Annotated in this window: 50 protein-coding genes and 1 pseudogene (1 of these 51 running past the window's edge); 24 read left to right on the forward strand and 27 right to left on the reverse strand. The window is 68.7% G+C overall.

Going from position 1 to position 57,671, the window contains the following annotated elements; genetic code table 11:
• The 3 genes and pseudogenes from ACGFIV_RS21960 to ACGFIV_RS21970 all read right to left on the reverse strand — a co-directional run.
• Positions 1-333 (reverse strand): annotated as a pseudogene (locus ACGFIV_RS21960) (hypothetical protein); the annotation flags it as partial.
• Positions 334-853: 520 nt separating this feature from the next.
• Positions 854-1,999: a trypsin-like serine peptidase gene (locus tag ACGFIV_RS21965; protein ID WP_392837308.1), complete on the reverse strand. Its 1,146-nt coding sequence runs from the start codon at positions 1,997-1,999 to the stop codon at positions 854-856.
• Between the two features lie 240 nt (positions 2,000-2,239).
• Positions 2,240-3,745 carry a hypothetical protein gene (locus ACGFIV_RS21970; protein WP_358549980.1) on the reverse strand — a complete coding sequence of 502 codons (1,506 nt, stop codon included), beginning with the start codon at positions 3,743-3,745 and terminating at the stop codon, positions 2,240-2,242.
• Positions 3,746-4,016: 271 nt separating this feature from the next.
• Here ACGFIV_RS21970 and ACGFIV_RS21975 point away from each other — a divergent pair, with 271 nt between their 5' ends.
• From ACGFIV_RS21975 to ACGFIV_RS21990, 4 genes are all read left to right on the forward strand, one after another.
• Positions 4,017-4,547 carry an SSI family serine proteinase inhibitor gene (locus ACGFIV_RS21975; protein ID WP_392837312.1) on the forward strand — a complete coding sequence of 177 codons (531 nt, stop codon included), beginning with the start codon at positions 4,017-4,019 and terminating at the stop codon, positions 4,545-4,547.
• 440 nt (positions 4,548-4,987) lie between these two features.
• On the forward strand, positions 4,988-6,724 hold the full coding sequence (locus tag ACGFIV_RS21980) for a DNRLRE domain-containing protein (RefSeq protein ID WP_392837315.1): 1,737 nt from the start codon (positions 4,988-4,990) through the stop codon (positions 6,722-6,724).
• Between the two features lie 119 nt (positions 6,725-6,843).
• Entirely contained in the window at positions 6,844-7,548 is a 705-nt protein-coding gene (locus ACGFIV_RS21985) for a hypothetical protein (protein WP_392837318.1), read from the forward strand.
• A gap of 15 nt (positions 7,549-7,563) precedes the next feature.
• On the forward strand, positions 7,564-7,833 hold the full coding sequence (locus ACGFIV_RS21990) for a hypothetical protein (protein ID WP_392837321.1): 270 nt from the start codon (positions 7,564-7,566) through the stop codon (positions 7,831-7,833).
• Positions 7,834-7,929: 96 nt separating this feature from the next.
• Here the strand turns inward: ACGFIV_RS21990 and ACGFIV_RS21995 are convergent, their stop codons facing one another.
• The 3 genes from ACGFIV_RS21995 to ACGFIV_RS22005 form a co-directional block, all read right to left on the reverse strand.
• Positions 7,930-8,289, reverse strand: a complete 360-nt coding sequence (locus ACGFIV_RS21995; RefSeq protein ID WP_358549970.1) for a DUF1622 domain-containing protein — start codon at positions 8,287-8,289, stop codon at positions 7,930-7,932.
• A gap of 118 nt (positions 8,290-8,407) precedes the next feature.
• On the reverse strand, positions 8,408-8,806 hold the full coding sequence (locus ACGFIV_RS22000; RefSeq protein WP_358549968.1) for a type II toxin-antitoxin system PemK/MazF family toxin: 399 nt from the start codon (positions 8,804-8,806) through the stop codon (positions 8,408-8,410).
• Positions 8,807-9,470: 664 nt separating this feature from the next.
• Positions 9,471-9,881, reverse strand: coding sequence for a DUF2000 family protein (locus ACGFIV_RS22005; protein ID WP_392837326.1), 411 nt, complete (start codon positions 9,879-9,881; stop codon positions 9,471-9,473).
• Positions 9,882-10,340: 459 nt separating this feature from the next.
• On the opposite strand from ACGFIV_RS22005, the gene ACGFIV_RS22010 reads away from it, so the two are divergent.
• Entirely contained in the window at positions 10,341-10,733 is a 393-nt protein-coding gene (locus tag ACGFIV_RS22010; RefSeq protein WP_392837329.1) for a hypothetical protein, read from the forward strand.
• 300 nt (positions 10,734-11,033) lie between these two features.
• Positions 11,034-12,092: an AraC family transcriptional regulator gene (locus ACGFIV_RS22015; RefSeq protein WP_392837332.1), complete on the forward strand. Its 1,059-nt coding sequence runs from the start codon at positions 11,034-11,036 to the stop codon at positions 12,090-12,092.
• A gap of 18 nt (positions 12,093-12,110) precedes the next feature.
• On the opposite strand, the gene ACGFIV_RS22020 is transcribed toward ACGFIV_RS22015, so the two are convergent.
• Positions 12,111-12,953: a L,D-transpeptidase gene (locus ACGFIV_RS22020; protein ID WP_392837335.1), complete on the reverse strand. Its 843-nt coding sequence runs from the start codon at positions 12,951-12,953 to the stop codon at positions 12,111-12,113.
• A gap of 384 nt (positions 12,954-13,337) precedes the next feature.
• Positions 13,338-14,168, reverse strand: coding sequence for an Ig-like domain-containing protein (locus ACGFIV_RS22025; RefSeq protein WP_392837338.1), 831 nt, complete (start codon positions 14,166-14,168; stop codon positions 13,338-13,340).
• Positions 14,169-14,786: 618 nt separating this feature from the next.
• Here ACGFIV_RS22025 and ACGFIV_RS22030 point away from each other — a divergent pair.
• Positions 14,787-15,758 (forward strand): zinc-binding dehydrogenase, encoded by a 972-nt coding sequence (locus tag ACGFIV_RS22030; RefSeq protein ID WP_392837341.1) that lies wholly within the window; start codon positions 14,787-14,789, stop codon positions 15,756-15,758.
• 162 nt (positions 15,759-15,920) lie between these two features.
• On the opposite strand, the gene ACGFIV_RS22035 is transcribed toward ACGFIV_RS22030, so the two are convergent.
• From ACGFIV_RS22035 to ACGFIV_RS22065, 7 genes are all read right to left on the reverse strand, one after another.
• A complete protein-coding gene (locus ACGFIV_RS22035; protein ID WP_392837344.1) occupies positions 15,921-16,076 on the reverse strand; it encodes a hypothetical protein in 156 nt (51 codons plus the stop codon).
• Positions 16,076-16,831, reverse strand: coding sequence for a helix-turn-helix transcriptional regulator (locus ACGFIV_RS22040; protein WP_392837347.1), 756 nt, complete (start codon positions 16,829-16,831; stop codon positions 16,076-16,078). The genes ACGFIV_RS22035 and ACGFIV_RS22040 overlap by 1 nt, the downstream gene beginning before the upstream one ends.
• Positions 16,828-17,622 (reverse strand): DUF4097 domain-containing protein, encoded by a 795-nt coding sequence (locus tag ACGFIV_RS22045; RefSeq protein ID WP_392837349.1) that lies wholly within the window; start codon positions 17,620-17,622, stop codon positions 16,828-16,830. The genes ACGFIV_RS22040 and ACGFIV_RS22045 overlap by 4 nt, the downstream gene beginning before the upstream one ends.
• Positions 17,623-17,729: 107 nt before the next feature.
• Positions 17,730-17,909 carry a DUF6104 family protein gene (locus tag ACGFIV_RS22050; RefSeq protein ID WP_358549949.1) on the reverse strand — a complete coding sequence of 60 codons (180 nt, stop codon included), beginning with the start codon at positions 17,907-17,909 and terminating at the stop codon, positions 17,730-17,732.
• A gap of 87 nt (positions 17,910-17,996) precedes the next feature.
• Positions 17,997-21,695: a multifunctional oxoglutarate decarboxylase/oxoglutarate dehydrogenase thiamine pyrophosphate-binding subunit/dihydrolipoyllysine-residue succinyltransferase subunit gene (locus ACGFIV_RS22055; protein ID WP_358549947.1), complete on the reverse strand. Its 3,699-nt coding sequence runs from the start codon at positions 21,693-21,695 to the stop codon at positions 17,997-17,999.
• Positions 21,696-21,912: 217 nt separating this feature from the next.
• Entirely contained in the window at positions 21,913-22,581 is a 669-nt protein-coding gene (locus ACGFIV_RS22060) for a phenylalanine--tRNA ligase beta subunit-related protein (protein WP_358549945.1), read from the reverse strand.
• Between the two features lie 88 nt (positions 22,582-22,669).
• Positions 22,670-25,297, reverse strand: coding sequence for a glycoside hydrolase family 9 protein (locus ACGFIV_RS22065; RefSeq protein ID WP_392837352.1), 2,628 nt, complete (start codon positions 25,295-25,297; stop codon positions 22,670-22,672).
• A gap of 259 nt (positions 25,298-25,556) precedes the next feature.
• Between ACGFIV_RS22065 and ACGFIV_RS22070 the strand changes: the two genes are divergently transcribed.
• From ACGFIV_RS22070 to ACGFIV_RS22095, 6 genes are all read left to right on the forward strand, one after another.
• Positions 25,557-26,135: an ArsR/SmtB family transcription factor gene (locus ACGFIV_RS22070; RefSeq protein ID WP_392837354.1), complete on the forward strand. Its 579-nt coding sequence runs from the start codon at positions 25,557-25,559 to the stop codon at positions 26,133-26,135.
• Positions 26,132-27,457: an MFS transporter gene (locus ACGFIV_RS22075; RefSeq protein WP_358549939.1), complete on the forward strand. Its 1,326-nt coding sequence runs from the start codon at positions 26,132-26,134 to the stop codon at positions 27,455-27,457. The genes ACGFIV_RS22070 and ACGFIV_RS22075 overlap by 4 nt, the downstream gene beginning before the upstream one ends.
• A 58-nt stretch (positions 27,458-27,515) precedes the next feature.
• Positions 27,516-28,628 (forward strand): MBL fold metallo-hydrolase, encoded by a 1,113-nt coding sequence (locus ACGFIV_RS22080; RefSeq protein WP_392837356.1) that lies wholly within the window; start codon positions 27,516-27,518, stop codon positions 28,626-28,628.
• A 228-nt stretch (positions 28,629-28,856) separates the two neighbouring features.
• A complete protein-coding gene (locus tag ACGFIV_RS22085; protein ID WP_358549935.1) occupies positions 28,857-29,372 on the forward strand; it encodes an NAD(P)H-dependent oxidoreductase in 516 nt (171 codons plus the stop codon).
• Positions 29,369-29,875 (forward strand): flavin reductase family protein, encoded by a 507-nt coding sequence (locus tag ACGFIV_RS22090; RefSeq protein WP_358549933.1) that lies wholly within the window; start codon positions 29,369-29,371, stop codon positions 29,873-29,875. Before ACGFIV_RS22085 ends, ACGFIV_RS22090 begins: the two co-directional genes overlap by 4 nt.
• A 126-nt stretch (positions 29,876-30,001) precedes the next feature.
• Positions 30,002-30,580 (forward strand): DUF305 domain-containing protein, encoded by a 579-nt coding sequence (locus ACGFIV_RS22095; protein ID WP_358549931.1) that lies wholly within the window; start codon positions 30,002-30,004, stop codon positions 30,578-30,580.
• Positions 30,581-30,714: 134 nt separating this feature from the next.
• Here ACGFIV_RS22095 and ACGFIV_RS22100 read toward each other — a convergent pair whose 3' ends face one another.
• Complete coding sequence (locus ACGFIV_RS22100; protein WP_392837359.1) at positions 30,715-31,773, reverse strand: dihydrodipicolinate reductase; 1,059 nt, start codon at positions 31,771-31,773, stop codon at positions 30,715-30,717.
• Between the two features lie 214 nt (positions 31,774-31,987).
• On the opposite strand from ACGFIV_RS22100, the gene ACGFIV_RS22105 reads away from it, so the two are divergent.
• The 7 genes from ACGFIV_RS22105 to ACGFIV_RS22135 all read left to right on the forward strand — a co-directional run bounded on the left by ACGFIV_RS22105 (position 31,988) and on the right by ACGFIV_RS22135 (position 40,576).
• Positions 31,988-32,884 (forward strand): SDR family NAD(P)-dependent oxidoreductase, encoded by an 897-nt coding sequence (locus tag ACGFIV_RS22105; protein WP_358549927.1) that lies wholly within the window; start codon positions 31,988-31,990, stop codon positions 32,882-32,884.
• 257 nt (positions 32,885-33,141) lie between these two features.
• Positions 33,142-34,314 carry an ROK family transcriptional regulator gene (locus ACGFIV_RS22110; RefSeq protein ID WP_358549982.1) on the forward strand — a complete coding sequence of 391 codons (1,173 nt, stop codon included), beginning with the start codon at positions 33,142-33,144 and terminating at the stop codon, positions 34,312-34,314.
• 147 nt (positions 34,315-34,461) lie between these two features.
• Positions 34,462-35,970, forward strand: coding sequence for a sugar ABC transporter ATP-binding protein (locus ACGFIV_RS22115; protein WP_358549925.1), 1,509 nt, complete (start codon positions 34,462-34,464; stop codon positions 35,968-35,970).
• Positions 35,967-37,028 carry an ABC transporter permease gene (locus ACGFIV_RS22120; RefSeq protein ID WP_358549923.1) on the forward strand — a complete coding sequence of 354 codons (1,062 nt, stop codon included), beginning with the start codon at positions 35,967-35,969 and terminating at the stop codon, positions 37,026-37,028. Before ACGFIV_RS22115 ends, ACGFIV_RS22120 begins: the two co-directional genes overlap by 4 nt.
• A 170-nt stretch (positions 37,029-37,198) precedes the next feature.
• Complete coding sequence (locus tag ACGFIV_RS22125; RefSeq protein ID WP_358549921.1) at positions 37,199-38,257, forward strand: ABC transporter substrate-binding protein; 1,059 nt, start codon at positions 37,199-37,201, stop codon at positions 38,255-38,257.
• A 14-nt stretch (positions 38,258-38,271) separates the two neighbouring features.
• On the forward strand, positions 38,272-39,456 hold the full coding sequence (locus ACGFIV_RS22130; protein WP_392837362.1) for a Gfo/Idh/MocA family protein: 1,185 nt from the start codon (positions 38,272-38,274) through the stop codon (positions 39,454-39,456).
• 112 nt (positions 39,457-39,568) lie between these two features.
• Positions 39,569-40,576 (forward strand): sugar phosphate isomerase/epimerase family protein, encoded by a 1,008-nt coding sequence (locus tag ACGFIV_RS22135; protein ID WP_358549917.1) that lies wholly within the window; start codon positions 39,569-39,571, stop codon positions 40,574-40,576.
• A gap of 162 nt (positions 40,577-40,738) precedes the next feature.
• Here the strand turns inward: ACGFIV_RS22135 and ACGFIV_RS22140 are convergent, their stop codons facing one another.
• From ACGFIV_RS22140 to ACGFIV_RS22150, 3 genes are read right to left on the reverse strand one after another with little or no spacing between them, the layout of a single operon-like run.
• Positions 40,739-41,824 carry a Zn-dependent alcohol dehydrogenase gene (locus tag ACGFIV_RS22140; RefSeq protein WP_358549915.1) on the reverse strand — a complete coding sequence of 362 codons (1,086 nt, stop codon included), beginning with the start codon at positions 41,822-41,824 and terminating at the stop codon, positions 40,739-40,741.
• A gap of 24 nt (positions 41,825-41,848) precedes the next feature.
• Positions 41,849-42,043, reverse strand: coding sequence for a ferredoxin (locus tag ACGFIV_RS22145; RefSeq protein WP_358549913.1), 195 nt, complete (start codon positions 42,041-42,043; stop codon positions 41,849-41,851).
• Positions 42,044-42,083: 40 nt separating this feature from the next.
• Positions 42,084-42,554, reverse strand: coding sequence for a pyridoxamine 5'-phosphate oxidase family protein (locus ACGFIV_RS22150; RefSeq protein WP_392837365.1), 471 nt, complete (start codon positions 42,552-42,554; stop codon positions 42,084-42,086).
• 151 nt (positions 42,555-42,705) lie between these two features.
• Here ACGFIV_RS22150 and ACGFIV_RS22155 point away from each other — a divergent pair, with 151 nt between their 5' ends.
• Positions 42,706-43,350, forward strand: coding sequence for a class I SAM-dependent methyltransferase (locus ACGFIV_RS22155; RefSeq protein ID WP_392837367.1), 645 nt, complete (start codon positions 42,706-42,708; stop codon positions 43,348-43,350).
• Between the two features lie 90 nt (positions 43,351-43,440).
• Here the strand turns inward: ACGFIV_RS22155 and ACGFIV_RS22160 are convergent, their stop codons facing one another.
• Genes ACGFIV_RS22160 through ACGFIV_RS22170 form a run of 3 tightly spaced genes read right to left on the reverse strand, consistent with a single transcriptional unit; the run spans position 43,441 to position 46,532 of the window.
• Positions 43,441-44,532, reverse strand: coding sequence for a prenyltransferase (locus ACGFIV_RS22160; protein WP_392837369.1), 1,092 nt, complete (start codon positions 44,530-44,532; stop codon positions 43,441-43,443).
• Complete coding sequence (locus tag ACGFIV_RS22165) at positions 44,529-45,242, reverse strand: class I SAM-dependent methyltransferase (RefSeq protein ID WP_392837371.1); 714 nt, start codon at positions 45,240-45,242, stop codon at positions 44,529-44,531. Before ACGFIV_RS22165 ends, ACGFIV_RS22160 begins: the two co-directional genes overlap by 4 nt.
• Complete coding sequence (locus ACGFIV_RS22170; RefSeq protein WP_358549903.1) at positions 45,243-46,532, reverse strand: glycosyltransferase family 4 protein; 1,290 nt, start codon at positions 46,530-46,532, stop codon at positions 45,243-45,245.
• Between the two features lie 325 nt (positions 46,533-46,857).
• On the opposite strand from ACGFIV_RS22170, the gene ACGFIV_RS22175 reads away from it, so the two are divergent.
• Positions 46,858-47,883: a GDP-mannose 4,6-dehydratase gene (locus ACGFIV_RS22175; RefSeq protein ID WP_358549901.1), complete on the forward strand. Its 1,026-nt coding sequence runs from the start codon at positions 46,858-46,860 to the stop codon at positions 47,881-47,883.
• 18 nt (positions 47,884-47,901) lie between these two features.
• On the opposite strand, the gene ACGFIV_RS22180 is transcribed toward ACGFIV_RS22175, so the two are convergent.
• From ACGFIV_RS22180 to ACGFIV_RS22200, 5 genes are all read right to left on the reverse strand, one after another.
• On the reverse strand, positions 47,902-49,245 hold the full coding sequence (locus ACGFIV_RS22180; RefSeq protein WP_358549899.1) for a mannosyltransferase family protein: 1,344 nt from the start codon (positions 49,243-49,245) through the stop codon (positions 47,902-47,904).
• A gap of 124 nt (positions 49,246-49,369) precedes the next feature.
• Positions 49,370-51,283: a hypothetical protein gene (locus ACGFIV_RS22185; protein ID WP_392837375.1), complete on the reverse strand. Its 1,914-nt coding sequence runs from the start codon at positions 51,281-51,283 to the stop codon at positions 49,370-49,372.
• Positions 51,284-51,417: 134 nt separating this feature from the next.
• Positions 51,418-53,421: a multicopper oxidase family protein gene (locus ACGFIV_RS22190; RefSeq protein WP_392837377.1), complete on the reverse strand. Its 2,004-nt coding sequence runs from the start codon at positions 53,419-53,421 to the stop codon at positions 51,418-51,420.
• Positions 53,418-53,855 carry a DUF6220 domain-containing protein gene (locus ACGFIV_RS22195; protein ID WP_392837379.1) on the reverse strand — a complete coding sequence of 146 codons (438 nt, stop codon included), beginning with the start codon at positions 53,853-53,855 and terminating at the stop codon, positions 53,418-53,420. The genes ACGFIV_RS22190 and ACGFIV_RS22195 overlap by 4 nt, the downstream gene beginning before the upstream one ends.
• A gap of 171 nt (positions 53,856-54,026) precedes the next feature.
• On the reverse strand, positions 54,027-55,229 hold the full coding sequence (locus ACGFIV_RS22200; RefSeq protein ID WP_358547945.1) for a cytochrome P450: 1,203 nt from the start codon (positions 55,227-55,229) through the stop codon (positions 54,027-54,029).
• 284 nt (positions 55,230-55,513) lie between these two features.
• On the opposite strand from ACGFIV_RS22200, the gene ACGFIV_RS22205 reads away from it, so the two are divergent.
• Together ACGFIV_RS22205 and ACGFIV_RS22210 are read left to right on the forward strand one after the other, a co-directional pair.
• Complete coding sequence (locus ACGFIV_RS22205) at positions 55,514-56,392, forward strand: fumarylacetoacetate hydrolase family protein (protein WP_358547948.1); 879 nt, start codon at positions 55,514-55,516, stop codon at positions 56,390-56,392.
• Positions 56,389-57,671, forward strand: partial view of an L-fuconate dehydratase gene (locus ACGFIV_RS22210; protein WP_358547951.1) — the 5' portion only. The gene runs 31 nt beyond the window's last position; 1,283 of the gene's 1,314 nt are visible here — the first part of the coding sequence; the start codon lies at positions 56,389-56,391; its stop codon lies beyond the right edge, outside the window. The genes ACGFIV_RS22205 and ACGFIV_RS22210 overlap by 4 nt, the downstream gene beginning before the upstream one ends.

A 57,671-nucleotide genomic window follows, 5' to 3' on the forward strand; every position in this document is an offset into this window, starting at 1 on the left:
GTTCTTCACCTTGGTGGGGGTGACCTTCTCCTGGCCGATCGGCGGGACAACGCCGGCCTTGCCGTCAGGAGCAGCGTCGCCGCCACCGAGCTTGACCTTGCCCGAGACCTGAGCGTCGCCGGTGAACTGCGCGGCGGCCTTCAGGTTGGCACCGCCGTTGGCGGTCCAGAAGCTCGTGACCTTCTTCGCGCTGCTGGCGGAGGCGAGGGAGACGACCTTCTTGGTGGGGGCGGTCGTCGCGCTGGCCGAGGTGACCAGGGTGGCGCCGATCATGCTGGTGGCGGCGATGGCGCCACCGATCGGGAGGGCGAGACGCTTAACTCGGGTGTTCAAGGAAACTCCTGGGCCTGTCGTGGAACGCATCTTGCGCCCCATGCGTCAGTAAAGGGATAACCAGAAGATACAGAGAAGATCTTGTTTGCGGTAACCGGATCCGTGGCGATTTTTGCGCGTTCGTCCTTGCGTGATCGTTCCGTGATCGCCGGATCGGTGGATTTCAGCAGTCAAGTCACGCCAAGTCCGTAGCATTCGCGCAGATCAGGGTACGGGTGTGACAAACGGTCCAGAAGTGGTGTGAGTGAACCGCTGCGGACAGTGCTGGTTTTTATGTGATGCAGATCACACCCCTTGAGGGGAGCCAAATCGGCGAGTGGCTACGTCTAACGCCTCCGCAGGCACCCCGAATCGGACATATCAACCAGGCGGGTAGTCCATCTGGCATGGAAGCGGCCAGTGACCCGGAAGTGTTCTCTGCGGGAACGGGTCAAAGCGGGAAGGTTGCCGCCTCTTCCGCCGTACACCGAGAAGGGCCCGGCATCAGCCGGGCCCTTCCCGATGTGACAGATCTCGAAGCTCAGTCGGTCTTCTGGCGGGTCGCGTAGGAGTACACGAGATAGGTCGCCGTGTTGAAGTACGGAGAGGACACGCCCTCGTTGCGGCCGTCGCCGTCCAGGTCATACGTGAGGCTGTTCACGCCGTTCAGGTAGCCGATGCGCCGCGAAGGGCTGTACTTGATCAGCCACGGGCCGCCGCTGGCTCCGGCCGTGAAGCCGCAACCGCTGAACAGGACGCCGTTGTCCAGCTCCCACTTCGGCGTGGAGATCTTCTTGGTGGCCCGGGTGAGGCACGACACCATCGTGAGGCCGGTGTAGGGCCGGCTGAGGTCGGGGTTGGGGCCGGCTGGGTACCCGAACGCGTAGGCCGCGACGACGTACCCCCTGTTCCAGGCGAAGCCCTGGCCGCCGACCTGGTTCTCCAGTCGCCCGGTGTCGACGGACCTGTACATCTGCTGGCCCTTGGCGTCCTTCTTGGGGACGCCGTTCACGTCCTTGTCGGGGTCCCAGCGGTAGCCGTGATGGACGGTCACGAAGGCGTAGTCGAAGTCGTAGTCGCCGGTCGCCGCGTAGGTGTCGTTGATGTGCAGCGTGTGCCCGACATAGATGCCGTACGGCGTCGCCCCGTTGCCGGTGTAGGAGGGGATGAACACCCAGGACTCGACCGGCTTGCCCGACTTGACGTCGTAGGCGCAGTGACCCGCCGTGGCGACGACGTTCCCGTACTTGGAGTGCACGGACGAGGCCGAGCACCAGTACTCGGTGGTGCCGATGCGGAAGAACACCTTTCCCACCGTCGGAGGCAGGTTGACGTTCTTGGTCCTGACGGTCTTGACCGTCTTCGGTGGAGCCACTCCCAAGAGGGCGGTCGTCTTGCTGTTGGGGGCCTTGGTCGTGTTGTCGGCCGCGGCCGCGGCCGGGGTGAGCGTGGTGGGGGTGCCGCTCGGGCTCGCAGAGGCGGTTCCGGTGACGCTGGACGCGGCCGTCTTGGGCGCGTAGCCACTGGCGTTCTTCAACCGGTCGGGCGTCCACCAGTCGACGACCTTCTGCAGGTCCGCGTCGCTCTGCGCCATTGGAAGGGTCGTGATGCCCGCAGGGGCCGGCGCGCTGTCGGCCAGCGCCCCCACGAGCCCCGGGCCTGCGGACAGGAACACACTGGCGGTCACCAGGGCACCGCAGAATGTGAGCGCGATCCGCTTCGCTCGGGGTGGCATTTCGTACCTTCCAGTGATCAGAAGAGTGCAGACAACAGTGAAGGGCGATTTTTCCAGATCAACTAATAATCGGCACCGTCTTGGCCCGACCTGGATTCACTTCGTTATCGGATGGGTGATCGGGTCGTGGGACGAGTACGCCGGTAGGGGGCCGGTCATGCGGCCGGGCCCCCTACCCTGCCGCGGCATTCGTCAGCTGGTCGTAAGCTTCCCGGTCCACAGGTTGGCGGCGTACTTGTAGATGCCGTAGGTGTCGCTGTTGAAGTACGGCGTGGTGATGTGGTCGTAGCGGCCGTTGCCGTCGGTGTCCAGGGTCAGGCTGACGACACCGTTGAGGTAACCGGTACGCGTGCTGCTCTTGTACACGATCAGGAACGGGCCGCCGGTGGCGCCCGGGGTGAAGGCGCACTTGATGGCGAGCTGCTCCTCGGCCTTGTACTTGGCGACGGCGGGAGCGGCGGCTGTCTGGCCGTAGCACCACTTCATCGTCTCGCCGGTGTAGGCCTTGTTGCCGTCGAGGTGCGCGGCGGTCGGGTAGCCGAAGCTGAACTGCTTCGCCTTCGTGCTCCGGTTCCAGGTGAAGCCCTGGCCACCGACGTTGTCGCCGAGACGGCCGGCGTCCACGAACGTCTTGATGTGGAAGACCGTCTTGTAGTACTTGACCGTGGTGGTCTTCTTCACCCAGTACTTCACGTAGTAGTGGGTGATGGTGTAGGCCGAGTCGACGATCTTCTTGTAGCCGGGGCCGGTGTACTTGTTGTACGTGACCTCGTCCACGATCTCCGTGGCGGTCTTGCCCGGCGCCTTGGCGTAGTTCACCTTGGCGTCGGCCGCGGGAGCCTTGTCGTACTCGTCCTTGGTGACCTCCTTGACGACGCGCTGGCCGCCGGCGGTGCCCCACGGGAGGACGGTCTCAGAACCAGTGGACTTCGACCAGGCGTCGGCGGTCTCGCCGCCCTTCTCGTCGACCTTCTTCTGGTACTCGTCCTTGGTGATCTCTTCGTCCTTGGCCCACTTGGGACCCTTGTACGCGTCGTACTCGTTCTTGGCGACGATCTTCTCGCCGGTCTGCTTGACGCCGTTGTACACGTTGACGAAGGCATAGTCGTAGTCGTAGTCCTCGTAGACCGTGAAGTCGTCGTGGAGGTTGACCTTCGCGCCGACGTAGATGCCCCACGGCGCCTTGCCCTGGTAGTAACCGGGGATGAAGACGAAGTTGTCGACGTAGGTGTTCTTGTCGGTGTCGTACACGCAGTGGCCCGCCGTGGCGACGAGGTTGCGGTACTTCGACTGCACCGAGGTGCCGGAGCACCAGTACGGCTTGCCGTCGACCTGGAAGAACACCTTGCCCACATTCGTGGGGAGGTTGACGTTCTTCGACATGCCGGCGGTCTTGCCTCCGGCGCCGGTCGGCGCGATCGAGCCGGCCTTGCCGTCGGCGGAGGCCTTGCTCGTGCTCTTCTTCAACTTGCCGGAGAGCGAGGAGTCCTCGAGGTAGCTCTTCGCCGCCTTGAGCTTGGTGGGCGTCCAGGACCCCGCGATGGCCTTCGCGTCGGTCCCGTTGGCCAGCGAGCCCGACTTGAGGGGAGTCGGTTTGGCCTGCGCGCTGGCGGCGGTGGTGAGGGTCGCGCCGATCATGCTGGTGGCGACGATCGCACCACCGACAGGGAGGATGAGGCGCTTTGCTCGGGTGTTCATTGAGCTCCTTCTTTGTCATGGGATGCCCGGGAAGGTCCCACGCGTACGTAAAGAGACAGCACAGACCGTACTCCGGCGATCTTGGTCACTAGGTCCCAAAGCGGACAAAAATGGAGGTCCGTTACCGGCTTGTTATGAAACCGGTGGAACCGGAGAGATACCTGGTACGTCCAACTCCGCTCTTCGATCAAGGGTGGGTGCTTGATCGGTGACTGCGTCGTACGCGGAAGGTGGGTTACCGCTCCACGCCATGCGAAATCGGGGGATTCACATGCGACGTCTCTTCACTGGCCTGATCTGCGCGGCCCTGCCTCCGGGAGTGGCCCTGCCCCTGCGGGCGGTTCTGTCCTTCGGGGTGGTCGTGTCGCTGGGGGTGGCCCTGTCCGTGGGAGTGACGGCCCCGCCGGCGGGGGCGGGCGCCGTTTCGATCCCGAGGCCGTTCCCCGGCGGGCCCGCCGCCCACTCGGCGGCCTGGCACCCGGTGAGAGGGATAAGCCGGGCGCTGCTGCTCACGATCGCCAAAGGCGAGACGGCGACTCCGTCCGACCGCGTCGTGCTCCTGCAGTGCGCTTCGCCCGGCGGCACGCATCCCCGCGCGACCGAGGCCTGCCGGCTGCTTGAACCGGTCAAGGGCGACCTCGGCGACCTGAAGATCTCGTCGGACACCGCCTGCGCGAAGCGCTACGAGCCGATGACGGTCTCCGCCTCCGGCATGTGGGACGGCCACCACCTCTACTTCGAACGCACCTTTGGCAACCCCTGCGAACTCCGCGCCTACACCGGGGCCGTCTTCAACTTCTGAGACCGGGGCGGTGCCGAAACCGTCCCCCCTCCCCCCCCGGAGAACCGGGACGATCGTCGGCCGGAAGCCGTCACTCTGCCCGAGGCAGGAGACGGTCGGTGGTATCGCCTCTTCCATCGCCATGTGCGGGTCTATGTCATGTACTTGGCTAGGGGGTATTCGATTTGGATGTCGGCGAGTTCGCCAAGCTTGGCGGATATTTTTCCAGCCTCGGTGAAAATTTTTCGACGAGAGAATCGCCAGCGCCTTTCTCCAACGGCTTTCGGCCCCAGGCAGATCCCCGGTAAAGTAATGCACGTCACCGAGACCTCTATGCGCGGAGCCTTCTAGATAAGAGCCCTTAAGGCCGAAGGAAAGATCTAGGGCCTCTCCATAGGATGTCAAAGCAGCCAGATGGCTCATGGGCCTGGATAGACACCACCCTTGTGGAGCATGACGGTGTGCTCAGACCGAAGGTCGCCAAGGGCGGAGTGGAATTCTCGGCTGGTGGCCAGGACCGCCCGTTCGCGTCCATGGAACGCGAGAAGGGACAGAGCTTCTCGCTGGACTGGCCAGAGTCGCTGCCCAAACCGGTAGTCACCGGAGATGTGGCGACGTACGGTGACGCGGCAGGACCCGGCGCGGATCTCGTGGTCAGAGCCCTGCCCACCGGGTTCCGGCACGACGTGGTGTTGCGCTCAAAGCCGAGCGGCCCGACGGAGTTCCGCCTCCCGGTGCAGACCGACGGACTGAAGTTCAGCGCGAGTACCAACGGCCGCCTGCGCTTGTCAGACAGTTCAGGCAAGACCATTGCCCAGGCACCCGCGCCGCTCATGTTGGACAGCAGCCCCCAAACTGCCAGCAAGGATGGCAAGACCCCCACGCAACACCGGCTGGGGAAGATCAGTACGCGGGTGATCACCGAAGCCGGCAAGCAGATACTGGTCCTCGAGCCGGATGCCAAGTTCCTCGCAGACCCGGCGACCAAGTATCCGGTCACGGTCGACCCGACCACCACACTCACCCTGCTGAGCGACACCTACGTGCACTCCAAGCCGACCTATTCGTGGGGAGGCTACGACGAACCCAACGCGACCCTCCTGAAAGTCGGTGGGGAGTCCACCGTACGGACAAGTGGCGACAAAGCCATCGAGTACTACAGAGCTCTGCTCAAGTTCGACACCGCCCCGATCGCCGGGCGAGCCATCGGAGACGCGCGGCTGGACCTCTGGGCGACAGAGACGCTCGGATGCAACTTCTGGCTGAACGGCCTGAAAGTGTCTCGACTCACCTCAGCCTGGCAGCCGGGAGCAGTCGACTGGACTCACATGCCAGGGGTGGACGAAACCGGATCGCAGCTCCAGCTTTGCCCCTCCAACTGGAGCGACCCGAAGCCCTTCACCTGGTCGGTCACCACCATCGCCTCGTCGTGGGCGGGAGGGGCACCGAACCACGGGCTGCAGATCCGAGGCGTCAACGAGTCGATGACGTGGGGCCAAAACGGCACCGCGCTCTTCCACTCCGCCGAAACCACCGGCACAGGTGCGAAGCCGCCCAAACTCACCGTCACCTACATGTTGCCGCCCGAGATCCCCACAGTCACCGCCGAGTCGATCGACTCCATGGACGGCAATGACGCGGTCGCCCGCAGCACGAACGTCAAGGTCGGCTTCAAGTCCAGCGTGGCCGAAGGGACGAAGCTTGACTACACGGTTTCGGTCAACGACTCCACCATGGCAGCCCCGCCGGCGGTGCCGACCGGCGAGGCGGCGTACTGGAAGCTCGATGAGGCGACCGGAACAATCGCGGCCGACTCCTCTGGACATAATCTGCCCGCCACCATCTACGGTCCCGCGACCCACCAAGTCGGGCAACTCGGTAACGGCCTGACCTTAGTGAACGACGCGTACGAAAACGCGAATGACGCTTACGCTGCGACAGCGAAACCCGTGCTCAACACCAACGCCAGCTTCTGGCCTGGGCATTTCACTGCCCAGGTCACCACTGCTCATTGGCAACGGAGAAGACAATGCCCCAAATCGTGCGTGTCGTTGCACTTATCGCGATGTTCGGTACGTTTCTTGCGGGTTGCAGCGAAACTACAGCAGCGCCGCGGCAGGCGAACCAATCGCACCGCAACTATCATTATGCTGATATTGAGCGGTACGGATATGTGGCAGCAAATGCGTTCAGGGTGACTAATCCCGATTACTCCGTATCCCTTGGGGATTACCCGGCCGTACGCTCTGCAGATGAGATGGCGGTCCAGGTAGACCTCGAACCAATTTGGCGATTACACTCTGGGGAGGATCAGCGGGTGAAATTAGCGATCCGGCAGGACGGCAAGTCTGGGCGGATTTACTTCTCAAGCCCTAGCGACCGGAAGTCAATTGACATGTCTAGAGCCCTCTATGGCTCCGAGTCCAAGCCGCAAGGTGCCGCAGTCTTGACTCAAGCTCTCTCCCGCATCGGTATGCCAGGGAACGATGCCCCGTCAAAGAAGAATGTAGAAGACGTGCTGAAGAGTGCTGGGCGAACCAGATCGGTGACTGCGGTCGTGGAATTGAAGAGACCAATGAAAGCCGATGAGATCCGACGGGGAGGTTACCTGCATTTTGCCAACGCGCTTTTCTCTCCTGCTAAGGGAAAGGTGCCCATATATTGGGACTCCAAAAGCCCCATGTTCTGTCATAATTGCGATAGCGACAGTTTCTCCATCACCAGAACATTCCGTTCCTGGGTCGCCTCGCTTCGCCCCGAGGACGACTTCCTGTTGCAGCAGTTCGGGCTAAGCCTGGACAGGGTCTCAAAGGTGGCAAGAGCAGGGAATATCTACGGGTACGTCGAAGTGGATGCAAATCCAATTCTGCTGGGTCGGCTTCTGAGTAAGAGCCATGTCAAAACCATGTACATAGTGAACATCAAAGAGAACTGCGAAGACTACGGCATAGGTCCATGTGAACCGTCCCTGTGGCCACGGAGCACTCAACTCAATGGGATTCCTTACGCAAAGCTGGACTAGCTGGATGGCGGTCCGGTGTATCTCGTGGGGCACCTCGCCGAAGTCCGATGGTTCATTCGCAAGCTTCTGGGTGAGCGTTACGGGCATGCGACTCGAGCCCAGCTGCTGTTCAGCGAACTCGTCGGCAACAGCATCCGCCACACCTCCAGTGGGAAGGACGGCTCGGTCGGTGTCGTCGTACTGGACGTCGGCGGAACCCTGCGGGTCGAGTTGATCGACGGCGGTGGTAGCGCGACGCCGTGCATCTCTTCCAAAGACGAGTTCGGCGAATCACCTTGCCGGTGACCGTGAAGGTCGTCTTGACCTCGATCGCCACGACTCGGAAGCCGGAGAAGACGAGGTAGCTCGCCGATAGCGGCATGATGACTGGAGATGTGAGGGTCATGATCGGGGCAACTCACGCCTAAGGCGCCAGGGCCAGTGGCCTTCCAGTTCTACCTCTAGGGAGAAGCTGAGGAAGGTTCGCACCAGGACGATGGCGGCGAGGACGCCGACGCTCTGGAAGGTGGGGGAGATGGCCACTGTGCGGATGATGTCTCCGGCGACGAGGAATTCCAGGCCCAGCAGGATCGCCCGGCCGAGGGTCTGGCGGTAGCGCCGGTAGGCGTCGTGAGGCGGTCGGCGGTGTAGTAGTTCGTGGCCGAAGACACCGCTCGCCAGCAGTGCCCCGACGACGATGATCCCCACGCCGACGAGGTCGACGGCCTTCCCCGCCGCTTCGACGACAGACACGAACTCCACGAACGTCTCCCCGCATCCGGCCGTCTGATGGCGAGGAGGGGACGCGTCGCAGCGCGGTCTCCTGCTCTCAGTCTGGAGAAGAGACCTTCCAGGGCGAGCGCCTGCGAAACTTCTCGGCTTACAAAGGACAGCGGATTTGCGCGCGGTGATCGACGTCAGAGGGCGAATGGGTGCGAAGGGCGCTGTCCAGTTTGTCCAGGGTCGTGGGGTGGAGAGCCCCGATCCGGGTGCCGAGCCGGTCGACGGCGGCTGCTCGGAGCTGTTCGGCCTGCGCCTTCGAGTCGACGCCGAGCCCGCATTCGCCGGCAGGTAGCAGAACCTGGAAGGAAAATACGCGATCGACATTAGAGGTGATGGGGACGACCGTCACCACGCCCCGGCCGCTGCGTGTTACGGCACGGTTGGCCGCGTCATTGCTCACGGTGACGCCCAGGCGGGTCTTGTTGGCTTCTGAGCCTTTCACCATGACCAAGTTGACCCAGTAGACGTCACCGCGTCGCATCGGGAATGCCGTCACCGGCTATGGAGTCCCATAGCTCGGCATCCTCGCCCGCGTCCCGTCTCTGCCCAACTGTTTGAACGTCCCCCGGGTCCCCAGCAACTCCTTGGCCAAGGTCGTCTCGCCAACCTGGCGAGGGCCACCCACGATGACGACACGGTAAGCGCCGACGGCGCGTTCGATTCGAGCCTTCAACCGCCGCCGAATCTGATCCGACATATCTTCTGACCTCGCCAGCCAGAAATCCGCGGACATCCTGCTCTGCAGTTTGCCAGAGACCTGGTAGTCATTTCGCGGGATCTCCAGTAGTGACTATGCCGAATGGTGTCGTGGTCGGCAGGGCGGAGCCGATCGTCGCTGGGGGCCGTCGTGCTGTACTCCGACGATGTCTTCATGGCCGTCGAGACCGTCAGCCCTGGGAACAAGAAGCGCGATTATGTGGTGAAGCCCGTCATACGCGGAGGCCGGCCGGGGTGCCGGTCTTCATGCGTGTCGAGCTGCACGGGGATGGCGCGATGCCTCTGGTCGAGGTGTTCGGCGAGCGTGACGGGACGTGCGAGCCGGTGGCCGAGGCTCGGCCGGGCCTGTCGCCGGCCGAGCCGTTCAGGGTGGAGTTCGATCCCGGAGAGCTGGTTGGGCTTCGGGTACTCGGTAGTCGGCTCGGGAGCCTGGGGCTCGTTGATCAGGGGTGCAGGGGTAGGCCCTTGAGGGTTTTGTCCATGGCGTTGCGGCGGCCGTAGGTGGCCAGGCCGACGAGGTTCAGGGCGTCGGCGGGGACGGCCTGGACGGCGGCGCGGTTGTCCTCGTCGTGGCCGGTCTTGAACATCTCCTCGATGTAGACCGCTGTGGCGAGCCCTCGGCTGAGGGCGCGGGTGTGGACGCTGGTGAGTCCCTCGGCGTCGGCGGAGTAGATGAGCACCGGCTGGCGGAACATCGCGAGGTAGGCGTTGCCGGAGCCGTCCGTGTACGGCTCGCCTATGACGTCATCGGCCCCGCCGGCCACGGCACTCGCCAAAAACGCGGTCACGTTGAGCTTCTGCCAGACGGCCAGATCCTCCCGGACCACGATGCCGATCTTCGTGTCGAAACGCATATCCGCAGCCTCGCGGTGCACGAGGTGACCTGTCTTGTACGGCGGTGCGCCGCATGCTCCCTGGAACGCGGAGCGTCGGTCCTTGATCTGGGTGTACGGGGGCGGCAGGCTGGCCGTCGCTCAAACGTCCTAGGTAATCGGGGGATTCACATGCGACGTCTTCTCACTGGTCTCGGCTGCCTGGCCCTGGCCCTCGGTACGGCTGCCGCCGTCGGATCGTCGACCGCGAACGCAAGTTCGATCAATGAGCCGCCGCCTGCGGGTTCGAGCCTGGAGCCTCAGGAGGGGAACACCACGGGAGCGAGCTCTCAGCAGGAGGCGATCGGCACGGACCCGGCGCAGCCGGCGGCCGTGCCCGCGGCTGAGGCTCAGCCCGCAGCGGTGCCGGGGGCGAAAGCTCAGCCGGCCATTGTGCTGGCACCGGAGCTCAAGCCCGCGGAGGAGGCTAAGCCGGCGATCGTGCCTGCGGTGGAGGCCCAGCCGGCGGCCGTGCCCGCGGAGGAGGCCAAGCCTGCGGAGGAGGCCAAGCCTGCGGAGGAGGCCAAGCCTGCGGAGGAGGCTAAGCCGGCGATCGTGCCTGCGGTGGAGGCCCAGCCGGCGGCCGTGCCTGCGGCGGAGACCAAGCCTGCGGAGGAGACCAAGCCGGCGAACGTGCCTGCGGTGGAGGCCCAGCCGGCGGCCGTGCCCGCGGCGGAGCCCGCGGAGGAGCCCGCGGCGGAGGGCAAGCCTGCGGCGGAGGTTAAGGCTGCCGCCGTGCCCGCGGAGGAGGCCAAGCCTGCGGCGGATGAGGTCAAGGCTGCGGCGGTACCCGGGGAGCAGGTGACCGCGACGGGGGCGACCCCGGCGAGCTGAACGCCTTGCCGAGGACGGTCTGCCCGCAGGTCTCCGAGCCGGTGTCGCCGGTCGTCGGCGAAATGTGGGACGCAGCCGGGGTAAGTGGGGCACACTTTCGGCAACCTGTGCCTTCTCCGCGTCGGCGCGGGACCTGTCTACTCCTTCTGAGCACGCCGGTCATCGGCCGGAGTGAAGGGGCGGCATCCGGGAAGGGGCCCGATCAGGAGATCGGGCCCCTTCGGCATGTGAGGGCTCCTTGGGTCGTGGGCGTGCTTCGGGTGGAGGGGTCGGGTCGGTCGAGGGGGTGAGAATGGGGGGATGGGAGGGGACTGGTCGCGGTACTGGCGTTCGCCTGACCGGCCGCTGGAGGCGATGCACGCGCACTTCGAGCGGCACGTCTACCACCGGCACAGCCACGAGACGTACTCCTTCGGGTTCACCGAGGAGGGGGCGCAGAGCTTCACCTGCCGGGGTTCGGCCCATACGAGTGCGGCGGGCATGGTCATGGTCTTCAATCCCGACGATCCCCATGACGGGCACGCGACCGACAAGCTGGGCTTCACGTACCGCATGGTGCACATCGGGCCTGACCTGGTGGCGAACGTGTTGAGCGAGGCGGCCGAGCGCGTGGTCGGGTTGCCCCTGTTCACCGAACCCGTGGTGCCCGACGCCGGGCTGGCCAGATCTCTCCGCGGGCTCCACGAGGCACTGCTGGGAGGCGCGACACCCCTGCGCCGCGACGAACTGCTCGACACCATGGTGGTGGCCATGGCCAGGCGGGCGGGCGCATGGGTGCCGGATCTCGATGGGGCAGGTGGAAGGGCAGGTGTGCGCGGCGCGGGTATGAGCGGCCGGCCGAGCCTGGGCCCGAGTGCTGGTCCGGGCCTCGGGGCGAGTGACGGTCCGAGTGCTGGTTCTAGTAGCCGTCGTCGAAGTGCCGGTCCGGGTGTCGGTTCGAGCCGCGGTCCGAGTGCCGGTCCGAGTGTCGGTTCGAGTGTCGGTTCGAGTGCCGGGGTGAGTGTCGATCCGCGTATGGGGGTGCGTACCGGGGCGGGGGGCGGGACGGCGCGGGTTGTGCGGGAGTTGTTGCATGACGGCGACGACGGGGGGATTTCCGCGAGTGACCTGGCCGCGGCCGCCGGGCGTAGCCGGTTCGCGGTGTACCGGTCGTTCCAGGCGGCGTACGGCATGGCGCCCAGCGACTACCAGCGGCAGCTCAGGTTGCGTACGGCCCGGCGGCTGCTCGTCCAGGGGCACTCGCTCGCGGAGATCGCCGCGATGACCGGGTTCACCGACCAGAGTCACCTCACCCGCTGGTTCGCCCGCTACTTCGGGGTGACGCCGGGTGCCTACCGCCGGGCCGTCGCGACCCGCTGACCGCCGTGACGGCACGGACTACTGGGTGATGATGATCAAGGTGCCGAGGGGGATGTGGGAGACCGCGTCCAGGCCGTCCTTCGGAAGGCGGACGCAGCCGTGCGAGACGGCCTGGCCGAAGGCGCTCTTGTCGGGCCAGCCGTGCAGGCCGACCGTGCCGGGGCCGCCGTCGTAGGTCTGCAGCTTCTCCGAGTGCATGCCCAGCGGAAGGATCACCGGGCTGTAGGTGACCTCGGGCGGGGAGAGCGAGGCGAGCAGGAAGGTACGGCCGAGCGGTGTGGGCGTCTCCTTGGTGCCGATCGCCACGGGCCACGACCCGGTCTCCTGCCCTCCCTTCAGCAGGGTCAGCCGCCGCGCGGTCAGGTTGATGCGCACCTGGTAGGGGCTGTATGTCTGCTTGATCTTGCCGTCGCCGGTGTGGATCCAGCCTGTGGAACCGTTGGGCCTGCTCGGGAGGAGCACGCGCATCCATTCCGGCCGCGACTCGATCACCGGTAGCCAGGTGGGGTTGTCCAGCTGGGATGCCGGCACCACCGCGATCGGCGGGCCACCCGGCTCGGCGTACACGACCTTGGAAGCCTTCGGATGCACGATGAGCCCGTCGCTGGCGGCGAAGGGCTGCGGGTCCAGTTCCGCCTTGGCGACCTTCGTCCACGTCGTCGAGAGCGGGAGGGCGGCCAGTTGCTTGGGGCTCACCTTGACCGGGACCGCGGGTTTGGCCGGTGGAGCCGGTGGCTTCGCCAGCTCGCGGTCGACCTTCCTGTTGGTGAAGATCACGAGCATGACGAGGCCCACGAGTGCCGCGGTGACCACCGCGACGATCGTGACGGTGGTGCGCGTGGATCGATGGCGAACGTACATGAGGCCCCCGGAAATACAGGCAATCGCTTATCGCGGTTCGAGGGATGACGGTGAGCTTCGGCCAAGGTGAGCTTCGGCCAAGGGGAGGAAGAGGATGCCGCCCGGCGGTTCGCTGGTGAGGGTCACAAGAGCGGTTCCGGATCCGGCGCCCGGAGCCAGGGACGGAGCGTCCGGCCCCGGCGGGCTGTGGCCACAGGGATGAACCCTTGATCCGGCGGTCGGAGCCGGGGCGCAGGGGGGCCTGGTCCTGGCGGCTGGAGCCGGGGCAAGGGTGTCCCGGACCCGAGGGCTCGCGGCACTCTCGGTGGTTGTCGCGGCTGGAGATGAGCCTGAGGGCCCGCCCAAGCGGATCGGGCGGGCCCTCTTTGACGCCGGGCCGGTGGATCAACCGGTGACGGCGAAATGCTGCACGACCGGCCTGTGCACCTTGTGGTGCTTGTGAGGCTTCCGGTAGTGCTCCTTGTGCTCCGGGACCCAGCGGTGGTGCCTGGAGTCCCAGAACTCGCGGTGACCGCCGCCCCTGTCGTAGTGGCCCTCGACATGGCGGCGAATGCCCCTGTCGATCAGGGTCGTGAAATCGTTGTCCTGCCTGTGCCAGAACCTGTGGCAGCGACGGCGGAGGTCTTCCCGCGCCTTGCTGTGCTGGTCGCTGCTGATACCGCCTTCGTCAGCCCCCTCTTCGTCGTCGTTCCTGAAGTGGCGGCAGCGGTGCTCCAGGTTGTCGTCGCGGTGGGTGACGATCGCAGGATCGTCATCGTCATCGTCGTCGTCGTTCTTGGCTTCCTTCTTCTCGATGTCCTCCACCTTCTGGATCAGCACCTGCGAGGTGCTGGGGTCGAAGGAGGCGTTGCCCTGGTAGAAGGCGGTGATGTTGTGCGAGGCCACGTCGAGGCTCGACGTGGAGAAGGTCGCCTGGGCGACTCCTTCGAGCTGGGCCGTGCCGACATCCTTCGAGCCGTCACGGAACACGACGGTGCCTGTGGGAAGGATGTTGGTGCCGGTCGCCGTCACCGTTGCGGTGAAGGTGACCGAGTTTCCCTTCTTGGCCGGGTTCTGCGACGAGGTCAGTGTCACGGTGGTCGCGATGGCCCGTCGTACGGTGACGACGAACCCTGTCTTCACGGGCGCGGCGGGAAGCAGGGATGCTGCCTTGCCGAGGTTCTGCGGCGCCTGGTTCGCGCTCGCGCTACCTGGTATCGCGACGAGTGCGCCCATCGCGAGGGCGCCCGTGAGAGCTGCGGTCAGCCATGAACGACCGACATTACGTTGTAGAGACCGAGGGTGACCGACGTCTATCATAAAGCGGTCCTTTTCTTTTTGCAGTTCAAAGTAAAGGAGCACCTCGATGCTGGCGCGCCTGCATGTCCGACCCTACGCATGGTCGACCTCAATACCGTTGTCCGACATGCGGGAGATTCGCGCTAGCAGCGAGTTAATTGCAAAAAATATAAGGTAACTACTCGGCCTTTTATCGTGATAAGTCGGGCAGGCGTCCCGGGGTCGTGCAGGCGGGAAGCCCTGCGAGGGCGGGGAAAGCGCGTCGTGGCAAAAGTCCGTCTGAGAGCTTCAGCGATTCAGCGCGGGCGCTCGCATTTATTTGGGTATCGGCGTGTCGTCGGACCGCTGTGCGGTGGTTTGACCAAAATTGCGGCCTAGCTCCGGTAACCGCCGTGGGCGTGGTTCATCACGCGCTACGAATTCCAATGCGACCAAGGGACGCTATCCGTGAATTTGCACTGATACGCGCGGTTTATCCGGCGGCCGCATGGATGGCGCGCCCTGGAGAGGGTGGGCACACCAGGGCGGTCCGGAGCGCGGGGATAGGGTTCCGCCATGTTCGCCGTAACGTGCACACGTACCGACTCCGACACCCCTCTCGCCGGGCTCACGCTCGGTGAGCACCCCGAGCCCAAGGTCCCCGAGGGGTGGACCACGGTGACCGTCAGGGCCGCGGCCCTCAACCACCACGACCTCTGGACGCTCAAGGGGGTCGGCATCCGCCAGGACCGGCTGCCCATCGTCCTCGGCTGCGACGCCGCCGGGGTCGACGAGGACGGCAACGAGGTCGTCGTCCACTCGGTGATCGGCACCCCCGTCAACGGGGACGAGACCCTGGACCCCAAGCGCTCGCTGCTGTCGGAGACCTACGACGGCACGTTCGCCGAGAGGGTCGCGGTGCCGCGCCGGAACCTGGTGCCCAAGCCCGCCGCGCTGTCGTTCGAGGAGGCTGCGTGTTTGCCGACCGCATGGCTGACCGCCTACCGGATGCTGTTCGACAAGGCGGGGCTGGAGCCGGGGTCGACCGTGCTCGTCCAGGGGGCCGGCGGCGGGGTGGCCACCGCGCTCATCGCCCTCGGCCGGGCGGGCGGCTACCGCGTATGGGCGACGAGCCGATCTGAGGAGAAGCGCGCCAGGGCCCTTGAGCTCGGCGCCGACCAGGTGTTCGCACCGGGTTCCCGGCTTCCCGAGCGGGTGGACGCCGTGATGGAGACGGTCGGGCAGGCCACCTGGGACCACTCGCTCAAGTCGCTGCGTCCCGGCGGCCGGATCGTCGTCTCGGGCGCTACGAGCGGCGCGGTGCCGCCGGCCGACCTCAACCGGGTCTTCTTCCTCCAACTCTCGGTGGTCGGCTCCACCATGGGGACGCGCGACCAGCTCGGACGGCTTACCACGTTCCTGGAGCAGACCGGCGTACGTCCCGTCGTGGACAGGGTCATGCCGCTGACCCGCGCCGACGAGGGTTTCGCGGCGCTCCACCAGGGCGACGTCTTCGGGAAGATCGTCTTCACGACGACCGAAAACTGACCGAGCCGGGAAACCGACCGAGCCAGGGGACTGACCGGACGGATCAGCGGACGGACGGATCAGCGGACGGACGGATGAGCGGACCGGTCAGGGAAGCGGCCCGCCGGTGGTGAGCGGCTGCGCGGCGGGTGGGCTTCCCGGTGCGACAGGGGGGATGGGCGGCTACGGCCCGGCGGCCGCCGCCGCGTCCCCCCGGCTTCCGGGATCGAGCTGCGGACCGCGCCGCTGGGCGAGGTGGGGGTCGAGCCGCGGCACGGACTCCTCGCCGAGCCGCGGGGCGACCCGGAACAGGGCCGGCCGGAAGCCGTAAAGGATCATCACTGGAGTGCGGAGCGGATTCGGACGGCCGCTTCGTAGAGCGCGTCGTGAGCGGTCGCCAGAGCCTCCTCGGTCACCGAGGACGCCGCCGCCGCGCCACGGACCTCCTCGACGAACTCGGCCAGCATCCGCCCCAGCTCGGCGTCATGGTCGCGCGAGCCCCGGCCCTGCCAGGTGTCGCCCCACACGCCTCGCAGCCAGTCGTGCTTCCAGCGCTGGCCCTCGTCCTTCCAGGCTTGCTTCTGGCGCTGGAACTCCTGCTTCTGCTCCTGCCATGCCTGCTTCTGGTCGCGCCAGGCCTGACGGTAGTCGTCCTTGACGGCGCGGAGGTCGTCCTTGGCCTGGCGCTGCTCCTCCTTGGAGCCCTGGCGCACGTCACGGGCCGCCTGGGTGAGCTCGTCGCGCAGGGACCGCACGGTGTCGCGTACGTCCTCCTTGACCTCGCGGGCGATGTCGCGGATCGACTGGGAGATCTCCTGTTCCAGATCGGCCAGCTCGTCCATGCGCGCCGCCAGCTCGGCCCGGCCCTTGTCGGTGATCGTGAAGACCTTCTTGCCCTCCACGACCTCGTGGGTGACCAGGCCCTCTTCCTCCAGGCGGGCCAGCCGGGGGTAGATCGTTCCGGGCGAGGGGGAGTACACGCCGAGGAAGCGGTCCTGAAGGAGCCTGATCACCTCGTAGCCGTGTCGCGGGCTCTCCTCCAGCAGCTTCAGCAAGTACAGCCGGAGCCTTCCATGGGCGAAAACCGGGCTCACTGGTCTCTCCTCAGAAGCGTGACGTCGGCCGACACGGTGGTGGCCGACAGGGAGGCCATCCCCCCGCCGATGCGGCCGGACACGGACTTGGCCCCCGGGCGGTTGGAGTTGTCGAGGCCGGAGAACGCGCTGTGCAGCCGGCCCGACGTCGAGCGCAGGTGCACGTCGGTGTCGACCGAGTGCGGCAGCCGTACGAGGATGGCGCCCGACACGCTGTGCAGGGTGACGTGGCCGGTCGGCGGGAGCTCCAGGTCGGCGGTGATGCGGCCGGAGACCGTGTTGGCGCGCAGGCGGCGCGGGGTCCCGCCCGCGACGGTCAGCTCGCCCGCCACGCTCGTGAACGCGAGATCTCCGGCGAGCCCCCTGCTCTCGACAGCGCCGGACACCGTCTCGGCCTCGATCTCGCCGCTGACCCCGTCGAGCACGATCTCACCGGAGACGCTCTTGACGTTGGTGTGCCTCTCGAACCCCGCGACCACCGCCGAGGCGGAGATCACCCCCGCCTGGACCGGGCAGTCCTTCGGGACCGTCAGCGTCAGCGTGGTCTCGCGCCGCCCCGGCCGCAGCCAGCCGAGGATGCCGTCCCAGGTCAGGTCCTTGTACGCCACGGTGAGGCGGCCGTTCTCATCGTGCTCGACCATGAGCGGGGGTGTCCCGATGTCGCTGACTTCCAGGCTGGGTGGCCCGTCGCTCGCCAGCACGGCCAGGCGGCCCGCCACGATGCGCACGCTCAACGAGCTCACTGCGCCGAACGTTAGTTGCTCGGGCTTCTCGATGGTCCACTTGGGCATGGTCTCGCCCTTCGACGGCTCTTATCGGCTAGCTTCCACATAACACGATATATCTCGTCCAGGGAAAGTCAAGATGTATCGCGTTTTGCCGCCGACGGTACCCTGGATCAGTCGTCGTCCTGGTCGTCGAGCCGGGCGAGCCAGGTGGCGAGGCGCTCCACGGGCGTCTCGAACTCGGGGTTCAGGTCGACGAACTCGCGAAGGCGCTCGGCCAGCCACGTCATGGCGACCTCCTCCTCGCCCCGCCGCTCGACGAGCTCTTCGATTCCCTTATCAGTGAAATACATCACATCTCCATGACATAGCAGGACATATGAGGAAGTCCCCCACAGAACCACCCTGTGGGGGACTTCCTTCTTACGTGAAACCGGCTGTCAGCCGAGGCTGGCGGTGGTGATCTGCTCCAACTCGGCGTCGTGGGCGGCGTGCGAGCCGACCGCGGGCGACGAGTTGGCCGGACGTGACACCCGGCGCAGGCCACGGCCTCCCAGGACCTCGGGGTCCTCGGTGAGCTTCAGGGCGAGATAGGGCCACGGGCCCATGTTGATCGGCTCGTCCTGCGCCCAGACCAGCTCGGTGTCCAGGCTGTAGCGGGAGAGCTCGGCCCGCAGCTCCTCGGCCGGGAACGGGTAGAGCCGCTCCAGCCGCACGATCGCCACGTCCGTGCGCTCCTGCTTGTCGCGGGCCGCCGCCAGGTCGTAGTAGACCCTGCCGGAGCAGAGCACCACGCGCCTGACGTTCGACGGGTCGACGGTCGAGTCGCCGATCACCGGGCGGAACGCGCCGGAGGTGAACTCGGCGGTCGCCGAGGCCGCAGCCCTGAGCCGCAGCAGCGACTTCGGCGTGAAGACGATCAGCGGCTTGTGACGGCCCGACAGCACCTGCCAGCGGAGCAGGTGGAAGTAGTTCGCCGGGGTGGTCGGCTGCGCCACCGTCATGTTGTCCAGCGCGCACATCTGGAGGAACCGCTCGATGCGGGCGGAGGAGTGGTCGGGACCCTGGCCCTCGTAGCCGTGCGGCAGCAGCAGGACCACTGAAGAGCGCTGGCCCCACTTCTGCTCGCCCGCCGAGATGAACTCGTCGATGATCGACTGGGCGCCGTTGGCGAAGTCGCCGAACTGCGCCTCCCAGGCGACCAGGGCGTCCGGCCGTACGACGCTGTAGCCGTACTCGAAGCCCATCGCCGCGAACTCCGACAGCAGGGAGTCGTAGACGTAGAACTTCGTGGTGCCCTCGTTGAACGACTTCAGCGGCGTGTGGTCCTCACCGGTGACCCGGTCGACCAGCACGGCGTGCCGCTGGCCGAAGGTGCCACGGCGGGAGTCCTGCCCGACGAGGCGGACCGGATGGCCGTCGATCAGCAGTGAGCCGAAGGCCAGGGTCTCGCCCATGGCCCAGTCGATGGCGTCCTCGGTGACCATCTGACCCCGGCGCTGCAGCAGCGGGGACAGGCGCGGGTGGACCGTGAAGCCCTCGGGGAGGTTCAGCTGGGTCTCGACGACCCGCTTCACCGTCTCCTCGGTGATGGCCGACGCCGTGTCGTCGTGCGACCACGGCACTACCTCGTCAGGGGCCGGCTTGACGACCGCACCGGGCTCCAGAGGCCTCTTGCCGGCCTCTCGGGTCTCGGTGAAGGCCCGCTCAAGCTGCTCCTGGTAGTCGCGGAGCGCCTGCTCGGCCTCGTCGACCGTGATGTCGCCACGGCCGATCAGCGCCTCGGTGTAGAGCTTCCGGATGGACCGCTTGGCGTCGATCAGGTCGTACATCAGCGGCTGGGTGAAGCTCGGGTTGTCGGTCTCGTTGTGGCCGCGGCGGCGGTAGCAGACCAGGTCGATCACCACGTCCTTGCGGAACGTCTGGCGGTACTCGTAGGCCAGCCGGCCCACCCGCACGACGGCCTCGGGGTCGTCGCCGTTGACGTGGAAGATCGGCGCTTGGATCATGCGGGCCACGTCGGTGGCGTACACGCTGGACCGCGACGAGGCCGGCGAGGTGGTGAAGCCGACCTGGTTGTTGACCACGACGTGCACCGTGCCACCGGTGCGGTAGCCGCGAAGCTGCGAGAGGTGCAGCGTCTCGGCCACCACGCCCTGGCCCGCGAAGGCCGCGTCGCCGTGCACGAGCACGGGAAGGACGGTGAAGCCCTCCTCGCCGCGCTCCAAGAGGTCCTGCTTGGCCCGGACGACGCCTTCGGTGACCGGGTCGACGGCCTCCAGGTGCGAGGGGTTGGCCACGACCGACGTCGCGATCTTGTTGCCGCCGGGGGCGGTGAAGTCGCCTGAGGCCCCGAGGTGGTACTTCACGTCACCGGAGCCGTGGGCGCTGCGCGGGTCGAGGTTGCCCTCGAACTCGCCGAACACCTGGGCGTACGACTTGCCGACGATGTTGGCGAGGACGTTGAGGCGGCCGCGGTGGGCCATGCCGATCACGACCTCGTCGAGCTGCTCGTCGGCCGCGGAGCTGATCACCGAGTCGAGCAGCGGGATCAGCGACTCGCCGCCCTCCAGCGAGAAGCGCTTCTGCCCGACGTACTTGGTCTGCAGGAACGTCTCGAACGCCTCGGAGGTGTTGAGGCGGCGCAGGATGTGGAGCTGCTCCTCCCGGCTCGGCCGGGCGTGCGGCTTCTCGACCCGCGACTGGATCCAGGCCCGCTCCTCGGGGTTCTGGATGTGCATGTACTCGATGCCGACCGTGCGGCAGTAGGAGTCGCGCAGCACGCCCAGGATGTCGCGGAGCTTCATCAGCGGCTTGCCGCCGAAGCCGCCCGTGGCGAACTCGCGCTCAAGGTCCCACAAGGTGAGGCCGTGGGACTTGATGTCGAGGTCGGGGTGCTTGCGCTGGTTGTACTCAAGCGGGTCGGTGTCGGCCATGAGGTGGCCGCGCACGCGGTAGGCGTGGACCAGCTCGATGACGCGGGCCGACTTGGCCACGTCGTCGTCGTGGGTGGCCGAGATGTCCTTGACCCAGCGGACCGGCTCGTAGGGGATCCGCAGCGCCTGGAAGATCTCGTCGTAGAAACCCTCCTCGCCCAGCAGGAGCTGGTGGATGCGGCGGAGGAAGTCACCCGACTGGGCGCCCTGGATGATGCGGTGGTCATAGGTGCTCGTGAGCGTCATGACCTTGCTCACCGCGAGCCGGTTGAGCGTCTCGGTGGAGGCGCCCTGGTACTCGGCGGGGTACTCCATCGCGCCGACGCCGATGATCGTGCCCTGCCCCTGCATGAGGCGCGGGACCGAGTGCACGGTGCCGATCGTGCCGGGGTTGGTGAGGCTGATGGTGGTGCCGGCGAAGTCGTCGACACCGAGCTTGCCGCCGCGGGCCTTGCGGACGATGTCCTCGTAGGCCGTCCAGAACTGGCGGAAGTCCATCGACTCGGCGCCCTTGATCGACGGCACGAGGAGCTGGCGGGTGCCGTCGCTCTTCTGCACGTCGATCGCGAGGCCCAGGCCGACGTGCTCGGGCTTGACCAGCGTCGGCTTGCCGTCGACCTCGGCGTAGGAGTAGTTCATGTCCGGCATCGACGCGAGCGCCTTGACGATCGCGTAGCCGATGAGGTGGGTGAACGACACCTTGCCGCCGCGACCGCGCGACAGGTGGTTGTTGATCACGATTCGGTTGTCGATGAGCAGCTTCGCCGGTACCACCCGCACGCTGGTGGCCGTGGGGACCGCCAGGCTGAGATCCATGTTGGCCGCCGTGCGCGCGGCCGCGCCACGCAGGCGGACCTCCTCGGCGCCCGAGGGGGCCGCCGCGGGCTTGGCCTTCTCGGCCTGCGGGCTCGGTGCCGGAGTCGTCGCCTTGGCGGCCTTGGGTGCGGCCTCCACCGGGGGAGCCTGCTTGGGCGTCGGTGCCGTGGTGGTCCCAGGAGCGGCGTCTGCCGTCGCGCCGTTGGACCCCCCCGGTGCCGACGTGCGGCTCGTACCGGATTCGGGGTTGTAGTCAGCGAAGAAGTTCCACCAGGCACGGTCGACAGACTCCGGGTCCTGGAGATACTTCTGGTACAGCTCGTCGACAAGCCACTCGTTCTGACCAAAGTTGGTGAGTGGGTTTGTCCGCGACGACTCAGACGACACGGCGGAAATCGCCCTCTTCCGCAGATCGGCGTTGTTGATTAGAGAACCTGTCCAAGGCTACTCGCCCAAATAAGTGGCGTGTGCGGTCTCGGCCCGGCTCACCGCCCGATCATCCCAGGACCGTTCAAACTGGTCACGCCCGGGTAGCCCGTCCGGGGGGTGAGGCCATGCTTACCTGCGCTCTCCCGCACGGCCGGCCCACCAGTCGAGCCCCTCCCTACGCGGCCGGGCCCACCAGGCGCGCCTCGACGCGGACCTCGGGGCTGATCTCCCTGAGCAGCCCGGCCAGCTCCTCCCCGGCCGCCGAGAGCTCCTCCAGCGACATCGGCGCGAGCCGTTCGAGCAGGAAGAGCGCGTCCACGGTGCTCTCGGTGATGCGGGTGCGTACGCACTGGCGCCAGTTCCACCGGCGGCAGGTGATCCCCCGGTCGTCCCTCCAGACCACCTCGCCGATCTCCGGGTGGTCGATGACCGCCTCGCCCTTCTCGATCGCGTCGAACGGCTCGTCGCCGGCCGCGCGTACGAGCCTCGCCGTGCCCTCGTAGTGAGCGAGGTCCTCGCCGCCGATGGGCAGCGCGTGGCGGATGCTGACCGCGTTGTACGCGTCCACGACGAGGTTGATCTCGGGGGGCGGCACCCGGCGCACCAGGGCGTCCACCGACGGGCGGGTGCGCTGCGGCTTGGCGCCGAAGGCGCGGTAGGCGTCCTGCCAGGCGACGATCTTGTCGTCGTCTGGCCGTACGGCCTCCGCCGCCGCCTCGGCCAGCCAGCCCCGGGAGTGGTCGTCGGATGGCCCGTTGCGCAGGCCGTACGCGCCGATGACCAGCACCCTGAAGTCCGGCCGCAGGTCGGTGACCGCCTCGTCGATCCAGATGCCTTCGATCATGCGGCATACCCTAACCGGGGCCGGGGGCCTCAGGGCACCACAAAGGGCCGGCCCCCCGGGGCGGCCGGCCCTTGTGCCCTTCAGCGGATCAGGCGCAGGCGGCGCCGTTGAGGGTGAAAAGCTCCGGAGCCGGGTTGGCGCCGGGGGCGCTCTTGCCGTTGAAGCCGAACGTCACCGACTGCCCCGGCTTGATCTTGGCGTTCCAGTCGAGGTTCTTCGCGGTCACCGTCGCGCCGCTCTGGGTGAAGTCGGCGCTCCAGAAGCCGTCGGTCTTCTGGCCGCCGAGGAAGGCCCACTTCAGCGTCCAGCCGTCGATCGTGGCCGTGCCGGTGTTCTTGACCGTGACCTGGGTGGTGAACCCGGAGGGCCACTCCCCGTGCGTCGTGTAGGTCACCTGGCACTTCCCGGGGGCCTTCACCGTTCCGTCGCCCTGGCCGGCGACGAACGCCGAGATCCACGACAGCGGCGAGTTCCAGTTGATCGTCAGCTCGTTGGTCGCCCAGGAGTTGATGTCGTCGATGTAGCAGAACTGCGGCTTGCAGTCCTTGAGCTTCTCGGCGGCGAGCGGGTCCTGGATGCCGGAGTTGGGGCCGCCCGCGAGGGTGCCCTTGGGCGGGTTCGGCAGGGTGGCGTCGAGCTGGTGGGAGTACCACCGGCTGTGCTGGTTGTGCGAGGCCACCTCGCCGTAGCCGGTGACGTACGACTGGTTCAGGGCGTTGCGGCCGAAGATGTAGTCGATGCCCTGGAGCACCCCGTCCCGGTACTTCTGGGTGCCGGTGATGTCGTACGCCGAGGCCATCACGATCATGGTGTTCAGGATCTGGCTGTTGGAGCCCCAGTCGTAGCTCGTCGCGTCGTACGGCAGGCCGTACGGGTGCGCGGCGAGCGCGGCGACGTACTTGTCGGCCCCCTGGACCACGGACTGGCGCACCTGGTCGCGGCCGGGCAGGCCGTTGGGCACGGTGGCGAGGTCGAGACGGCCGAGCGGGGCGACGTTGCCCCAGTCGAAGCCCTTCGGGCCCCAGACGTCGGCGGTGTGCTTCGGCGAGGCCAGCACGTAGTCCTTGAACTCCTTCTCGCCCGTGGTGATGTAGAGCTCGGCGGCGGCCCAGTAGAACTCGTCGCTGACGTCGGCGTCGTCGTAGGTCCCGCCGCCGGTGCCGTCCGAGGGGGAGGCGAGCTTGGCGGGGTTCGCCTTGGCGGCCGTCCAGGCCTTGCGGGCGGCGGTCAGGTTCCTGGCCGCGAACGCCGCGTCGTACGGGGCGTACAGGCGGGCGGCCTGGGCGGCGGTGGCGGCGAGGTTGAGCGTCGCGGCCGTGGACACCGGGTGCAGCTCGCGCTTCTGGGCGTCCAGGTGGGGGAGCAGCGGCAGGCCGGTCCAGTTCTGGTCGTGGATCTTGTGGTGTGCCATGCCCGCGAACGGCTTGCCGTCGGGGACCTGCATCTTGAGCAGGAACTCCTGCTCCCAGCGGGCCTCGTCGAGGATGTCGGGGACGCCGTTGCCGCTCTCGGGGACGGCCAGCGTGCCGTCCGTCTGCGGCCTGGCCGTCGCGGCGTTCTTGGTGCGCTCGAACTCGCCCATGAGCTGGGCGACCGAGATGCCGCCGTTCACGACGTACTTCCCGTGGTCGCCCGCGTCGTACCAGCCGCCGGAGACGTCCAGGGAGTAGTCACAGACCCCCGGCTGACAGGGCACGTTGGTGTCACCCTGGTTCGGGGCGACTCCGGCGTGCCCGGCGGGCCTGGCGTATCCGGGCCGCAGGCCGTCGAGGATCTCGATGCCGCTGCGCTGCGGGTAGTAGAACTTCAGCGCGTCCGTGCCGAGCTGCTCGTAGGCGGCCCCGCCGATGTCGAACGGCCGGCTGGTCTCGCCGTCCGCCGAGAGCGTGTAGCCGGTGCCCGCCTTGGTGTACGACCCGAAGTCGATCGAGTGGACGTTCTGCCCCGAGCTGGCGTCCACGCCGCGCGGCGCGGTGCTCCCGGAGGCGACGACGTGGCCGCCGCCGTCGTTGAGGCGCCAGGGAAGGGCCGTCGTGGCGTCGGTCACCACGGTCGCGTTCTTCGGGCCCTTGGGAAGGTAGGCCACCTGGTTCACGCGGACCCTCGGGCCGGTGTCGGGCTTGTAGACCTCGCGCTCGGCCCCGCCCTTGAGGGAGACATCGTCCACGCAGAACCGCCACGGCGTGGCGCTGCCGCCGATCTGGAACGCCACCTGGGCGTTCGGGAGGTCGACCGGCGAGGTGAACGTGTAGGTGTAGGTGGCGCCGCCGGGGCCGAGTTCGGGGTTGGCGGTCAGGTACGCCGTGTACGGGTCGACGGGGAGCTGCACCAGCGCCCGGCCGACCTTCGAGGGGTCGGCGGACCCGTAGAGGCTGAACGCGTAGGTCTCGTCCTTGACCAGGGGGATGTCGTCCTGGCCGATGATGACGTCCCACGGGTTGACGGTGCCACCGGGGACGTCGGCGCACAGCCGCCCGCCGCTGGTGTCGAAGGTCAGGTTGGCGGTGTGCCACCAGGGGTCGCTGCCGCTGTCGAAGGTCCCGTTGACGATCTGCTCGGGGCCCTCCGCGAGCGCGCTCACGGCCGGGGTGGATGCGGTCGTTGTACCGGACGCGCTGGCGGCCGGGGCGGACAGAGCGGACGTAGCGGACACAGCCAGGGTGGCCGCCGCGGTGACGGCGAGCGAGGCCGCCCACCGCCGGGATGGTCTGATCACGCGATTTCCCCAGGAAGTCATGGATTGGAGCGCTGTATGGGAGCGCTCCCAGACAACGGTCCCCGCATGGTTCCAACGGGTCCAGCGGGCGTCAATGGATGATCGCGGCCCGTGCGCCCGGCCGCGCCGCCCCGGTGCGGCTTGCGCCCGTCGCCGTGCTGCGCGGGGTTCCGGAGGGCGCTCGCGCCATGAAAGTTTCACTCGATGGTATCACAAACAACACTTTGCAAATATGACTTTGCAAAGTTACCTTTGGCATATGAGCAAATCTCCGGACACCTACCGTGTGAGCGATCCCCAGGCGCTGAAGGCGGTGGCGCACCCGCTGCGGGTGCGGTTGCTCGGCGCCCTCCGTGTCGAAGGGCCGGCGACGGCCACCGAGCTGGCCGCGAGGTTCGGGGAGAGCTCCGGCTCCACGAGCTACCATCTGCGGCAGCTCGCCAGGTACGGCTTCGTCGAGCAGGACCCCGAGCAGCGGGACGCGCGGGAGCGCCGCTGGCGGTCCGTCCACAGCTACACGTCGTGGAGCGAGCTGGAGCTGGGCGGCAGCCCGGAGGGCCGGGAGGCGGCCGGGTTCATGCGCGACCGGCAGATCGAGGTCCTGGTCCACGACCGCGAGCGGTTCGAGAGCGAGCGGGAGTCCTGGGGGCCGGCCTGGGTCGAAGCGGCGGGCATGTCCGACGACATCGCCCGGCTCACCCCCGCGTCGGTGAAGCTCCTGTACGAGCGCTTCGCGGTCATGATCCGCGAGCTGGAGGCGCACGATTCAGGCAGTCCCGAAGTTCAACGGGTCTCGCTGCACATGGCGGCCTTCCCCACACGGGGGTACAGCGGATGAGCGCCCCCCACCACGCGGAGGGGCCGTCCGAGGGCGCCGGCACCGCTTCCCGTACGGCGGCCATCGCGGGAGCCTCCCACGTCCTCCCGCCGCGCACGGCGATGCGGAGCTATGCCCTCATCAGCTTCCTGACGTGGTTCCCCGCGGGCCTGACGATGGCATCGATGATCTTGCTCATGACCTCCCGGGGGCTGGACCTCGCGCAGGTGGGGATGGTGCTGTCCGTCCAGGCGGTCGTCATCGTGGCCCTTGAGCTCCCCACCGGCGGCCTCGCCGACGTCCTCGGGCGGCGGGTGCTGCTCGCCGTCTCCGCCCTCTTCAGCGTCGCCGGGCTGGCGTTGCTGGCCGTGGCCACCTCGGTCTGGCTGTTCGCGGTCGCCTCCGTGCTCAAGGGGATCGCCCGCGCGCTGTCCAGCGGGCCCGCCCAGGCCTGGTACGTCGACATGCTGCACGCCGCGCGGGGGCCGGAGGCCGATCTCAAGCCCGGCCTGGCCAGGGGAGAGGCCATGGGGTCGGTGTCGCTCTGCGTGGCCACGCTCACCGGCGGCTTCATGCCGCTCGTGCTGCCCGGGGGCCTCGTCACGCCGATGATCGCCGCGGCGGTCGCGGCGGCCGTGCTCTTCGTCGTCGTCCTCGTCGCCATGCCCGAGCCGCCCCATCCGCGGCCCACGATCGGGTTCGTCCTGCGTGACGTGGCCGTCACCATCGGGTCCGGGCTCCGGCTGGGGCTTCGCGACCGGGCGCTCGGCCGGCTGCTGCTGGTGTCCTTCGCGATCGGGGCGGGGCTCTACTCGATCGAGGTGCTGACCCCGGGCAGGCTCGCCTCGCTGACCGGAGGGGCGGAGTCCGCAAGCTCGGTGTACGCCCTCGTCGCCTCCGCCGGGTTCGCCGCCAGCGGCTTCGGGTCCTGGGCGGCCCCGTGGGCGGCGCGGGTGCTCAAGGGATCGGTCCCGGCGGCCGTGGCGGGCACGGTGGCCGGAGCCGGAGCGCTCGGGACCCTGGCGGCCACGACCGTGCTGACCGGAGTCTGGGGTGTCGCCGCGGCGGGCGCCGCCTACGTGGTGATGTTCGCGGCCATGGGGGTCGCCGGGCTGCTGCGCGTGGAGATGATGCACCGCAGGGTCGGCTCCTCGCAGCGGGCCACGCTGATGTCCGTCGACTCGCTGCAGTTGCAGTTCGGAGGGATGGTCTCCGCGCTGGGCCTCGGGCTGCTGGCCTCCCGGGCGGGTACGGCCGCCGCCTGGTGGGCCGCCGCCGCCGTCGTGCTCGTGTCCGCCCTGCTTTACGTACGGCTGCCGTCCGCTGGGACACCCCCCGAGTAGAACAACATTCGGTGACCGGTGCACAATCGAGGCGTCGAAGGCCGAAGGGAGCGCGGGGATGAGCGATCGAGGGGCGGGACCGGCCATGGGCGAGGCGACGAAGGCGGCCGAGCCCGGCAGAAGGGTCACGCCGGCGAGCGAGGAGCAGCGGGACGCCTGGCTGAGCGGGGCCATGCCGAAGGTGGAACAGGTGCGTCCCGGGCTGTGGTCGATCCCGGTGCCCATCCCGATCAACCCGCTCAGGTACGTCCTCGTGTACGCGCTGGAGCTGCCCGACGGCGTGGCGATCATCGACGCGGGCTGGAACACCGAGGAGGCCTACTCCGCCCTGGTGGACGGGCTCGCCGTGGCCGGGTACGCGATGACCGACGTGCGCGCGGTGCTGGTCACCCACATCCACCCCGACCACTACGGCCTCGCGGGCCGGGTCCGCGAGGCGTCGGGCGCGTGGATCGGCCTGCATCCGGCGGACGCGGCGCTGGTGCGCGACCGCTACGACGAGTCGGCGATCGACTCCCTGGTCGCGCGTGAGCGGGCGCTGCTGGCCCGCTCGGGCGTGCCCCCGCTCACGCTCGACGAGCTGAGCGGGGCGTCCAAGATGATCCGCCAGTACGTGACCATGGCCGCGCCCGACCGGCTCATCGAGGACGGCGCCACGCTCGACCTGCCCGGCTGGGACCTGCGGGCCGTATGGACCCCCGGCCACTCGCCCGGGCACCTGTGCTTCGTCTCGCCCTCGCGCCGGGTGCTGTTCTCCGGGGACCACGTGCTCGCGAGGATCACCCCGATCGTGGCCGTCCACCCGCAGTCGGCGCCCGACCCGCTCGCCGACTACCTCGACGCCCTGGCGGCCGTCAGGGACTTCGAGGTGGACGAGGTGCTGCCCGCCCACGAGTACCGCTTCCTGGAGCTGGCCGACCGGGTGGACTACGTCATGGCCCACCACGCGAAGCGGCTGGCGGAGATCGAGTCGGCGGTCTCGGGCGCCGACGGGGCCGACTGCTGGGACGTCACGACCCGGCTGACCTGGTCGCGGCCCTGGGACACCATCCCGGCCTTCATGCGCAGGGCCGCCACCAACGAGACCCTCGCCCACCTGGTCTACCTGGAGGCCCGGGGCCGTCTCCGCCGCGTGGCGGGCGAGCCGGACCTCTGGTATCCGGACATTTAGTATTTCAGGGAAAACCAGTAGGGAATATTGACATTACGGTTTGGTCTACGTAGGTTTCGAGCATGAGCCAGATCCCCCTGACCAGGCGCGCGCACGTGGACTTCGGCCACGTCACCAGCGCCCAGTGTCTCCGCACGAGCTGACAGCGGCAATCTCTGAGCACTCCTCGCATCGGCGCGACGCGGCCGGTGCCGTCGCGGGAACCGGGAGAAGAGTGGTGAGCGACAGATGAGTTTCGTCACGTTGGTAGGCAATCCGCGGGAAGGGTCACGTACGCGGACGGCGGCGGAGCACGCGGCCGGGCTGGTGGCAGAGCGGCTCGAATACCCAGGAAAGCGGGATGTGGTCGACCTGGCCGCCCTGGCCCCGGTCCTGCTGGACCCGAAGCCCCCGGCCGAGGTCCAGCAGGCGCTCCAGCAGGTCGCGGGAGCGAAGGTCCTTCTGGTGGCCAGTCCGACGTACAAGGGCACCTACACCGGCCTGCTCAAGGTCTTCCTCGACCGGCTGCCGTCCCAGGCGCTGGCCGGTACGGTCGCGCTGCCCGTGCTGGTGATGGGCGACGCGCGGCACGCGCTCGCGGTCGAGACCCACCTGCGGCCGCTGCTGGTGGAGCTGGGCGCGAACGTGCCGACGCCCGGCCTGGCGTTGCTCGAATCCGAGATCGCCGCTCCTGAGGAGGTGCTGGGCCGGTGGGCGGACCGGGTGGTGCCCCAGATCGCGCTGAAAGAAGGCGCGACGGTATGACCGAGACACTTTCGGAACGGGCCGTGGACAGCGAGGGCTTCCGCCGGGCGCTGGCCGTGCACGCGGCCGGGGTGGTCGTGGTGACGGCGCAGGCCGGGGGGGTCCCGGTCGGCCTGACCGCGACCTCCTTCTCCTCCGTCAGCCTCAACCCGCCGCTGGTCTCGTTCTACGTCGACCAGTCGTCCACGACCTGGCCCTGGCTGCGGCAGGCGGAGAGCTTCGCCGTCAACGTCCTCGCCAGCGACCAGGCCGAGCTCGCGTCGAGGTTCGCGCGCAAGGGGGTCGACCGGTTCGCCGAGCCGACCCGGTGGGGCCCGGGGCCCGGCGGCGTGCCCCTGCTGAGCGGCGTGTCCGCCCATCTGGTCTGCGCGCCGCACACGACCGTCGAGATCGGCGACCACATCCTGGTGGTCGGCCTGGTGACCGGCACGGGGATAGACACGACGGGCCGTCCCCTGCTGTACCACCAGGGCCGGTTCGGCCGCTTCACCCCGCACTCCTGAACCTTTCCCAGCGGCGGGTCTGAACGCTTCAGGCGAAATCCGCGTATCCCGGAACGACGGAGCGCGGGTCTCCTCCGCGCTCCGGCCGATCCGGCGCCGGACGCCGTCGCGGGGAAGGGGAAGCCGATGCGCGGGAACCTCGGCGTCGCGGCCATGGGCCTCGTCGCGGCGCTGGCCATGCCGGGGGTCACCGGCTGCGCCTCGGCCCCCGGGCGGGCCGTCCCGGTGGCCGCCGCCTACGACATCCCGTACAACCTGACGGACGTGCTCTTCTCGCGGGAGATGATCCTGCACTACGGCCAGTCGATCACGCTGGCACGGCTCGTCCCGGAGCGCAGCCAGGACGTGTACGTCAGGGGCCTGGCGAAAAGGATCATCGACGACGAGACCGCCCAGATCGACGTGATGGCGCGCTCGCTCCGGGCGTGGGAGTTCACGGTGCCGGACACCGACGATCCTCCCCAGCACCAGATGCCGGGGATGCTGTCCCCGGCCCAGCTCCTGCTCCTCAAGGGCAAGTCGGGGCCGGCTTTCGACCGGCTCTGGCTGACGACGCTCGCCCGGCACACCGACTACGGAGTCAGGCTCGCCGAGAAGGCGCGCGACGAGGGCAAGGACCGCGGGACCGTCGCCCTCGCGCGGCAGGTCGCCGTCACCCAGAAGGCCCAGGTCGCCGACATCGTCAAGCACCTCTCCCCGCCCTGACCGCCGCCCGTACCGACGCGCCCCGCACCGGGCCGCCCGTACGGACGCGCCGCACCACGCCGCCCGTACGGACGCGCCGCACCACGCCGCCCGTACGGACGCGTGCCTCACCGGCCGTACGGGCGCGCGGGCGCTCAGGCCAGGCGGATGGCGCCTCGGCCCGTGGCGAGCGGGAGGTCGAGCAGGGTGCGGATGCCGGGCGGGGCCGCGCAGACCGAGGCGATGGAGTTGACCGCGTGCGCGGCGGCGCCCGCCAGCCCGTGGGAGACCTCGTCGATCGTGATCATCATCTGCGGCCGGCCCTCGATGTGGATGGCGAAGCCCGGCGCGGGCCATCGCCCGACCTTCGCGGCGTCGGCCTTGTAGACGCACTCCACCGTCATGAACGGCCGCCCCCCGACGAGCCCGGAGAAGATCCACCGTGAGGCGCAGACCGTGCCCGGCCGCACGACGCCGGCGGTGATCTCGAACTCCTCGGTCGCCAGCTCGTACTCGTCGGTCTCCTCGACCTCGTCGAGCCGCACGTCGAGCGCGCTCGCGACGAGCTGGACGCTCTCGGAGAACAGCGCCCGCTGGACGTTCCTGAACGGACGCACGGCGTCGGCGTAGTCCTTCGGCGCGCGGCCGAACCCGATCAGGTCCATGACGATCTGCCGCGACGGATGCCCGAGGAAGTCGGACGACTCGCGCACGTAGATGTGGTCGAGCCGCGTCGACAGCCCGGTGAGGGCCAGCGGGAGCAGGTCGCTCATGAACCCCGGGTTGATCCCGGTGCCGTACACCGAGGTGCCGCCCTCACGGCAGGCGGCCTCCAGGCGATCGACCACCGCAGGGCCGTACACCTGGGGATAGATGAAGCCGGTGGTCGTGATGACGTTCTTGCCCGAGGCCAGGAGCGCGCAGACCGTCTCAAGGTCGGCGGCGTAGTCGCCGCCGAAGTAGGCGGCCGGGAGCGGCATGTGCAGGACGCAGTCGGCCTCGGCGGCGATGACGCCGTCGAAGTCGTCGACGCAGTAGACGCCCGTGTCGGGCAGCCCCACCAGCGGCCCGGCGTCCAGCCCGACCTTGTCGGGGTCGTAGACGAGCACGCCGGCGAGCTCGAACTCGGGACGGGCGATGACGCTGCGAAGCGCATAGCTTCCGACGGCGCCCGTGGCCCACTGGATGACGCGGAGGGGCGGCTGTGCGGGCATGCGTGGCCTCCAGCCCGGGTTCCGGGCGGGGCCGTAGAGATAGGGGTCGACGCTGACCCACGCCCATGCGAGGCGGAAACTCTAGCAGGATTTGACTCTTCCGATCACTATCCGCGACGTCACACGGCGTGTCCTGAACCGGCCCTGGGTGCCGCGGGCGCCGCAGGCTATTCTGTGATCACTAGAATCTTATTCTCCTCGAAGGGTGGGCGGCATGTCTGAACTCAGGTTCGACGGGAAGGTCGCGGTCGTCACCGGTGCGGGTCAGGGGCTCGGCCGGTCGCACGCGCTCCTGCTCGCCGAGCGCGGCGCGAAGGTCGTCGTCAACGACGTCGGCGGGTCGCTCGACGGCACCGGGGCCTCCACGGGCCCCGCGGCCGAGGTCGTCGAACTGATCGTCAAGAACGGCGGCGAGGCGGTGGCCAACGCCGGCGACGTGGCGACGCCCGAGGGCGCCGAGTCGATCATCCAGGCCGCCCGCGACGCGTTCGGCCGCGTGGACATCCTCGTCAACAACGCCGGCATCCTGCGCGACAAGTCCCTGGGCAAGATGACGGTCGAGGAGTTCGACGCCGTGCTCGCCGTGCACGTGCGGGGGTCGTTCCTGGTCAGCCGGGCGGCGTTCCCGCACATGAAGGAGCAGCGCTACGGACGCATCGTCAACACCTCCTCGCCCGCCGGGCTTTTCGGCAACTTCGGCCAGGCGAACTACTCCACCGCCAAGATGGGGCTGGTGGGGCTGACCAAGACCCTCGGCATCGAGGGCGCCCGCGCGGGCATCAAGGCCAACGCCATCGCGCCGATCGCCTGGACCCGGATGACCGAGGCCCTGCTCCCCGCCGAGTTCGAGGAGAGGTTCACCCCGGGCAGGGTGAGCCCGCTGGTCGCCTTCCTCGCGCACGAGAGCTGCGAGACCTCCGGCGAGGTCTTCAGCGTCGGCGCCGGGCGCGTCGCCCGTGTGTTCGTGGCCGAGGGGCCGGGCTGGCGCTCCGACGACCTGACCATCGAGGCGATCCGCGACAACTGGGACGCGATCCTCACCGAGGAGCCGTACGTGCGGCCGACCACCCTCGGCGAGCAGGCCACCGCCTCCATGAAGGCCATGCTCTGAGCGACGCCCTCTGAATGCCGCCGCGGGCGGCACAGGAAACCATCAGGCGAAACACCCTCGTAACCGCATGATCATCGCAGCCCGGCGTGGCTCACGCGATGATCATGCGGTTCTTTTCGTTGGGGTGAGGTGCGTCACCGGCTTTCGTTTATAACGGCGAAAGTTATGAATTGTCATCGAAAAGGGCTTCCCGCAGCAGCGGAAGTGAACTAGCTTCAGCCTCACATCACTCCGATTCCGGAGGCTCTGTGAAGCGAATGCCCGTACGGCCTGACAACGTCCACCAGGCGACCCTGCTGCGCCTGCTGCGCGACGGCGGCCGGTCGCGAGCCGAGCTCGGGGACGTCGTCGAGCTCTCCCGCTCGAAGCTCAACCTGGAGCTCGACCGCCTCATCGAGATGGGCCTGGTCGAACAGGCCGGGCTCGCCGCCTCACGCGGGGGCAGGCGGTCCGGCATGGTCCGGCTGTCGCCCCACATGAGGTTCGTCGGCATCGACATCGGCGCCACCTCGGTGGACGTCGCGGTCACCAACGGCGAGCTGGAGGTCCTCGGCCACGTCAGCGAGACCTGCGACGTCCGTATCGGACCGGCTGCGGTGCTCGACCGGGCGATGGAGCTCCTCGGCAAGCTGCGCGAGCAGGGACTGTTCGCCCAGCTCCACGGCGTCGGAATCGGCGTGCCCGGCCCTGTGAGCTTCCGGGAGGGCGTCCCCGTGGCGCCGCCGATAATGCCCGGCTGGGATCGCTACCCGGTCAAGGAGGCGATCAGCCAGGAGCTCGGCTGCCCCGCCATGGTCGACAACGACGTCAACCTCATGGCGCTGGGCGAGCTCCACGCCGGCCTGGCGAAGCAGGTCGACGACTTCCTGCTCATCAAGATCGGCACCGGCATCGGCTGCGGCATCGTCGTCGACGGCAAGATCTACCGGGGGGTCTCCGGAAGCGCCGGCGACATCGGCCACATGCGGGTCGACGACCAGGGTCCGACCTGTACGTGCGGCAACACCGGGTGCCTGGAGGCCTACTTCGGCGGCGCGGCGCTCGCGAGGGAGGCGGTCAGGATCGCTCCGCGGTCGGCCTACCTCGCAGAACGCCTCGCCTCTGTGGGAAGGCTCACCGCCGAGGACGTGGCCGCCGCCGCGACCCTGGGGGACCCGGCCGCGATCCAGCTCATCCGTGACGGGGGCCGCCAGGCCGGACAGGTGCTCGCGAGCCTCGTCAGCTTCTTCAATCCGGGCCTAGTGATCATCGCGGGAGGAGTGGCCCGTCTGGGCCATGTACTACTCGCGGAGATCAGGAGTGTCGTCTACCGGAGGTCGCTGCCCCTGGCCACCGGAAACCTCCCCATCGTGCTCTCCGAGTTGGGGGACACCGCGGGGGTCATCGGGGGCGCCCGGCTCATCAGCGACCACGTCTTCTCCGCTCCCTAGACCCCTCAAACATCCGATCTTTTTCCGCATTTCGACACGTGTTTGCATCGTTCCGTCGCCTATCTGCCTCACACCTCCGATCTATGAAACACTCATGATGGCTCCAGCCCCTCAGACTCCCCTCTCGATCCACCTTCCGGAGGCCCTGTGAGCGACCTGCTGGTCATGCGCGGGATCGTCAAGCAGTTTCCCGGCGTCCGCGCCCTGGACGGGGTGGACCTCGACGTCCGCGCTGGCGAGGTCCACTGCCTGCTCGGGCAGAACGGCGCGGGCAAGTCCACCCTCATCAAGATCCTCGCCGGAGCCCACCAGCCGGACGAGGGCACGGTGACCTTCGGCGGGGAGCCGGTCCGGTTCGCCGGGCCCATCGCCGCCATCAAGTCGGGCATCTCGACCATCTACCAGGAGCTCGACCTGGTCGACGGCCTGTCGGTCGCGGAGAACATCTTCCTCGGCCACGAGCAGGCCGCGTTCGGCTTCACCCGGCGCGGTGAGATGAACAAGGCCGCCGCCGAGCTGCTCGGCAGCCTCGGCCACGGCGAGATGCGCTCCACGATGGAGGTGGGGCGGCTCTCCGCGGCCGGCAAGCAGATCGTCAGCATGGCGCGGGCGCTGTCCCACAAGACGCGGCTGATCGTCATGGACGAGCCGTCCGCCGCCCTCGCGCACGACGAGGTGGCCAACCTGTTCCGGGTCATCAGGGACCTGACGGCGCAGGGGGTCGCGGTCGTCTACATCTCCCACCGGCTGGAGGAGATCCGCGAGATCGGCGACCGCGTCACCGTGCTCAAGGACGGCAGGACCGCCGCCGTCGGGCTTCCCGCCCGCGAGACGCCGACGTCCACGGTGGTGTCGCTGATGACCGGCAGGGACGTGGAGTACGTCTTCCCGCCGCGTCCCGCGCCCGGATCGCACGACAACCGTCCTGAGGTGCTGAAGGTCGAGGGCCTCACGCTGCCCGGCCGCTTCACCGACGTGTCGCTGACGGTCAGGGAAGGCGAGATCGTCGGACTGGCCGGGCTGGTCGGCTCGGGCCGGTCGGAGATCGTCGAGACCGTCTACGGCGCGCGCCGGGCCTCCTCCGGGCAGGTCGTGCTCGCGGGCGAGCCCGTGCCTCCCGGCAGCACCTCCAAGGCCGTACGGCTCGGCATGGGCCTCGCGCCCGAGGAGCGCAAGTCGCAGGCCCTGCTGATGAACGAGTCGGTCGCGCGCAACATCACGATCGCCGGACTCAGCAAGTACGCGCGGTTCGGCTGGGTCGACCGCAAGGAGGAGAGCTCCGAGGCCGTGCGCCTGGCCGAGACGGTCGACATCCGGCCGGCCGATCCCCGTCGCCCGGTGCGCACCCTCTCGGGCGGCAACCAGCAGAAGGCCGTGTTCGCCCGATGGCTGGTGGAGGACCGCAAGCTCCTGCTCCTCGACGAGCCCACCCGCGGCGTCGACGTCGGCGCGCGGGCCGAGCTGTACGCCGTGATCCGGCGGCTCGCCGACGAGGGCGTGGGCGTGCTGCTGGTGTCCAGCGAGGTCCCCGAGGTCCTGGGCCTCGCCGACCGGGTGCTCGTGCTCCGCGAAGGCAAGGTCATCCACGAGTCGGACGCACGAGAACTCGACGAACCACGGGTTATTGACATGATCATGGAAGGGAGCGCGCTGTGACGGACGCACGCGCCTCGGGTGGCAGCACTCCGCAGAGCACCCAGCCGCCCGCCGACGAGCATCGCCGCGTGGAGGAGCAGGCGCGGGCCGCTGAGCCCGCGGGGCCCGGCGTGCTGAGCAGGGTCGGGCAGGCGCGCCACCTCGGCCTCGTCGTGGCGCTGATCCTTTTGGCCATCGTGGGCCTGGTGACCAGCCCAGAGAACTTCGCCACCTCGTCGAACATGGTGAGCATCCTCGCGCTGGCCTCGACGATCGGCGTCATCACCGTCGGCATGACCTTCGTCATCATCGGCGGGGGCATCGACCTGTCGGTCGGCGCGGTCATGGCGCTCGCCTCGGTGTGGGCGACGACCCTCGCCACCCAGGCGTACGGGCCGGTCGTGATGGCGATCTGCGCGATCGTGGTCGGCACGGGCGCGGGGCTGGTCAGCGGTTTCCTGATCTCCTACGGGAGGATGGTGCCGTTCATCGCCACGCTCGCCATGCTGGTGGCGGCCCGCGGGCTCGCGCAGCGCATGTCCGACCGCAGGACCCAGCTCGTCGGCCCGGACAACAGCGCCATCGTCGATTTGTCGACCACGCGCGTGTTCGGCCTGCCCCTGCTGGTCTACATCTTCGCGCTCGTGGTCGCCGTCGGATGGCTCGTGCTCAACCGCACGACCTTCGGCCGGCGCACCTACGCGGTCGGCGGCAACCCGGAGGCCGCCCGGCTCGCCGGGATCAACGTACGGCGTCACACGATGATGCTGTACGCGCTGTCCGGCCTCTGCTGCGGCATCGCCGCAGTGATCATCATGGCCCGCACCACCACGGGCTCCAGTACCCACGGCGATCTTTACGAACTGGACGCGATCGCCGCGGTCATCATCGGGGGAACCCTTCTCACCGGTGGCCGGGGAACCATCATCGGCTCGATCCTCGGGCTGCTGATCTTCACGGTCATCACCAACCTGTTCATCCTCAACGGACTCAACACCAGTGACCAGCTCATAGCCAAGGGCCTGATCATCGTCATCGCCGTACTCCTGCAGCGGCGAAGCCTCGAATCCCGAACGTAGGGCTCGACGGCGCGGGACACACAAGCAGGGCTCGAAGGCACGTCCGTACGGCCGCGGGGGTTCCGCGGTCGCGTTCGCCGCGCCCGAAAGCCCCCAGATTCACGAAATTTCGGGATCTGGCCCAGCGCCGAGGCCCCGGTAATCCCCCGTACCAGAAGGAGACAGTCACCATGAACAAGAGCGTCGGCCGGCGAGGATTCCTCGTCAGCGGAGCCGTTGTCGGCGCAGGGGCCCTCGTGAGCGCCTGCACCAGCAACGAACCCGCCGCCGCCCCGAGCTCCGCCGCGCCGCAGGCCACCACGGCCGGCACGGACAACGACCAGCCGGGCACCAAGGTCGTCATCGGCTTCTCCGCCCCGGCGGCCGACCACGGCTGGATCGCGGCCATCGCCAAGAACGCCGAGTCGCAGGCCAAGCAGTACTCCGACGTGGAGTTCAAGCCGGTCGAGCCGACCAACGACATCAACCAGCAGATCTCGGCGGTCGAGTCGCTGATCGCGGCCAAGGTCAGCGCCCTGGTGATCCTCCCGAACGACGGCGAGCAGCTCAACCAGGTCGCGCGCAAGGCGATGGACGCCGGCATCCCGGTGATCAACCTCGACCGCGTCTTCCCCGACAAGCTGTCGTACCGGCTGTGGATCGGCGGCGACAACTACGGCATGGGCGTGGCCGCGGGCAGCTACGTCGGCAAGACCCTGAAGGACAAGGGTGTCGCCAACCCGGTGATCCTGGAGATCCAGGGCATCGCGACGCTGCCCCTCACCCAGGACCGCAGCAAGGGCTTCGCCGACGCCCTGAAGACCTACGGCTTCACGGTGACCGCCCAGCAGGACGCCAAGTTCACCGTCGAGTCGGGCACGCAGGTCGCCAGCAACCTGCTCCAGGCCCACAAGAAGATCGACGCCATCTGGAACCACGACGACGACCAGGGCATCGGCGTGCTCGCCGCAATCAAGGAGGCCAACCGCAACGAGTTCTTCATGGTGGGAGGCGCCGGATCGGCCAACGCCATGCGCGACATCCAGGCCGACAGCGGCGTGCTCAAGGCCACGGTGACCTACAGCCCGACCATGGCGTCCTCGGCGATCAAGCTCGCGCGGCTCATCGCCCAGGGCAAGGGCCTGAGCGACCTGGTCGAGCAGCAGGTGCCGCAGTCCATCACGCTGGCATCGGAGACCATCACCAAGGAGAACGCGCAGAAGTATCTGCCGCTCGGGTTCGAATCCTAATTCGGGGGTTATTCGTGAGTGACAACAGGCCGGCGCTCGGGGTCGGCATGGTCGGGTACGCGTTCATGGGACGTGTGCACTCCCAGGCGTGGCGCAGCGTCGGAGCGTTCTTCGACCTGCCGGTCGCGCCGGTCATGGCGGTGCTGTCCGGCAGGTCGCAGGACCGTACGGCCGCCGCCGCCGCCGACCTGGGCTGGGCGGCAGTCGAGAACGACTGGAAGGAACTCATCAAGCGGGACGACGTCGACATCGTCGACATCTGCACGCCCGGCGACTCCCACGCGGAGATCGCGATCGCCGCGCTCGACGCGGGCAAGCACGTTCTGTGCGAGAAGCCGCTGGCCAACACCGTCGCCGAGGCCGAGGCCATGGTCGCGGCGGCGGAGCGGGCCGCCGAGCGCGGCGTGCGCAGCATGGTGGCCTTCAACTACCGGAGGGTCCCGGCCGTCGCGCTCGCCCGGCAGTTCGTGGCCGAGGGGCGGCTGGGGGACCTGCGCCACGTCCGCGCGCAGTACCTCCAGGACTGGATCGTCGACCCGGAGTTCCCGCTGGTGTGGCGGCTCCAGAAGGACAAGGCGGGGTCGGGGGCGCTCGGTGACATCGGTTCCCACATCGTCGACACCGCCCAGTTCATCACCGGTCAGAGGCTGACGGGGGTCTCGGCCCTCACCGAGACCTTCATCAACGACCGCCCGCTCGCCGAGGAGTCCGCGGGGCTCGCGGCGGGCGCGGCCGAGGACGCCGACTCGACGGGCACCGTCACCGTGGACGACGCGGCGGTGTTCATCGGCAGGCTCTCCGGAGGGGCGCTCGCGTCGTTCGAGGCGACCCGCTTCGCCACCGGGCGCAAGAACGCCATGCGGATCGAGGTCAACGGCTCCCTCGGCAGCCTGTCCTTCGACTTCGAGTCGATGAACGAGCTGTGGTTCCACGACCACACCCTCCCCGCCGAGGAGGCCGGCTTCCGGCGCATCCTCGTCACCGAGGGGGGACACCCGTATGCCGGGGCCTGGTGGCCGCCGGGGCACGGGCTCGGGTACGAGCACACGTTCAGCCACGAGGTGAAGGACTTCCTGGAGGCGATCGGCTCGGGTACCAACCCGGCCCCGTCGTTCGCCGACGGGCTTCGGGTGCAGCAGGCGCTCGCGGCCGTCGAGCGCAGCGCGGCGGGCGAGAGCCGTTGGACGCCGATCCCGTAGAGCCCTGGAACCGGTGCCCTGGGAAGGGTTGCCTTCCCCGGGCCCGGGTCTCCAGGATCCCTTGATAAGCGAACCCCGCAACCGCTTGTAAGCACCGAAGGAGAGCGCGGACATGACGCGACCGATCACCTTGTTCACGGGCCAGTGGGCCGACCTTCCCTTCGAGGAGGTGTGCCGCCTGGCCGGCGAGTGGGGATACGACGGCCTGGAGATCGCCTGCTGGGGTGATCACTTCGAGGTCGACAAGGCGCTGTCGGACGAGTCCTACATCCCCCGCAAGCTGGAGATCCTGGACAAGCACGGGTTGAAGGTCTGGACGATCTCCAACCACCTCGTCGGGCAGGCCGTCTGCGACAGCCCGATCGACGAGCGCCACAAGGGCATCCTCCCGGCGCGCATCTGGGGCTCGGGCGACCCCGAGCAGGTCCGCCAGGCCGCGGCGGAGGAGATGAAGGACACCGCCCGTGCGGCGGCGAAGCTCGGGGTGAGCACGGTGGTCGGTTTCACCGGCTCGTCCATCTGGCACACCGTGGCGATGTTCCCCCCGGTCCCGCCGTCGATGATCGACGCGGGCTACCAGGACTTCGCCGACCGGTGGAACCCGATCCTGGACGTGTTCGACGAGGTCGGCGTGCGGTTCGCCCACGAGGTGCACCCGAGCGAGATCGCCTACGACTACCACACCACCGTACGGACGCTTGAGGCCATCGGGCACCGGCCGGCCTTCGGCCTGAACTGGGACCCCTCGCACATGGTCTGGCAGGAGATCGACCCGGTCGGGTTCATCCTGGAGTTCGCCGACCGCGTCTACCACGTCGACTGCAAGGACGCCAAGGTCCGCTCGGGCGACGGGCGCCGGGGCCGGCTCTCCTCCCACCTGCCCTGGGCCGACCTGCGCCGGGGCTGGGACTTCGTCTCCACGGGCAGGGGAGACGTGGCCTGGGAGGACTGCTTCCGCGCGCTCAACTCCATCGGGTACGACGGCCCCATCTCGGTCGAGTGGGAGGACGCCGGCATGGACCGCCTCGCCGGCGCTCCCGAGGCCCTGACCTTCGTCAGGGGCCTCAACGCGATCACGCCCCCCACCGCGTCCTTCGACGCCGCCTTCTCCTCCGACTGACCCCGCCACGGTTCGCGCCGCCGACGGTCACGCCGGACGGCGGCGCTCATCTCGGACGCGCGGCCGACGAACCCCTGATCCGGCCATGCCCCTCCCATGTAGAACGGATCTACGTAGATGCGGTCTACATAGGAGGGCGCTTCCGGATCGGTGTCCTCCTGGTCAGTCGAAGACGACGATCTGGCGCAGGACCTCGCCGCCCTTGAGGGCCGCGACGGCGTCGTTGAGGTCACCGAGCCGGATGCGAGAGCTGATCATGCTTTCGAGGTCGAGCTTGCCGGCCTTCCACAGGTTGGCGAAGAACGGGAAGTCACGGCGCACGTCGCTGCCCCCGTACAGCGAGCTGAGGAGGTTCTTGCCCTCGAACAGCAGGCTGAAGGCCGACAGGGGCACGATGTCGTCCATGGCGCCCGCGCCGACCACGATGACGTCGCCGCCCCGGCGGGTGGCCTGCCAGGCCGACATGATCGACGCCGACTTGCCGACCACCTCGAAGCCGTAGTCGAACCCCTGGCCGCCGGTGAGGGACCCGATGACCTCCATGAGCTGGTCCGGGGTGCAGGCGTCCGTGGCGCCCACCTTCTTGGCGAGCGCGTGCTTGGACTCCAGCGGGTCCACCGCCAGGATCGTCGTGGCCCCGGAGACCCGGGCCCCCTGGATCACCGACAGCCCCACGCCGCCACAGCCGATCACGGCCACGGTCGAGCCCGGCCTGACCTTGGCCGTGTTGATCGCGGCGCCCACGCCCGTGGTGATGCCGCAGCCGATCAGGGCCGCGACCTCGTACGGGACCTCGGGGTCCACCTTGATCGCGCCCTGCCAGGGGACCACGATCTCCTCTGCCCAGGTGCCGCAGCCGGCCATGCCGAACGCGGGCGTCTCGCCGCCGAAGCGGAACCTCGCCAGGGAGAAGCTCTCCATGACGTAGGTCATACAGAGGAACGGCTGACCGACGATGCAGTTCGGGCACGAGCCGCACGCCGGGGTCCAGTTGATGATGACGTGGTCGCCCGGCTGGACGGAGGTGACATGGTCGCCCACCTCCACGACCTCGCCCGCGCCCTCGTGGCCGGGGATCACCGGCAGGGGCATGGGCAGCACCCCCGACAGCACCGACAGGTCCGAGTGGCAGACGCCGGTCGCCTTGATCTTCACACGGACGTCCGTCGGGCCCACCGGGGCGAGGGTGAAGTCGTCGCGGATGTCGAGCTTGTCGTCGCCGACGGCGTGCAGTAGCGCGGCTCGCATAAGGGGGACCTCCTTGGGGGGCGCCTACTCTTCCTCAAGGGAAAGGGCGGCTTTGGGGCAGGATCGGACCGCGTGGCGCACGCGGTCGAGCATCTCCGGCGGGGGCTCGGGAAGCAGGACGTTCAGGTTGTCGTCGTCGTCCACTTCGAAGACCTCGGGTGCCAGGCCCATGCAGACGGCGTTGGCCTCGCAGACGTCGTAGTCGACTTTGATTTTCATCGGAGCCCTTCTCGCGTTCGTAAATGACTTAAAGGCGAGACTAGGCCGAAGCGGGGGTGGCGAGCTTACGGTGGTCCCAGGAAACCACGCGTGTCGGCTCGACGAGGTAGGCGACTCGCTTGCGGCCGGTGTGCTCGACGTACCCGCGAAGCTCGTCGGTGGCGTCACCGGCTCCCGGCATCCGCAGGGTGATGTTCATACCGATGTCCAGGACGGCGTCCCGCGCGTCGATCAGCCGCGCGGTGCCGTACAGCAGGACGCCTCTCAGGTCGAAGTAGTCGTCCCCGGCCTCGATGAGGCAGGTCACCCGAGAATCGCGCTCGATGTTCCGGGTCTTCTGGGCCTTGCCGTACGTCCAGAACCCGATCTGGCCCTCGACGAGGCCGTAGAACATCGTCACCATGTGCGGTGTACCGTCCGGGTTGATCGTGCCCAGCTGGAGCTTGCGAGACTCCCGCAGGAACGCCGTCACCTCGTCGTCGGACATCACTATGCGAGCACGCTGGTTCACGCAGCAAAGTAGAACACGTTCCACCGGACGGGGCAAGGGCGGTACGGAATATTGTTCGGCTCCCTATGATCATGATAGGGGGGCACGGTTCCCGCGCCGCAAGCGTTGACAGATAGGGTGCACCAGCATTGCCGCATACAGGGGAAGAATCATGACTCACGTCCTATTGCCGCCCGACCTGCGCCACGCGGCCGAGCGTGCGAAGGGGTTCATGCCCCCGAACGAAGGGGCGGCCCTGTTCGACACCGCGTGCGCGTACGGCGCGCTCGGTCCCATCTGCGAGATCGGCACCTACTGCGGCAAGTCGGCGATCTATCTCGGGGCCGCGGCCCGCGAGACAGGGTCGGTCGTCTTCACTGTGGACCACCACCGGGGCTCTGAGGAGATCCAGCCCGGCTGGGCCCACCACGACCCCACGCTGATGGATCCGCGCTTCGGCAAGATGGACTCGCTCCCGTTCTTCCGCGCTGCCATCGCCTCGGCCGGGCTGGAGGACAACGTGATCGCGATCGTGGGCCGCTCCGAGACGGTGGCCCGCTACTGGAGGACGCCCCTCGCGATGCTCTTCATCGACGGGGGCCACTCCGAGGATCCCGTCACCAAGGACTACGAGGGGTGGGCGCCGCATCTCATGCCGGGCGGTGCGCTGGTCTTCCACGACATCTACCCCGACCCCTCCACGGGCGGCCAGGCCCCGTACCGGGTATTCCAGCGCGCCGTCGCCTCGGGCGATTACAAGGAGGTCAGCACCGAGGGGTCCCTCCGCGTGCTGGAACGGGTCGCCCCCGACGCCTAGATCCGCTGGATTCGCGAGCCGACGACGGAGAGGCCCCCGGTGGCGGCCGGGGGCCTCCCGTGAAAGAGTTCAGCCGACCTCGTCAGGTGATCAAGTACGGCTGGCGGCGGGGGAGCAGCCGCAGGTGTCGGGGTCGGTCACGGGGATGGAGTACCGCCCGGCCTCGCGGAACAGGCCCGCCGCCGGGGTCGCGCCCGACAGGGCGTCGGCCGCGAGGATGACGGCGGCGGCGGTGTAGGCCGACTGCTCGTTGGGGAACGGCCGCTCGTTGACGAACTGCCAGCCCGTCCAGTACGACCCGTTGTCGTGGCGGAGATGCTGCATGTCCCGGTAGAGGGCGAGAGCACGTTCGGTCTCGCCCATAGCGTCAAGGGCGAGGGCCAGCTCGCAGGTCTCCGCGCCCGTCACCCACGGCTGGTCGGACACGCAGCGGATGCCGAGCCCGGGTACGACGAACGTGTCCCACTCCTCGTCCAGCCGCTCGCGAGCCTGGTCGCCGCGCACCGCGCCCCCGAGGATCGGGTAGTACCAGTCCATCGAGAAGCGGCTCTTGTCGGCGAAGGCCTCCGGATGGGCGGCGAGCACGTGGCCGAGCCGGTCGGCGGCAAGCTCCCAGTCGGGCTGCGGCTCGCCGAGGTGCTCGCCGAGCAGCACGCCGCAGCGAAGCCCCTGGTAGATGGAGGAGCAGCAGGTCAGCAGGGCGTACTCGGCCGGACTGCCCGACGCGGACCGCTCCCAGACGATCTCACCGCGAGCCGTCTGGAGGTCGACCACGAAGTCGAGCGCCTTCCTCACGACCGGCCACATCGCGCGCGCGAAGTCCTCGTCGCGGGTGACCAGCAGCTCGTGCCACACTCCCACCGCGATGTACGCGGCGTGGTTGCTCTCGCCGTTCTTCTCGACGGCCTCGCCGCGCACCGTCTTCATCGGCCATGAGCCGTCGTCCCGCTGGTGCCGTACGAGCCAGTCGTAGCCCCTCCTGGCCTCGGCGGTGAGCCCGGCGACCGTCATGGCCATCAGGCACTCGACGTGGTTCCAGGCGTCGACGTGCCCCTCGGGCCACGGCACCCCGCCGTCCGGCTCCTGTACGGCCGCGATGCTCCGCGCCGTCTCGACGATCTGCTCCGCTGTGACGACCCCGGGTACGGCCGGGACGGCGGCCCGGCCCGCGTCGGTGGTCAAGCGGGCTTCCGGACGTAGACGACCACGCTCTTTCCGATGAGAGGGTTGAGCACGGCCTCCGCGATGCGGGTGGCCGCCGGGCGCTTCATGATGTCCCAGACGAGCAGCTCGTGGTAGGCCTTGGCCAGCGGGTGGTCGTCGTCGTTCACGCCGACCGCGCACTTGATCCACCAGTACGGCGAGTGCAGGCCGTGGGCGTGGTGGTGCGGGCCGACCGAAAAGCCGGTCGCCTTGAGCTTGGCGCTCAGCTCGGCGAGCGTGTAGATCCGCACATGCCCGCCGGGGGCCGTGTGGTACGCCTCGGACAGCGCCCAGCAGATGCGCTCGGGCAGGAAGCTCGGCACGGTGATCGCGGCCCGGCCGCCCGGCTTGAGCACCCGGTGGAGCTCGCGCATCGCCGCCATGTCGTCGGGGATGTGCTCCAGCACCTCGGCCGCGATCACGCGGTCGAACGAGGCGTCGGGGAAGGGCATGGCCAGCGCGTCGCCGGTCACGGTCTCGGCGGTCGCCTCCGGCGGCACCTCGCCCGCCTTGTCCATGGCGGCGAACATGCTCGCGACACCTTCGAGCTCGGCCGCGTCCTGGTCGAACGCGACCACGTCGGCGCCGCGCCGCAGCACCTCGAAGGCGTGGCGGCCACCGCCGCAGCCCAGGTCGAGCACGCGGACACCGGGCCCGACCGGGAGCTTCCCGAAGTCGACGGTCAGCACTTACCGCTCCCCTTTCGCCTTCGCGCGGGCCTCGATGGCCTCGCGGTATGCCTCGACGGTCCGTTTGGCGACGACGTGCCAGGTGTACCGCTCCATGACCCGGTCGTATCCGGCCCTGCCGACGCGCTCCCGCTCGTCAGGGGAGTCGTGCAGCCGGCGCAGCACCGAGGCGAGCTCCTCGGGGTCGCCGGGCGAGACCTGGACGGCCGCGTCGCCGACGACCTCGGGCAGCGCGCCCGTACGGCTGGCGACCAGCGGGGTCCCGCAGGCCATGTGCTCGACGGCGGGAAGCGAGAAGCCCTCGTACAGCGAGGGCACGACGGAGATCTCGGAGGTCGCGATGAGCTCGCCCAGCTCGTCGTCGGAGATGCCGTGGACGAACTTCACGCGGTCACCGAGGGCGAGCTCCTGTACGAGCCTCTCGGTGGGGCCGCCCGGGGTGGGCTTGCTGACCACGGTGAGGTTCACGTCGCGCTCGGTGGCGAGCTTGGCGACGGCGCGCAGCAGCGTGGCGACCCCCTTCATGGGGGAGTCGGCGCTCGCCACGGCGACGATCGAGCCCTTGCGCTTCGGAAGGTGCGGGCGGGGATGGAAGAAGCGGGTGTCGACGCCCAGCGGGATGAGCCGCATGTTGTTCTGCGGCACGTTGAAGTCGCGGTGGATGTCGGCGAGGCTCGACTCGCTCACCGTGAGGATCGGCTTCAGCCGGGGCGCGACGTGGCTCTGCATGCGCACGAAGCCGTACCAGCGGCGCATCGAGAGCTGCTTGCGCAGCGGCGCGGCCCGCAGCTCGATGCGCCGGTCCACGCTGATGGGGTGGTGGATGGTGCCGACCACGGGGAAGAGCTTCTGGATGCCGAGGAGGCCGTACCCCAGCGTCTGGTTGTCCTGGACGACGTCGAAGTCGCCCTGGCGCTTCTTCAGCTCGCGCAGCGCCCGCAGGCTGAAGGTCAGCGGCTCGGGGAAGCCGGCCGTCCACATCGTGGCGACTTCGAGCACGTCGATCCAGTCGCGGTACTCGCCGAGCGCCGGGGTGCGGAAGGGGTCCTCGTCGCGGTAGAGGTCGAGGCTCGGGATCTTGGTGAGCACGACGCCCTCGTCCAGCTCGGGGTACGGCGGTCCCGAGAAGACCTCGACGTAGTGCCCGAGGGCGACGAGTTCGCGGCTGACGTGGCGCAGGTAGACGCCCTGGCCGCCACAGGTGGGCTTGCTCCGGTACGACAGGAGGGCGACCCGCAGCCTGCCCTCGCCGCGCGCCCCGTGCTCTCGCGCGTCGTCTGGAACCTCCACGGACACCCCTTTCGAGAGCGGTGCTCGGTAGCCGCCCACAAGGGGCATGTACCGCGAAAGCTGATCTTAGGAGCGAACCTTACCATCTGGTAGTGGACGCATCTCTAATATGGAATTGTGCCTCATATCACCCTCACGCGCCGCGAACTGCGAAGTTAGACCGACCGAGCGTGACTCGGTAGAACGTGTTCTAGGGTTGGCGGACGTAAGATCCTGGGCGTCCCATGGCGCCGTCCGGGGGGCATGACGGTACATTCGCGTCTTACAGCTCAGAGTTCGGGCGAAGCAGTACAAGCCGCTGATCCCGAAGAACAAGGAGGACCCGTTGGCCAGGCGTGCGCTGATCACTGGCATCACCGGGCAGGACGGCTCCTACCTCGCCGAGCACCTGCTCGACCAGGGATACGACGTCTGGGGTCTGGTGCGCGGGCAGGCCAACCCCCGGGTCTCGCGCGTTCGCAAGCTGCTCCAGGACGTGCAGCTCGTCCGAGGCGACCTGCTCGACCAGGGATCGCTGATCTCGGCCGTGGAACGCGTTCAGCCCGACGAGGTCTACAACCTGGGCGCCATCTCGTTCGTGCCCATGTCGTGGGAGCAGGCCGAGCTGACGGCCGAGGTGACCGGCATGGGCGTGCTGCGCATGCTGGAGGCGATCAGGGTCTGCTCCGGGATCACCTCCTCCCGGGCCTCCGCTTCCGGCCAGATCCGCTTTTATCAGGCTTCGTCCTCGGAGATGTTCGGCCAGGTGCGCGAGACGCCCCAGAACGAGCGCACGCCGTTCCACCCGCGCTCGCCGTACGGCGTCGCCAAGGCGTACGGGCACTTCCTCACCCAGAACTACCGCGAGTCCTACGGGATGTTCGCGGTCTCCGGCATCCTGTTCAACCACGAGTCGCCCCGGCGCGGCGCCGAGTTCGTCACCCGCAAGGTGACGCTGGGCGTCGCGAGGATCAAGCTGGGCCTCGCCTCCGAGCTGCGGCTGGGCAACCTCGAAGCCCGCCGCGACTGGGGCTACGCCGGCGACTACGTCCAGGCCATGCGCCTGATGCTCCAGGCCGCGACACCGGAGGACTACGTCATCGGCACCGGTCACACGCAGTCCGTGCGCGAGCTGGTCGTCGCCGCGTTCCAGGCGGCCGGGCTCGACTGGGAGCAGTACGTGGTCGGCGACCAGGCCCTGCACCGCCCCGCCGAGGTCGACCTCCTGTGCGCCGACCCCAAGAAGGCCCGCGTCCAGCTCGGCTGGGAACCGGCCGTGACCTTCGAGCAACTCGTCGCCATGATGGTCGAGTCCGACCTCCGCCTCCTGTCCGAAGGCAACGACCCCGAACAGGACACCTCCTGGTCCTGACGTCCTCAGGACGCGTGGTCAGCCGATCCAGGCGCCTGTGGTGAAGTTGCCGACGTTGATGGCCATGACGGGGATCATGATGGCCATGCTCGTGTACCAGACCCATGGTCGCCTGACGCCGGCGACGCCGATGGCCACCCACAGCGGGAACCAGGTCAGCGATCCGCGGCCGATCGACAGGTAGAACGACGACAGGGTGAGGAACGACAGCACCTGGGGGGCGATGTAGGCCAGTTCGGGCCAATTGCGGCGTATCGCCAGGCAGACGGCCAGGGCGAGCAGCACCGCGGCCGAGATGATCTCCTCGTAGTAGGAAGTGGTCAGCGTGGGGACGTCGTCCGACATGTTCCAGGTGTTGAGGAACGCCTCCCACGGCCAGACGGTGTGCCGTCCCCAGAACTGGTCCTGGACGGTGTTGTAGGCCAGCCAGTCGCCCGTGCGGGTCCATTGGTAGGTGACGTACAGCACCATCGGAACGCCGGGCAGAGCCAGCCAGGGCAGCACGCGCCAGCCTCCGGGCGCCTTACGGCCGTTCTCGGCCACCAGGAACATGACGAGGATGCCGAGCACCAGGAACAGGCCCGAGACGCGCACCGTGACGGCGCCCGTGGCGCACAAGGCGGCGTCATCCCAGCGGCCCCTGCGGGCGAGCAGCCACGCCGAGAGCGCCAGGGCCAGGAACAGCGCCTCGGAGTACCCGGAGAAGAGGAAGACCCCGAAGGGGCTGAGGAACAGGGCGGCCACGGCGAACTTGCCGCTGCCCGGCGCGTACGACTCGGCGAGCCGCGACAGCGCCACCGCGACGACCGCGCTGGCCACCAGGGAGATGAGCAGCGTCGCGATACGGCCGTCGTGCACGATCGGCCGCAGGAGCCTGATCAGCAGCGCCATGCCGGGGAAGAACGCGGGCAGCTTGGCGCTGTCCTGCATGCCCGGGGGGCCGTCGTAGCCGTAGTCGGCGATGGCGATGAAGTTCTCGGCGTCCCAGCGGGTGAGCCGGTTGACGAAGGGGTCCGTCGTACGGCCGGGGCCGGCCAGGTACGTGTAGATGAGGACCCCGATGTGCGACAGGAACCAGATGAGCAGCGCCCGCCGGTCGGCGGCGTCGGTGAGGAACCGCGGCGTCCACCACCGCCCTGTGTCGTCCCCATCCGGGGACGACACCGGTTCCGCCTGCGCCGTGCTTCCTCGGGCCTGTTCCGGCTCCTCTGGGGATAACGCCGGTTCCTCCTGGAGCGGGTCCGGTTCGGTGTCGTGGGCGAGGGCCGTGGTGGTGGCCGTGGCGGCGCCGGTCTCGCCGGTCGGGTGCCGGCCGGGCCCTTGGCCGAGGGCATCGGCCTGGGCGGGCTCGTGAGGTGGCATACGTTCCATCACGGGCAAATCCTGATATAGCCCTATATCGGTGGCAAGCGGTCGCCCACCGAGTGATGGCGCCGGCTCGGACGCGTCGCGAAACTTTCACGCCGCATGGGCCCCCCGCGCGGCTCTACTCGTCCAGGCGCCAGGTCCGGACGAAGCCGGCGTGGTCGACCGACAGGAGGGTGCGCTCGTCGGGCGAGACGAAGAAGGCGTCTACCTCCGCGCCGTGGCCGGCGAAGTGGCCGAGGAGTTCGCCGCTCGTGCGGGCGACGACGACGCGCCGCGCGCCGCGGTCCCACCCGATGACGCGGTCATCCCCGATCTCCCGATGCCAGCGGACGGAGCCGATCGGGTCGGGGAAGCGATGGATCCTCGGCGGGGCGGCCGGGTTCTCCAGGTCGATCACCGCGTAGCCGCCGCGGATCTGGTGCAGCACGTGGCGGCCGTCATGTGGGTCCCATTCGATAGTGGGCAGTTCGTGGAGCAGGATGCAGCGCTCGGGATCGATCAGGAACGCCCGTTCCGGCTGGGAGCGGGTCGTCAGCACGATGTGCGGCCCGATCGCGCGGATTGTCGCCCAATCAGCGCTCGGGGCGCCTCTCAGGTTGATGGATGCCCCGTCGATCGTAAAGCGCCGGGGGCCCGTCATCTCGCGGGTGTTCAGGTCGATTCGCCGCAGAGGAAAGCTAGGCAGGGGATCGGAGAACCCGGAGAACCTGTCGATTATGTAGGCGGTGTCGGCTGCGATCTCTGGCAGTCCCGGGGGCACTGTGTGCCACACGAGTCGTCCTGTCGCGACCTCCCAGGCACGCAGTTCGTGCCGCCTGTACCAGACGAGGTCGCCGCGGAAGAACAGCGACTCTTCTCCATGGAAAGTTCTGTGGAGGTTGGGGAAGTCCTGCAGGGCCACCCCCCGTATCCGGTCCGGCCGCTCGAAGTCGAGCTTGGCGAGTGTGCCCTCGCGGACGATCCAGTGCTCGCCGTCGCGGACGCCGTGTACGACGCCTTCGGCCCAGCGGGTGAACGTCACGCCTCGCGGAGGCGCCAGGAGGCGGGGCTCGCCCAGGCGCTCGATCGCTCCGGTCGCGGTGTCGCAGCGGTGCACGACGCCGTCGCGTCCGCCGAGGGCCACCATGGCGCCCCGTTCGGCGACCGCGAGGGCGGTCACCGCCGCGTCGCGGTCGGGCTGGCGGCGGCTGCCCGTCCGCCTGAGGACCCCGGGGCCCGCGGAGGCGAAGGCCGGGACGCGACTGAGCGAGGCCAGCACCTTGTCCTGGGAACGGTCTGCCACCGGTTCCACGTAGAAGACGGGGGCATCGGCCTCCAGGTCCCAGAGCTGAACGTCGCAGCCGGTCTGCAGCACCGCCAGATGCCCGCGGTCCGGGCTGAGCGCCAGCGGGCCCGCCCATGAGCTGGCCAGTTTCCGGCGATCTGGGCCTTTGGTCTGCCGCCCGCTCTTCGCCGAGACGCGCCGCAGCCGCCAGGCCGCGTTGTCGGCCTCCCACAGGTGATCGGGCTTGTCGGCGAAGCGCACCGACACCTGCCGGACACCGTCTTTGACGCTGCGCCCCCAGGCGTGGAGTTCAGTGCCGGTGCGGGCGTCGTGGACACGGACGCGGACGCGGTCCTTGACCACAACGAGACGCCGCCCCGAGGGGTGGACGTCGAAGTCGGTGCTCTGCCCCTCGGCGATCGGCATCCATATCGCCTCTTTCAGCTCGCGGTCGAGACGGGCGACGTGCGAGTCGCCCGCCAGCCACACCTCGCGCGCCGTCACCGTGACGAAGTGCGCGGGATGGTCGAGCACATGGTCGGCCTCGACCTCCATGGCCGCGTTCCAGGCGATGACACGCCGCGCCGACACCCCCAGGATCCGCGGGCCGTCGGCCACCAGGTCCAGCACCGGGTCATCGGAGCCGTCGCGCACCACGCGCACCGCGCTGGGGGATCCGATGTCCCAGGACTCGATCCGCCCGTCCTCGCGCGCCACGACCAGGAACCCGGCCTGCCCGAACGCCATCGCGGTAACTTCCGCAGCCATCCGCTCTTCCTCCCTCTGACGCACATGGATCTGGATCCGCTCCCGCGATGCCGCCGCGAACGCGCGGGACCACAGAGAAGCTAGAGGCCACTACTGGTTGGCGGCTTGTTGATCACTAGGACGGCACCCTGGGCTCAGCCGCCGTGGGCGCCGTGGAACGGGGTGGTGACGCCCTCGTAGGCCAGATGCAGGGCCATGCCCTGGTCGGCGTGGCTGAGGTTGTGGCAGTGGTTCATCCACATGCCGGGGTTGCTCGCGCGGAACGCCACTTCCCAGACCTCGCCGGGCCGTACGTCGAAGGTGTCCAGCAGCAGGGGGCCGCCCGTCGGCGCGTGGCCGTCACGGGAGAGCACCAGCACCGTGTGGCCGTGCAGGTGCCAGGGATGGGTCTCGCGCCCCCGGTTGACGACCGTGACACGGACCAGGTCGCCTTCCCGCACGAGCTGGGTGGGGATGGACGGGAACGCGTGGCCGTTCACCGTGTGCGCGTACGCCGGTCGCCCGCCCATGATGGCCAGCCCCTGGTCGAGCACGAGCGTGAAGCGGCGGTCGAAGCGGCTTCCCGCGCCGAACGGCGTGGCGGCGGGTGTGCCGTACGACAGCGGGTCGAACTCGGGCCAACCGGAGGTGTCCTCGGTGGCGGACGGACCTGGAGGCGCGGCACCGCCGTCCGGGGTGAGGCGCAGGCTGTTCGCGCGGTCGTCGGCGCGCAGCAGCGCCCCAGCGGAGGGCATGGGGAACACGAGGTCGTAGCGTCCGCCGGCGGGCAGGCGCAGCGTCGTCCGGCTCAGCTCGCCCGGCCCGTTCAGGCCCCTGCCGTCGATCGCCGCCACCTTGTACGGCGTGCCGCTCAGGGTGAACTGGTGCGGGGTGTTGTCGGTGTTGACCAGGCGCAGCCGTACGGGCGTGCCGGGCGCCACCGGTCGCTCGAACGGCTGGTCGTGGTCCCCGAGCGTGAGCTTTCCCGCGAACGTGTGTACGGGGAGGGTGAGGTCGGCCCCCTCCTTGGAAGTCTCGCGGGGCGTGACGACGAGCATCCCGTAGAGGCCCATCTTGACCCCACGGTCCGAGACCTCGTGCGTGTGGTACCAGTACGTCCCCACCTGGTTCGCGCGGAACCGGTACAGGAACTCCTGCCCGGGCAGGACGGCGTCCTGCGTCAGGCCGGGGACCCCGTCCTCGCCCGAGGGCACGTCGTAGCCGTGCCAGTGCAGGGTGACGCCCGAGGTGATGTCGGCGTTGCGCAGCCGTACCTCGATGAGGTCGCCCTCGGACGCGGTGACCGGCGGCCCGGGCACACGGCCGTCGAAGGTCCAGGCAGCGACCTCGCGCCCGGAGGACAGGGTGACGGTCGCGGTGCGGGCGGTCAGCGTGAACCGGCGCACCTCCCCGCCCGCCGCCGGGGTGGACGGCCCGCGCAGCGCGGTCACCGGCTGACCGCCGCCCGCGTGGCCGCTGCCGGAAGCGCTGGAAGCACCGGTTCCCATGGCGCTGTGGGCCTCGGTGGAATGAGCCTTGGCGGCGTGGGCTCGCGTGGCGTGGAGTTCCATGGCCGCCTGGGGGCCGCCGCCGGTGTCGGTGGCCTCGGCGGGTACGAACGCCAGGCCCGCGCCGGCCAGGCCCGTCGCGAGCGCCACGGCGGCGGTGACCCGGAGCCCGGGGACGGACGCCGAGACGGCCCGCCACGTCACCAGCACGGCCCCCACGACCAGCGCCACGGTCACCAGACCGGTGCTCCACGTCGCCGGGTACCCCACCAGCAGCGTGACCGCCGGCCCCGCCACCGCCGCGTACCCCGCCCCCAGCAACGGCACCACGACCGCCGCGTCCGCCGGCGACCCTCCCCGCCCGCGTACGGCCGTGACCAGGCGCGGCGCGGCGAGGACGCTCGCGGCGAGCAGGGTGGCGACCAGCAGCGGCAGCGTGAGCGTGAACTTCTCCTGGACGAACCACCATCCGGCGGGGGCCAGCGCGAGGGCGACCCCCACCCGGGCCAGTGACGCCGCCACGGCGACGCCGAAGAGCGCCAGGGCGAGCCCGGCGCGCCGGGCGGCGGCCGCCGCGCCCGAGCCGAGCCAGGCCACCGTAACGGCCACTCCGGCGACGAGGTCGAGCGCGATCAGCCCCGCGACCGTCATCGCACGCGCGCGGTCTCGCCGGGAGCCGCCGCCACTCCCTTGGAGAAGAGGCGGGCCTGACGGAACACCATGCCGGACACGGCCATGACGGCGAGCCCGTTGATCGCGTGCAGCCCGAGGATGGCAAGGCTTCCCGGGCTCGTGTTGCCCGCGCTGTCGTCCAGCAGTCCGCCGACGGCGATGATCAGCACCTGGACCACGACCAGGCCGAGCGGGAGGACGGTGAGGCCGATCAGCCGGCCGGGGGCCCGGGCCACGGCGGCGGCCACGGTGGCGAGCAGCGAGATGACCGGGATGATCATGCCGGTCATGCCGTGCAGGGCGTAGGAACCGTCCTCCTGTGGTTTGTCGAACGCGCCGACGGCGGCGAAGTAGAACTGCGCCACGACGGCGAAAAGCATGAGGCCGGCAAGGACGGCATAGACCCTGCGCACGGTATACCTCCATCGATCGGGTGGTTTACCGCGATGCTGGCCGAAACGGCCCGCCAGGTCGTCCGTCGTGCGGCCTCATGTCCCGTACGACGTGAGGAGTACGCCGCCGGGCGACGCCTAATCCGGCGGGCTCGAAGGAGACCCGTCCCGGGCGGCGCCTGGCGACGTGGGTCAGACCTCCACGGGGAGGGTCTTGATGCCGTTGATGAAGTTCGACCGCAGCCGCTTGGCCTCCCCGGCCTGGCGCAGGTTGGGCAGGCGCTGGGCGACGACCTCGAACAGCACCCGAAGCTCCAGCTTGGCCAGGTGGTTGCCCAGGCAGAAGTGGGCGCCGCCGCCCCCGAACCCGATGTGCGGGTTGGGATCGCGGCCGATGTCGAAGCTCGTCGGCGCGGCGAACACGTCCTCGTCCCGGTTGGCCGAGGAGTAGAAGACGACGATCTTGTCGCCTTCCTTGATCTGCTTGTCCTTGATGGTCGTGTCGCGGGTCGCCGTACGCCGGAAGAGGTTGACCGGGGACACCCACCGGACGATCTCGTCGGCGGCCGTGCGCGCGAGCGAGGGGTCGCGTACCAGCCGCTCCCACTGCGCGGGGTTCTCGAAGAGAGTGAGCATGCCGCCGGAGGCCGCGTTGCGCGTGGTCTCGTTGCCCGCTACGACCAGGAGCAGCACGAACAGGTCGAACTCGTCCTCGCTGAGCACCTCGCCGTTGTCCGCGGGCTGGAGCAGCCTGGTGACGATGTCGTCGCGCGGCTGCTCGCGGCGCTGCGCGGCGAGCTGGTTGGCGTACGCGTAGACCTCCCCGGCCGCCATCGCGCCTTCCTCGGGAGTGCCGGCGTAGTCCGGGTCCTCGCTCCCGATCATCCGGTTCGACCACTCGAAGATCTTGTTGCGGTCCTCGACGGGGGCCCCGAGCAGCTCGCAGATCACGTACAGGGGGAGGGGCGCGGCCACGTCGGTGACGAAGTCGACCGTGCCCTTGGCCGTGGCCTCGTCGATCAGGTTGTGGCAGATCTCGCGGATGTGCTCCTCCAGGGCGCCCATCTGGCGCGGCGTGAAGCCCCGGTTGACCAGCGAACGCCTGCGGGTGTGGTCGGGGGGATCCTGGTTGAGCATCATCATCCGCTGGAGCTCGCGCTGCTCCTCGGGCATCTCGTTGAACAGGGCCAGCTTCTTGCTGGAGGAGAAGAGCTCGGAGTTGCGGGAGACGTGGACGACGTCCTCGTGCTTGGTGACCGCCCAGAACCCGGGCCAGTCGAGCTGGGGATCCCCCTCGTGCCAGAAGACGGGATCGTTGGCCCGCAGCCACTTCAACTGCTCGTGCGGGACACCGTCCCTCGCGTAGTGATCCTGGTCGACGAGGTTGATTTCCATATGACCACCTGAGGTTTCGATCAAGCGCTTGGCCGAACCAGTTTTCTGAAACGTGTTCTATTACGGGTGTGCGGGCACGTCAAGTCGCGCGACCGCCACTGGTGCGCCTGCCGCGCCGATCAGCGGAAAGTGTCCGTCCCATCACCGTGCGGACGTAGTGGACATTGTACGGAAATGAAAATAGGGATCGGATGAATAAGGCCGCCTGACCTCGAAGTACTTGACGCTGGGCCATCTCCGCGTAGTCTTCTCTCTCAAGACATCCGATGAATTGAAGGAGACGCGTGAAGCTACTGCGAGTCGGACCACCCGGAGAGGAGCGTCCCGCGGTCCTGGACGACACCGGATATCCGCGTGACCTGCGAAGCCTGCTCGGCCAGGAAGCCGACCTCGACGGGGCCTTCTTCGCTTCGGGGCAGGCGGCGCGCGTCGCGAACGCGTTGCGGAGGAACGAGCTGCCGCTCCTCCGCGTGGACACGGCCTCCGGTGCGCTCGGAGGACGCATCGGGGCGCCGGTCGCGCGGCCGGGGAAGATCGTCTGCGTCGGCCTCAACTACCGCGACCACGCCGAGGAGACCGGAGCGGCCATCCCCGCCGAGCCGATCATCTTCATGAAGGCCCCCAACACCATCGTGGGGCCGAACGACGAGGTCCTCATCCCGCGTGGCAGTGTGAAGACCGACTGGGAGGTCGAGCTCGCGGTGGTCATAGGGAAGACCGCGCGTTACCTCGACTCCCAGGAGGCGGCGCTCGACTGCGTCGCCGGGTACGCCATCTCCAACGACGTCTCCGAGCGGGAGTTCCAGCTTGAGCGCGGCGGCCAGTGGGACAAGGGCAAGTCGTGCGAGACCTTCAACCCGCTCGGGCCCTGGCTCGTCACCGCCGACGAGGTGCCCGACCCGCAGAACCTTGGGCTCCGGCTCATGGTCAACGGCGAGGTCCGGCAGGACGGCGGCACCAAGAACATGATCTTCGGCGTGGCGGAGGTCGTGCGCTACCTGAGCCGGTTCATGGTCCTGGAGCCCGGCGACGTGATCAACACCGGCACGCCCGCCGGTGTGGCGCTCGGGATGCCCGGCCAGCCCTACCTCAGGAGCGGCGACGTGATGGAGCTGGAGATCGACGGCCTCGGACGGCAGCGCCAGATCGTGGGACAGGCATGAGCGGCCCCCTGATCGTCGCGCTGGACACCCACGACATCCGGTTTCCCACCTCAAGGCAGCTCGACGGCTCCGACGCGATGAACCCCGACCCCGACTACTCCGCCGCGTACGTGGTCCTGCGGACCGACACCGGCGTCGAGGGGCACGGGTTCGCGTTCACCATCGGCCGGGGCAACGACATCGAGACCACGGCGATCAGGGCCCTCGCGCCGTTCGTGGTGGGCAGGCGGCTCGACGACCTCGGCGCGCTCTACAAGGAGATGGTGTACGACTCCCAGCTCCGCTGGCTCGGCCCGGAGAAGGGCGTCATGCACATGGCGATCTCCGCGGTCGTCAACGCGCTATGGGACGCCAAGGCCAAGATCGAGGGCAAGCCCCTGTGGCTGCTCCTGGGCGAGATGTCCCCCGAGGACCTCGTCTCCCTGGTCGACTTCCGCTACCTCAGCGACGCGCTGACCCCCGAAGAGGCGCTCGGCATCCTCCAGAGAGCCGAGCCCGGACGGCAGGAGCGGATCAGCCGCCTCAAGGCCGAGGGCTACGCCGCCTACACCACCTCGCCGGGCTGGCTCGGGTACGACGACGACAAGCTGCGCCGCCTGTGCAAGGAGGCGCTCGAACAGGGGTTCACCCAGATCAAGCTGAAGGTCGGAGCCGATCTGGAGGACGACAGGCGGCGGATGCGCATCGCCCGCGAGGTCTGCGGGCCCCGGTTCCGCATCGCGATCGACGCCAACCAGCGCTGGGACGTCGGCTCGGCCATCACCTGGGTCAACGCGCTCAAGGAGTTCGACCCGTACTGGGTCGAGGAGCCGACGAGCCCCGACGACGTCCTCGGCCACGCCACGATCGCGCGGGCGCTCGCGCCGATCAAGGTGGCCACCGGCGAGCACGTCCAGAACCGTGTGGTCTTCAAGCAGATGCTGCAGGCCGGCTCGCTCTCGATCGTCCAGCTCGACTCCGCCCGGGTGGGCGGTGTGAACGAGAACGTCGCGATCCTGCTGCTCGCGGCCAAGTTCGGGATGCCCGTCTGCCCGCACGCCGGAGGCGTCGGCCTCTGCGAGCTGGTGCAGCACCTGGCGATGTTCGACTACGTGGCGGTCAGCGGCAGTCTGGAGAACCGGGTGATCGAGTTCGTCGACCACCTGCACGAGCACTTCGTCGACCCCGTCGTGATCGAGAACGGCCGCTACAGGGCTCCCCTGGCACCCGGTTTCAGTGCCACGATTCGCCCGCAGTCGATCGCCGACTACACGTTCCCCGAGGGGCCCGTCTGGGCCGT

It is taken from the genome of Sphaerisporangium sp. NPDC049003, assembly GCF_043197795.1.
Classification (GTDB): Bacteria; Actinomycetota; Actinomycetes; order Streptosporangiales; family Streptosporangiaceae; genus Sphaerisporangium.

Coding starts and splice junctions, on each gene's coding strand:
- ACGFIV_RS22155 (WP_392837367.1), top strand. CDS start 42,706: ATGACTCACGTCCTATTGCCGCCCGACCTGCGCCACGCGGCCGAGCGT.
- ACGFIV_RS22100 (WP_392837359.1), bottom strand. CDS start 31,773: ATGCCCGCACAGCCGCCCCTCCGCGTCATCCAGTGGGCCACGGGCGCC.
- ACGFIV_RS22185 (WP_392837375.1), bottom strand. CDS start 51,283: ATGGCTGCGGAAGTTACCGCGATGGCGTTCGGGCAGGCCGGGTTCCTG.
- ACGFIV_RS22105 (WP_358549927.1), top strand. CDS start 31,988: ATGTCTGAACTCAGGTTCGACGGGAAGGTCGCGGTCGTCACCGGTGCG.
- ACGFIV_RS22075 (WP_358549939.1), top strand. CDS start 26,132: ATGAGCGCCCCCCACCACGCGGAGGGGCCGTCCGAGGGCGCCGGCACC.
- ACGFIV_RS22030 (WP_392837341.1), top strand. CDS start 14,787: ATGTTCGCCGTAACGTGCACACGTACCGACTCCGACACCCCTCTCGCC.
- ACGFIV_RS22180 (WP_358549899.1), bottom strand. CDS start 49,245: ATGCCACCTCACGAGCCCGCCCAGGCCGATGCCCTCGGCCAAGGGCCC.
- ACGFIV_RS22090 (WP_358549933.1), top strand. CDS start 29,369: ATGACCGAGACACTTTCGGAACGGGCCGTGGACAGCGAGGGCTTCCGC.
- ACGFIV_RS22135 (WP_358549917.1), top strand. CDS start 39,569: ATGACGCGACCGATCACCTTGTTCACGGGCCAGTGGGCCGACCTTCCC.
- ACGFIV_RS22015 (WP_392837332.1), top strand. CDS start 11,034: ATGGGAGGGGACTGGTCGCGGTACTGGCGTTCGCCTGACCGGCCGCTG.
- ACGFIV_RS22020 (WP_392837335.1), bottom strand. CDS start 12,953: ATGTACGTTCGCCATCGATCCACGCGCACCACCGTCACGATCGTCGCG.
- ACGFIV_RS21970 (WP_358549980.1), bottom strand. CDS start 3,745: ATGAACACCCGAGCAAAGCGCCTCATCCTCCCTGTCGGTGGTGCGATC.
- ACGFIV_RS22145 (WP_358549913.1), bottom strand. CDS start 42,043: ATGAAAATCAAAGTCGACTACGACGTCTGCGAGGCCAACGCCGTCTGC.
- ACGFIV_RS22110 (WP_358549982.1), top strand. CDS start 33,142: ATGCCCGTACGGCCTGACAACGTCCACCAGGCGACCCTGCTGCGCCTG.
- ACGFIV_RS22025 (WP_392837338.1), bottom strand. CDS start 14,168: ATGGGCGCACTCGTCGCGATACCAGGTAGCGCGAGCGCGAACCAGGCG.
- ACGFIV_RS22085 (WP_358549935.1), top strand. CDS start 28,857: ATGAGTTTCGTCACGTTGGTAGGCAATCCGCGGGAAGGGTCACGTACG.
- ACGFIV_RS22200 (WP_358547945.1), bottom strand. CDS start 55,229: ATGGAAATCAACCTCGTCGACCAGGATCACTACGCGAGGGACGGTGTC.
- ACGFIV_RS21975 (WP_392837312.1), top strand. CDS start 4,017: ATGCGACGTCTCTTCACTGGCCTGATCTGCGCGGCCCTGCCTCCGGGA.
- ACGFIV_RS22060 (WP_358549945.1), bottom strand. CDS start 22,581: ATGATCGAAGGCATCTGGATCGACGAGGCGGTCACCGACCTGCGGCCG.
- ACGFIV_RS22125 (WP_358549921.1), top strand. CDS start 37,199: ATGAACAAGAGCGTCGGCCGGCGAGGATTCCTCGTCAGCGGAGCCGTT.
- ACGFIV_RS22050 (WP_358549949.1), bottom strand. CDS start 17,909: ATGTATTTCACTGATAAGGGAATCGAAGAGCTCGTCGAGCGGCGGGGC.
- ACGFIV_RS22005 (WP_392837326.1), bottom strand. CDS start 9,881: ATGCGTTTCGACACGAAGATCGGCATCGTGGTCCGGGAGGATCTGGCC.
- ACGFIV_RS22190 (WP_392837377.1), bottom strand. CDS start 53,421: ATGACGGTCGCGGGGCTGATCGCGCTCGACCTCGTCGCCGGAGTGGCC.
- ACGFIV_RS22140 (WP_358549915.1), bottom strand. CDS start 41,824: ATGCGAGCCGCGCTACTGCACGCCGTCGGCGACGACAAGCTCGACATC.
- ACGFIV_RS22070 (WP_392837354.1), top strand. CDS start 25,557: ATGAGCAAATCTCCGGACACCTACCGTGTGAGCGATCCCCAGGCGCTG.
- ACGFIV_RS22035 (WP_392837344.1), bottom strand. CDS start 16,076: ATGATCCTTTACGGCTTCCGGCCGGCCCTGTTCCGGGTCGCCCCGCGG.
- ACGFIV_RS22045 (WP_392837349.1), bottom strand. CDS start 17,622: ATGCCCAAGTGGACCATCGAGAAGCCCGAGCAACTAACGTTCGGCGCA.
- ACGFIV_RS22095 (WP_358549931.1), top strand. CDS start 30,002: ATGCGCGGGAACCTCGGCGTCGCGGCCATGGGCCTCGTCGCGGCGCTG.
- ACGFIV_RS22080 (WP_392837356.1), top strand. CDS start 27,516: ATGAGCGATCGAGGGGCGGGACCGGCCATGGGCGAGGCGACGAAGGCG.